Here is a 56,027-nt window from a genome sequence, read left to right on the forward strand (position 1 = left end):
GCTGGTGCGCGCACCAGTCCATCTGCCCGGCGTTCGGCGGAACGCCCCCGCCCGTGCCGGAAGGGGCTGTCGAGCTGAGCCTCGGCGTCAGGCCCCTGACCGCACGAGCAGGTCGATGACCTCACCGGAGGCGATGCGCGCGAGGTCGCCGAGGTCGATCTCGGCGAGGGAGCCGACCCGGCTCAGGCCCGGCGCGGCGACCACCGGTGCGATGTGCTCGACACCCAGGGTCGACGCCCCGGCGGCCAGGGCCGACCCGATGCCCGGCGGGGAGTCCTCGATCGCCACGCACTCCCGGACGTCGACCCCGAGCATCTGCGCGGCCCGCAGGTACGGCTCGGGGTGGGGCTTGCCGAAGGTGACCTCGTCCCCTGTGACGACCGCCGCGAACGATCCCTGCGGTGCCGCGGCGACGACGGTGGCGGCCAGGCGCCGGTAGGACATCGTCACCAGGGCGCACGGGACCCCCGCGTGGCGCAGGGCCACCAACAGCTCGAGGGCACCAGGTTGCCACTCGACGTGCCGGGAGATCGCCTCGGAGACACCGTCGACCAGACGCTCGGTGATCACCTCGACCGGCAGGTCGACCCCGTGCCCCTGCAAGATCTTCGCGGCAGCAGGCAGCGGCAGCCCGATCATCTGCAAGGCGTCGTGCTCGGTCCACTCCCCACCGTGCTCACCGACCAGTGCGGCCTCGGCGGCCATCCACGACGGCTCGGTGTCCACCAGGGTCCCGTCCATGTCCCACAGGACCGCCGCGGGCAGGGTGCCGGTCGGGTCGTGGGAACGGCCTGCTGTGCCGCCGTCGGGTCGGGGGGTCACGATGGGCTCCCGTCGTGACCGTGCCTCATCTCATGCATCACGCGAGGCTACCTGCCCAGCGGCTGGACGCCGGCGCCCGTGCGCGAGATCACCCCCGGTCGCACCTCGGCAGGCGATGAGCGACGGCCTCGCGCCCACCTCGACCCGTCTACCCGCCGATCCCTGCCGCGATGATGCTGGTGACCACGACCGACGTGATCGTGACGGTGGAGAACCCCGCGACGATCATCTTGGGGAGGATGGCGGCCTCGATCGCAGCAGCCTCATCCGCAGTCTCACCGGCGCCCCGCGCGGCCTCCTGGCTGAGGATCAGCGTCCCGGGGAAGCCGTACAAGGACGTGAGGCCGATCGCGACGGACATCGGGACGCTGTAGCCGAGGAGCTTGCCGACGGCAGCGGCGAACAGGGTGATGCCCACGAGCCCGAAGACGAACGCCAGCGCGAGCGGGAGTGCCAGGGCCGCCACGTCGGACGGCGAGACACCGGCGAGCGGCGCGAACACGAGGATGAGGATCGAGATCATCATCAGCCCCAGGGCGTCGATCCCGGCCAGGGCGGACGGCTTGAGCACGCCCGCGGCCCGGAGCGTGATGCCGAGGAGCAGTGCGACCACGAAGGTGTTGAGCACGCCGTCCGTCAGGCCGTCGACGCCGATGGAGACCAGGACGACGACGCCGATCACGAAGAGCGTCCCGGCCGTCGTCCGCAGCGCAGCGGGAAGCCTCGTGCCCGCGGCGGTCCCCTCCTCCGCTGCGGGCGCCGGCGGAAGGTCCCCGGCGCGGTACGCGACCTTGAGCCGCTGCGCCTCACGTCGGAGGATGAGGGAGGTCAACGGGAAGCCGACAAGGCCCTGCAGAGCTGCGATGAGGACCGGGAAGATCGCGACCGACGTGAGTCCGAACCCCAGCGCGGCCTCCTGGACGATCAGGACCGAGATGGTCCCCCCGCTGAGGGCACCCGTCCCGGCCACCACGAAGTCCAGGGCGCTCGCGACGCCCTCGTAGCCACCGGGGGCACGACCCCCGAAGATCAGCGCGGCCACGAGCAGCGCGATGCCGATGCCGACCACCGTGGCGATGCCGACCAGGAGCGTCCTCCACTGCTTGCGGAAGTCGTCGAGGCCGATGAGCGTCCCCAGGTGGACGATGATGAAGCCCACCACCACCCCGCCCAGGCCCAGGAGCGCCGAGCTCGAGAGCAGGTCGTCGGGGAAGACGTCGGTGAGGAACCCGACGAGGAAGATCAGCGACGCGACGAACAGCGACGAGAGCAGCGATCGCGTCTTCTTGGCGACGAGGTCGCTGACGGTCCAGACCGCCATGACGACGACGAACGCGAGCACCGGGTTCATGCCGGCAGGTCTCCCCCGTCGGTGGATCCGCCGGGTGCAGCAGACTCGAACCCCCGCGCGAGCTCCAGGAGCAGTCGCGCACCGAAGCCGGTGGCCCCCTTCGAGCGCCACGCCTCGTCCGACTCGGCCTGCATGGGACCGCAGATGTCGAGGTGCGCCCATGGCACGTCGTCCACGAAGTCCTCGAGGAACAGGGCCGCGGTGATCGCCCCGGCGTACGGACCGCCGAGGTTGGAGATGTCGGCGACGTCGGAGTCGAGCTGCTTGCGGTACCGCCGCTCGAGCGGCAGCTGCCAGACACGCTCGTCCGTGGCGTCGGCCGCTGCACGCACACGGTCGACGAGGGCCTGGTCGTTGCCCAGCGTGACGGCCATGGCCGGCCCGAGCGCGGCGAGCGCGGCGCCGGTCAGCGTCGCCACCGTCACCACGGCCGACGGCGCCTCCTCCGTGGCCAGGACGAGGGCGTCGCTCATGACCAGCCGGCCCTCGGCGTCGGTGTTCTTCACCTCGATGGTGGTGCCGCCACGGGTGTGCAGGACATCCCCGAGCACGTACGCGCCGCCCGAGGGCACGTTGTCGGTGCACGCCAGGAAGCCGGTGACTCGGCACGCCACCCCGCTCTCGCGCAGCGCGGTGAAGGCGCCGAGGATCGCGGCCGCACCCCCCATGTCCATCTTCATCAGCAGGTGCATGGGATCGGACGGCTTGAGGCTGATGCCGCCGGAGTCGTACATGATCCCCTTGCCGACCAGCGTCAGGTGCTGCCGGCCGCCCTCCGGTGCGTGGACCAGCTTGATCAGCCGCGCCTCCTCCACGCTCCCCCGGTTGACCCCCAGGAGTCCCCCGCAGCCCATCGCGATGAGCTGCGCCTCGTCGAACACCTCGACGTCGAAACCATACGTGCGCCCGAGCTCCACCGCGACGTCCGCAAGGTCAGGGGCGGTGAGGTGAGCGGCGGGGGTGTTGGTGAGGTCGCGTGCGACCGAGGTCGCCCGCGCGGTGACCGAACCGGTCGCCGCTCCCGCCCCGGCCTCGGCGAGCTCCGCACCGTCGAGCCGAAGCCGGAGCACTGCCAGGGGTGGGTCCGTGGGGCTGCTCTTCAGCCCTGCGTAGCGGTAGCGGGAGAGGACGACACCCTCGGTCAGCGCCTGTGCCGCGGCCTGCGGGTCGACGCCTCCGAGCGCGGGGAGCCGCAGCCCGACGTGCTCGGCCCGGGGGGCGGCGCGGCCGAGCGCCGCGGCGGCGTCGCGCAGGGTCTCCTCGCCCTGATCCGCGAGGGGGCCTCCCCCCACGGCGACCCGGAACGGGGACTCCTCGGTGGGCAGCACGAGGGCACTGCCGACCTTCGCGTCGAACCCGGTGCGGGTGAGGGCCTCGCGCGACAGACCGAGTTCGTCGGGCACCGCTCCGTCGGTGTGCACCACCACACCCACCACGTCGACGTCCGAGAGGTCGTCGACCACGGTCACGGCCGGTCGAGCCCGCTCGGACGGCACCGGGGTGAAGGACTCGGGGATGAGCTTGTTCGGCCGGCGTGCCATGGCGAGCCTCCTTCGTGTGCGAGCACCGCGGCTCGCGCTCGTGACCAGCCTCGTGCGCGGTCCGCCCGAGAGGATCACCCGTTTCGGGTCACGCCGTCACCGGAACGGCCACACCACGGGGATGACGACGAGCGCGATCACGAGCCACGTCACGAGGAGCACCGCACCCAGTCGCCAGTAGTCGCCGAAGCGGTAGCCGCCGGGGCCCATGATCATCATGTTCGCGGGGGTCGCGATCGGGGTGAGGAAGGAGGCAGCGCCGGCCACGGCCACCGTCATGAGGACCGGCTCGACGGCCACACCGCCGTCGCTCGCCGCGGCCAGCGCGATCGGGACGACGATCAGCACCGTGGCGGTGTTGCTCACCACCTGGCCCAGCGCGGCCGTGACGAGGAAGAGCGCCAGGAGCAGCAGGTACGGGGACGCGTCCGTCAGGGAGCCCAGCAGCGCACCCGCGAGCAGGTCCGCGGCACCCGAGTCGGAGATCGCCGTGGAGAGCGGGATGAGTCCGCCGAGGAGCACCACCGTCTGCCAGGACACGGCCCGGTACGCCTGCGGAGGGGAGACGACGCGCAGCAGCACCATCGCCGCAGCTGCGCCGAGGCCCGCGACCGCGGGTGGCACCACGCCGGTCGCGAGCAGGACGACCATGACCACCAGGACGCCGAGCGCCTCGGCCGACCTGAGCCCCAGGGGTACGGTCTGGCGGCGCAAGGTCTCCGGGGAGTCGACGATCAGCACGTCACGGTCGTCGAGCAGGCTGTCGATGACGGCCCACGGGCCGTGCAGCACCAGACTGTCGCCTTCGGTGACCACCACGCCGCTCGTCCCGGTCTCGCGTCCACGGTGACGCACCGCGAGAACCACCAGCTCTCCCATGCGGACCATCCCGGGGAACACCCGCTCACCGACGAGGGGCGACCGGGGTGCGACGACGACCTCGACCACCCCCGCCTCCCGGGTCACCAGCGCGTCGTCGCTGACCGGCCGGAGACCCACATCCAGCTGCCTGACCTCGGCGAAGGTGAGGACGTCGGTGGCGGGCCCGCTCACCACGATCACGTCCCCGGGAACGATCATGTGGTTCGGCGGGGCCGCTGCCCCGTCGGGTCTCTGCACCCCGAGGACTGCCATTCCCGGCGGGTGGTCGGCGGGCACGGAGGAACCGATCAGGGGCGACCCGGGCCTGACGCCCAGCCGGTAGAAGCCGTCCTGCAGGGCGTAGTGCCCTGACAGGACGCGGGCCTGCCGACTCAGGTCGCCGACCGGTGACGCACTCGCCGAGCTCGGCAGCAGGCGCTCCCCGAGGAGGGTGCAGAGCACCACGGTGGCCGCGACGAGCGGCAGACCGACGAGGGCGTACTCGAAGAAGCCGAACCGCCCGGCGCCCGACTCGACCGCAGCGTCGCTGACGATGACGTTGACAGGGCTACCGGTCAGGGCGAGCAACGATCCCGCGTGGGCCGCGAACGCGAGCGGGATGAGCATCTTCGACGGGGGGTGGTCGTTGCGTACCGCGATCACGACGACCATCGGCAGCAGGGCGGCGACGGCACCGTTGGGGCTCACCAACGCGGTGAGCACGGCAGCGAGCAGCATGACCGCGATGAGCAGTGCGCGCCGTCCGGTCCCGGCACGCTCCGTGATGACCTGTCCCGCCCACGTGGTCACGCCGGTGGCGTCGAGCGCCTCGCTCACCACGAAGAGCGAGGCGACGAACACCACCACCGGGTCACCGAACCCGCCGAGCGCCGTGCCGACGTCGAGCACCCCGGTGGCGTACAGCGCGAGGGCCGTGAAGATGGCGACCACGCCGACCGGCAGCCGGTTCCACAGGAAGAGCGCCACCGTGCAACCGAGCACCACGAGGCTGACGACAGCAGGGTCCATGTCTCCCGGCCGCTCTCTGCCGGCCCGCGCTACTGCTCTTCGAGGGTCAGGCCTTCAGTGCTGTCACCGAGCACCAGGGTGCTCCCGTCCAGGCGCAGCGCCGGCTCGGACATGAGGAATGCCTCGAGCCAGTCGTCCTGCCGCGAGAGGTCGTCGCCGCAGGCCATCATCGTCTGCGCCATCGGTTCGGCGACCCTCAGGACGTCCCCCTCCCAGGTCGCCCCGCCGTTGAGCGTGTTGCACCCGGCGTGCACCGAGATGCGGTCCGACTGGAAGATGACCTGCACCGCAGTTCCCTCGACGAGCTCGTACCCCGCGACGTCCGTCGAGACGAACGTCCTGCCCTCCAGGTCGGCCCCGCCGACGGCTGACCCGCCACCGCACGCCGACAGGCCCATCGCGAGCCCCATCAGCATCACCGGCACCGCCCGGAGGCTGCGGTCCCTCACACGCACCTCGTCCATGGCACCTTCCTCCGTCCGGTCACCTGGTCCTCAGGACTGCGGTGCCACGAGGTCGTCGGCGAGGTCCTTCTCGTCCTGCGCGGACAACGAGGTCTGGAGCACGGTCCCGCCGAACTCGCTCATCGCGCTGCCGAACCTGTCCTCCGTGATCTTCTTCGCCATGAGGACGACAGCCGCCCTGCCAGGAGAGAGCATCGCCTGGACCCGGTCCTGGAACGCACGGTCGATGCCGGCCTTCCCGAGCCGGCCGCTGAGCGCCCCGATCGCCCCGCCGACGAGGAGCCCGAGCCCCGGCGCGAGGAAGAGGAGACCGAAGAGCCACCCCCACAGGGCGCCCGACGCGGCCGAGGTGCCGACGATCCGGGCGGGGGTGTCGACGTGCTGCTTGCCGTCTGCGTCCACGCGGACGACCGCGAGGCCGCTGAGGTCGACCACGTAGTCCCGCTGGAGTTCCAGGACCTTCTCGTACGCCTTCTGCGCGGTGGCGTGGTCGTCGTATCCCAGGATGATCAGCTCGGACATGGGTGCTCCTTGGTCAGAGGTCACGTGAGGGACCTGTTCGTTCACCGTGGCCGATCGCCGCGGGGCCGTGACCACCCGGAACGGGTGGTCTGGCTGCTCTGCACCCGGAACGGGTGATCTGCCGGCTCACACGAGGTGCAGCGTGCGGGCTGTGGCGAGCGCCTGGCTGCGCCGTGCCGCGCCGAGCTTGCCGTACAGGCTCGTGACGTGCGTCTTCACGGTGTTGGAGCTGACGAACAGGGTGGCGGCGATGTCCGCGTAGGTCGCACCCCGCGCGAGCTGCGTCAGGACCTCGTGCTCGCGTGCGGTCAGCGCCGGGCACGCCGGGGTGTGTGCGGGCACCCGTTCGCGCCGGGTAGCGGTGCGGTGGGCGACGAGCGCCGAGACGGACCCGTGGGCGCGCGACTCCCGCACCAGGACCCTTGACCACGGCGACGAGGTCCGGTCCGCGGGGACGTCGGCAAGCAGGACATGGAGTGGCACGAGGTGCCCGACCCACCCGACGAACGGCACGGCGTCCCGCCGGTGCTGCCCACGGTCGACCGCCTCGGCGACGAGCATGCGTGCGGTTCGCCGGTCGCCCCGGGTCGCGGCCAGCTGGGCAGAGGTCACCGTCGCCGTGACCGCCACGAAGGGCTTCTCCTCGTCTGCCGCGGCGGACCGCAGGCAGGCCTCGGCCCGGGTGAGGTCGGACCGGCAGACCGCGTGGAACGCCTCCACCAGGTAGCGCTCCGGCTCAGCGTCCCGGTCATCGAGCTCTGCCGCCACCTCGGCGAGCACGTCCGTGTCGTCGCAGCTGGCGGCCACCAGCGCGCGCCGGAGCCGCAGGTCGACGGCGAGGTGTCGTGGGAGCGCCGGGAGGGCAGGCGGTATGCAGAGCGCCAGCTCTGCCTCTGCGGCGCGACCCCGCATCACGAGGCGCTGCGCCGCCGTCACGTGCGCGACGAAGGTCGCCACCAGGTCGCGTCCTGCAGCAGGGGGTGGGGGCAGCGATCCCGCCGCGTGGCGCCACGGCTCGAGGCGGGCCGACGCCGCGTCGGCCACCGCCTGGGCCGACGCGCCCACCGTCGTGGTGCAGCGGAGCGCATCGGCGGCGAGGTCAGCCGCAGCCGCGGGTCGGCCTCGCAGCAGCTCGGTGAGGGCCATCCTGCTCAGCGCGTCCGGGGTCAGCGCGTCGAACCGCTGGGTACGTGCCGACATCACCGCCACGGCCAGCTCGCGTTCGGCCGTGTCGAGGTCCCCCGTCCAGGTGCTCGCCGCGCCGCGCAGGTCGGCCAGGAGCGCATCGCGCGGCGGGTCCAGCGGCGCAGTCCGGGCCAGGACCGCGATCGCCGCCTGCGAGGCTGCTCCGGCGTCCTCGGTGCCGAGCTGCGCACGAAGCAGGTGGGCGATCGCGATGTCGGCGTCCGCAGCGTCGCGTGCGGAGCCCTCCACGGGGGCCGCGCCGACCGCGTCGTCGGCCGACAGGATCCGGGCGCTCCACCGAGCGGCCGCCTCCACGTCGCCGGCCAGCCACCGCTCGGCGGCGGCTGCGACCCAGACCCGTGGCTCCGACTCGACGGCACGCTCGCAGCGGCGCACGAGCACCGCGACGGACTCCCCGTCGCCCCGCACCACTGCGGCGAGACCGTGACGGGCGAGCGCAGCGACGGCGTCCGCACCCCCGGCACCGCCGTACGTCCGCCGCAGCCCTGCTCCCACGTCACCGCGCGCGATGTCGGTCCGCGCCGCCCGGACCACGGAGCGCCGTGCCCGGTCCACGTCGGCACCTCCCGCCGCGAGACGGCTGCGCACCACCTCCAGGAGGATCGGGTGGACCCGGAACACGTCCTCTCCTGGACCAGCCTGCAGGCTCACCGGCTCACGCTGGACGAGCAGCCCGGTCTCCTCGAGGCCCATCAAGACCTCGAGGGCACCTTCGTCCTGGCTGAGGTGGACGGCCGTCGATCCCGTGACGAGCTCCTCGTGGCAGACCGTGAGCAGCACGTGCCGCTCACGCGGCCCGAGACTCGCGAACGCCTCCTGGCCGACGAGGCGCGACGCGGACGTGCCGACCAGCCTCATGGTCGACAGGGCGCGGTCGGCAGCCGCGTGATGGCGCAGCCCCTGGGCCGCACGGGCGGCCAGGACGACAGCCGCGCACCACCCGCGCATCTGGTCGACGACGCTCTCGACAAGCTCCCGGGGGCACTCTCCGGCGTGAAGGGCGACCAGGTGCCGCACCTCGTCGTCGGTCAGCCGCATCACGTCACCACGGATCACGCTCATGGTGCCGAGCAGCATCGGGCCCAGCCGCTGGAGCGGCAGGTCCCAACGGGTCAGGAGAACCAGGCGGACGCGGTCCGGCCCCCTGTCGAGGTGTGCCTGCAGCTCCGTGACGCATGGAGGGCTCAGGCGCTCGGCGTTGTCGAGCACCAGCCGCTGGGGCGGTCCGCCCGAGCCGGGGGCAGCAAGGGCCGCACGGTCCAGCAGGTCACGCAGCCCGTCCGCGGTGAGCTCAGGGGTGACGGTCCACCATGACGTACCTGCCTCCGGCCGGCCCTGCGGCCCCTGGTCAGCCGTGCTCCGGTGTTCGATCCAACCGGCGACGCCGAGGCTCTTGCCACTGCCGGCCGGACCCACCACCTCGGTGACCACGCACCCCGCTGCATCATCGAGGGCGCTCCACAGGCGGGCCGGCCGGACGTAGGTGCGCGGCAGGATCGGCGGGTCGGGCCGTACCGCACCGTCGACCCGGCTCACGGTCCTGGACGGACGGGGAGGTGCCCGGCACCGGTCTCGACCGGCCTGCGGTCTGCGCGGCGTCGTCCTCGGACGTCCACACCGCCTCCCGCACGGCCACACGTGCCCAGCGGCACATGCTTGTGCCGCTCCTGATGTTAAGGAGACGATGCCCGCGGTAGTCCCACCCGTTCGGGTGACCGTCGGGTGAGATCCAGGCTGGACGGGTCGCGTGGGGAACGGGCCGGTTCATCCTCTGACACGGCTGGAGCGGACGTGCTGAGACCCGAGGGGGTGGGAGGGCGAGCCAGGGCGAGCACGCCGGCCGTACCTCCCGTCGGGGCGTGGGCGGTCCGCCGTCCGCGCCTCGAGGCCGCTCTCGACGCCGGCGACGAAGCGCGGGTCACCGTGGTCTGCGGGCCACGTGGTACCGGGAAGACGTCACTCCTGGCCGGATGGGCGCACCGGCTGGTCCTGGTCCGTGGCCCGGACGCCGTGCGCTGGCTGGCACCCGACCCGCGAGCCCGGCCGGACGAGGTGGTCGAGCGGCTCGCAGCCCGTCCCCACGGGTCCTGGCCGTTGACGGTCGTCGTGGACGACGTCACCGACGAGCGCCTGGTCGCTGGGCTCGCGGAGGCCACCGCGCGGCGTCGTGACCAGATCCACCTCGTCGTCGGGGTCGAGCAGCACCGCCTGTCACCCCTGCCCGGGACCGACGAGCGCGCCACGCTCATCGGGCCGGACGCCCTGTGGCTCGACCCCGACGAGGCGGAGGAGATCGTCCGCTCCCGGTTCCCCGCGTTGACCGACCTCGACGTCACCGAGGCCCGGCGGATCGGAGCGGGATGGGCGTCGGCCGTGGTGTCGGCCGCGCAGGCGATCACCCACGCCCGACCCCAGCACGGAGAAGGCTCCGGGGCGCACGAGCCATGGCTCGACCTGCGCGCACTGGACGAGCTGGCCGCTCCTCTCGTCGATCGTCTCCCCGCCGACGAGAGGGCGACGCTCCTGGCGGTCGCGCGCCACGACCTGCTCGAGCGGGACGACGTCCTGGGCCTGACAGGCACTCCCACTGCCCTCGACCACCTCGCGAGAGCGGCCGAGTCCGGTGGCCTGGTGACGGGAGCCCGGGGGACGTCGGGCGCACCCTGGGTCCTGCACCCCGTGCTCCGCCGGTACCTGAGGTACCGGACGTCCGCGGACGGACCCGAGCGGGTGGTCGCGGTCCTGGCGCACCGCCGCGCGCTCCAGTACTTCGGTGCCCGAGGCGAACGCGCACGCGCCGTGCAGCACGCCACGGCAGGGCAGGACCCGGACACCATCGTCGACGCCCTCATGGAGCACGGGCCGTCGCTGCTGGCCGAGCTCCGCGAGGACGTCTTCGACGCCGCACTCACCGCCCTGCCCGACGACGTCGCCGAGAACGAGCCATCCCTCGTCGCCGTCCGTGCCCTACGGCACCGGGTGTCGGGGAATGTCATCGCGGGCCTGCGCGACGCGGCTCGGCTCCGCGAGCTCGACAAGGCAGCGGCGGCGACCCGATCACCGCTACCACGCTCCGCGCGCCACGTGGTCGACAGGGTCCTTCTCGCACTGTGGGAAGCCCGCTACGGCCTCGTGGCGGCGCATGAGGCGGTGGCCTCGGCCAGCACGATGCTGATCGCGATCGATGCCGGCGACCAGGCCGAGCTGTGCACCGCTCGACGGAGCTGGCTGTCGTTCGAGCTCGGGGCCGTCAACCTCTGGCTCGGTGACGTCTCGCAGGCGGCGCTCTGGACCGAACGCGGCACGACCGTCGCCGAGCTCGACGGGTCACCCCGGCTGCTCGCCGCAGCACTGGCGCACCGGTCGGTGATCGAGGTGGTGGACGGGGCCTATGCCGCGGCCGCTGAGAGCGCTCGCACGAGCCTCGGCGTGGCGGCGTCGTCGCACCTTCTCACCGACCCCTACACGGCGCGCGCGCACGTGGCGGCGGCCTGCACCTCGTTCGCACACCTGGACCCCGAGTCCGCCTGGGACCACCTCGCGTCTCTCGAGCAGATGCCGCCCGACGAGCTCGACCCCACGGTCCTCACCCTCGCCCGCGTCACACGAGGGCGTCTGCTGACGCTCGAGGGCGACCACGAGCCCGCATGGGAGGTCCTCTCCGGGAGGTCGCTGCGACGGGCAGACCTCCCGCCACAGCTCGGACGTCTCGTGGCGGTCGCCCGCGCGGAGCTCGCCGCGGCGCGCTGGGACGTCAGCGCCCTCCAGCGCGAGGCGCAGGAGCTCGACGACCTCGGCCACCCGCAGGACGGCGCGCTCTTCCGGGGTGTCGCCGCGATGCTCGCCGGGGACGTGCCGCGCGCGAGAGCACTCCTGGGCGAGCTGCTCCAGGGCCCCATGGTGCTGCCCGCCACCGGTGCGGCTGCTGCGGCGTGCCTGGTGCGCCTGACCCTGGCTGTCGACGGCGGTGAGGCGGCCCGCCCTCTGCTGCCCGACCTGCTGAGCCGCGTGGCGACCGGCGCGGTCGACATGCTCCTCGTCATCGCGGCGGGCGGCGACGGTCTCCTGGCCGACCTGCTCACCGACGAGGCCCGCCTGCCCGGAGGGCACCCGTACGCCGCCACCGCGCTCGAGCGACTGGGGCGGTTCCGTCACCGACAGGCCCCGGTTGCCTCAGGTCGGGACGGGAGCCCGGGCCATCGTCCGCGCGAGGTCGTGAGCAGATCGCTGCTCACCGACCGTGAAGCCGCCGTGCTGGGCCACCTGCGCGACGGCATGTCCTACGAAGGCATCGGGCACGCGCTCTTCATCACGCCCAACACCGTGAAGACGCACGTGCGCTCTCTGTACCGCAAGCTCGGCGTCGAGCGCGCCGGCCAGGCCGTCCGGCGTGGCCGCGAGCTGGGGCTCCTGCCGCCGTCCTGAGCGGCGCTGCACCGTCCGTCCGGGTCGCCCGGTTCGGGCGAGGCGTGGACCCGACGGTGCGCAGAGACTTGGGGGATGGCCACGTCTGCTCAGGGTGCGGGGCATCGGTGATGCCCCAGATGCTCATCCGCCTGTCGGCGGACCTGCCCGCGGACGCGCTGGCGGCGTTCCCCGCCCTGACCTGCGTCGCCCAGCCCGCCCACACGGCCCTGGTCGGCCCGGTCGCCGATCAGGAGGAGCTCCAAGGCGTCCTCCACCACCTCAACGATCTCGGCATCGCGATCGTCGAGGTCGTCACCATCCCCGCCGAGACCGAGAGTGAGAGATGAGTTCCCATGGTCCGTGTCGTGATCCGCGCCGCCGTCTTCCTCGGCTCGGCCGCCGTCGGCCTCTACGTCGCGACGCTGATGGTGCCCGAGATGTCGATCGGCTGGCGGTCGTTCCTGGTCGTCGTCGTGGTCTTCGCGGTGCTGCAGTCGCTGCTCACGCCGTTCATCACCAAGACGGCGGTCAAGAACGCGTCGGCGCTCGTCGGGGCGGCCGGCCTTCTCAGCACGGTCGCGGCCCTGCTGATCACGTCGGTGCTGATCGAGGGGTTGAGCATCCGCGGCGGCGTGGGCCCATGGATCTACGCGTCGGTGGTGGTGTGGATCGTCACCATGGTCGCCGCGCTGCTCCTCCCGCTCGTCGCGGTCAAGCGGGGAGCCGCCGCCGCCGCGGAACGCCGCCGCGCCGCCCCCTGACGGTCGAGGCGAGGCGTCCCGAGGCCCACGCCCCATCGCCCAGCGGTCACGTCCAGGTCTCCTCGCGACAGCCGTCGACTCACTAGGCTTCGAGACATGGGCAGCCCGCCGGTCGAGCCTGGCAACGATGGCGGAGCGGACGCGCCTCCCCTCGCCGGTCGAACCTTCGCCTCGGTCGAGACGCACGGACGGTCTCTGGTCGCAGGCAGTGCCGTGCGGCTCACCTTCGGGGTGGACGGCCTCGCCGCACAGGCCGGCTGCAACACGCTGTTCGGATCCGCCACCTGGACGAACGGCACCCTCGTCGCCCCCGTGCTCGCCAGCACGATGATGGCCTGCTCCCCCGAGCTGATGACCCAGGACACCTGGCTCGCGGAACTGCTGCGGAGCAGCCCTGCCCTGGCCCTCGAGGGGCGCAGGCTGACCATCGGTGACAGCACGTCCGGTCTGGTGCTCGTCGAGACCGAGGCCTGACACGCCCGAGCGGGTGACCACCCGAAGCGGGGGAAGCCCCAGGGGTGCCCGCAACAGGAGACTGGCCGTGACCTCGCAGGAGCGCGCCCGGCACGAGGAGGAAGCTGGTGGCCGGTTCAGGACCCGTCCGCCTGCGGCCGGTGCACGTCGTCGACGTCTTCGTGTACGTCACGGTCCTGAATCTCGCCATCGAGTACGTGCCGAGCGTGATCAGCGAGACGTTCACCCTCTCGCTCCTCACTGCCGTGCTGCTCAAGCTGGCGCTGGAGGTGATCGTCTCCGTCAAGAAGCGAGTGGTGGGGCGGCTCCGCGCGGGCGGGACGGTCGCCCAGCGCCTCGTCGCGGTGGTCATGCTGGCCCTCGTCCTGCCCGGCTCGAAGCTGCTCGTGCTCTGGCTGGTCGACCTCGCGTTCGGGGATGACGTCCGTCTCGGCGGGTTCGTCCCGGTGACGTTGCTGATCGCCGTGCTGCTGCTCTCCCGACTGGGGGTCCGTCGGATGCTCGGTTGACCTGAGCCGCCTCACCCTTGCCGGGTGAGGTGTCCCGCCACCATCGTGCGCCACAGTTCGTGTGGAGCCCCTCGGAGGAAGCCATGACGAACGCACCCGCTGCCGGCCCGGTCGAATGGGTGGCCCTCACCTTCCCCGGGCCGGCGCTGGACCCGAGGGTGGTGCCACCCCTCAGGCAGATCGTGGAACCGGGCACCGTGCGGCTCCTTGACGCGGTGGTCCTGCACAACGACCAGGCGGGAGGAGTGACGGCGGGAGAGCTCCAGGACGAGCATGTCGAGGCCTTCGACTCCGTCGACGGCGAGGTCCTCGAGCTGCTCAGCGAGGACGACCTCGCCGCCGTCGCCGCTGCGCTGCGGCCGGACAGCACGACTCTCGTCCTGGTCTGGGAGAACCTCTGGGCGGCCACGTTCGGTGAGGCGATCCGACAGGCCGGAGGAGAGCTCGCGGCGTACGACCGGATCTCCCGTGACCGACTGGAGGCCGCGTTCGGACGACCGGGCATGGACGGCGACCCGGACACGCCCCCCGGCACGGGGCAACCGAGCAGCCAAGGAGGGGCGCCATGAGACGGGCAACGGGGCGTGGGCGGCGGGGTCCGAGCCTGTTGGGCACCGCCGCGCGGACCGCTGTCGTGGCGGGTACCGCGACGGCGGTGTCCGGCCGGGTCGCGGCGGCCCGGAGCCCACAACCGCCGACGGGGCCACCTCCTGGGCCGCCTCCCGCGATGGTGGCCGACGGCCCGATCGGCATCGACGAGCTGCACGCCCAGCTGACCAAGCTCGGCGAGCTGCGTTCGGCCGGCCTGCTCACCGACGCGGAGTTCGAAGCCCAGAAGGTCCGGCTGCTCACCTCATGAGTCGCCGCGGTCGGCTGCCTGTGCACCAGCGGCTGATCGGTCGGTCACTTGAGGGCCAGCTTGATCGTGGCGAGGATCATCGCCACCCCCAGCGCGGCCACCCCCACCGCGAGGGCGCGCGGCAGTGCGCTGCCGTTCGAACGCGCCTCCATCGTCACCAGGACCCCGATGAACAGAGCGACGGCGACCCGGGCGGTCAGCACCTCCATGTGGACGGGGACGAGCACCACGGCCACCGACGCCACGATCGCCAGCACCCCGGCCATCACGACCTGGCTCATGAGCATCTCTCCCGGCGTGTGGTGCATGTTCGGGTCCCGGACGAGGAAGGCTGCCAGGGTGAGGGCGAACCAGTGCGCCACCGCGAGCCCGACCGTGGTCCCCCAGATGACCAGCAGCAGCTCCGGCAGAGGTGGAGGGGCCTCGTCACGAGTGACGTTGAGCGCCACGAGCAACGTGAGCCCGAGGTAGAAGGCCATCATGTCGGCCTCCCGCCGCAGCGACAGGTCGCTGCGGGTGGCCCGCACATGAGTCCGCAGGCGCGCCCGCCGCTGCTGACCGGGTCGCGGCCCCCGGGTCACCGCAGACGTCCCTGCACGACACCGGCTCCTTCCTGCCCTGCGGCCCCAGCCTGGGGCCTGGTTCCCGCCGGCACCTCGCCCGATCCGGATGACCTGAGACCAGCTGGGCAACCCTCGACGTCGGCGCCGTCCGGGACGTCGGCACCGTCCAGGACGTCGGCACCGCCCAGGTCGGGCGGTACGTGGCCTCCGCAGGCCAGGACCTAGGCTGGGGTGATGAGCGACGCCCTCTCCGCCGCGGCTCCGCTGCACGGTCCTGTCCCGCTGCACGGTCCGGTGATGCTTGCCGCCTTCGAGGGCTGGAACGATGCCGGGAGTGCCGCGACCCAGGCCTTGGCTCACCTGCACCTGATGTGGGGGGCCGAGCAGGTCGACGAGCTCGACCCCGAGGACTACCACGACTTCCAGGTCAACCGCCCGATGGTCGGCACCGACGAGAGCGGGAACCGGTCGATCACCTGGCCGACCACCACGGTGGCTGTGGCCAGCGTGCCGGGAAACCCGGTCGTGCTCGTGCACGGGATCGAGCCGTCGATGCGGTGGCGCCGCTACTGCGCCGAGATCCTCGACATCGCCGAGCGGCTCGGCGTGCGGACCCTGATCACGCTCGGAGCCCTGCTGGCCGACGTGCCGCACACCCGTCCGATCCCGGTCACCACGACGGCTGAGGACCCCGGGCTCCGGACGGCGCTGGGACTCGAGCCGAGCACCTACGAGGGGCCGACGGGGATCGTCGGGGTGCTCCAGCACGAGGCCTCGTTGCGCGGTATCGACGCGCTGTCGGTGTGGAGCGCCGTGCCGCACTACGTGGCGCACCCACCCTCACCCAAGGCGACCCTCGCGATGCTCGTGCGGATCGAGGAGCTGGTCGGTTCACCGATCCCGGTCGGGGAGCTCCCCGAGGACGCCGAGGCGTGGCAGCACGGTGTCGACGAGCTGGCCTCGGAGGACGGCGAGATCGCCGAGTACGTCCAGCAGCTCGAGGAGGCCAAGGACACGGCCGAGCTCCCCGAGGCCACCGGCGAGGCGATCGCCCGAGAGTTCGAGCGCTACCTGCGGCGGCGCGACGGTGGGCCCGGACCGACCCCCTGAGGAAGCACGGAGCTGGCGCGGGACCGCGGATCACAGGACGGCGGGGCCAGGGGGGTCAGTGCCTGATGCCGCGGGTCAGAGCCTGATGCCGAGCAAGGCGTCGATCGCCCGCGACACCACGCCGGGGGCTCCTACGACGTCGCCCCCGAGACTGAGCGAGTCGTCGGCCCAGGTGTCCACCGCGCGCACGGCCGCCGGTGCGTCGAGATCGTTCGCCAGCGCCCGGCGGATCGCCACGACCGTGCTCTCCGGGTCCGGTCCCCCGTTGCCCGAGACCGCGGCGCGCCAGCGCCCGAGCCGGGTCTGGGCCTCGGTCAGGACGGTGTCGTCCCAGTCCCAGTCCTCGCGGTAGTGGTGGGCGAGCACCGCCAGCCGGATCGCCATCGGGTCGACGCCCTGCTCGCGCAGGGTCGAGACGATGACGAGGTTGCCCACGGACTTGCTCATCTTGGCCCCGTCGAGGCCGACCATCCCGGTGTGCATGTGGGCGCGGGCCCCGGAGCCACCCAGGGCCCGAGCGTGGGCGGTGCTCATCTCGTGGTGCGGGAAGCACAGGTCTCGGCCACCGCCCTGCACGTCGAAGTCGCCCCCGAGGGCCCCCTCGGCGATGATCGTGCACTCGATGTGCCAGCCCGGGCGTCCGGTCCCGAGCGGGCCGCCGTCCCAGGCCGGGTCACCGGGGCGTTCTCTGCGCCAGAGCGCCGGGTCGAGGGGGTCGCGCTTGCCAGGGCGCTCGGGGTCTCCCCCGCGCTCGGCGAAGAGCGCGACGGTCTGGTCGTGGTCGAGGCCCGCGACCGAGCCGAAGTGCGGGTCGACCGACACGTCCGCGTACACGTCACCCAGGTCGGGGCGGTCACCACCCGCACCCTCCTCGAGCTCGACCCGGTATGCGAGACCTCGGTCGAGCAGCCGGGCGACCGCCTCGGCCACCCGCGGGATCGTCTCGACCGCCCCGAGGTACACGTGAGGTGGCAGCACCCCCAGTGCGGTCATGTCCTCGGCGAAGAGGGCGGTCTGGTCGGTCGCGAGACGCTCCCAGCTCACGCCCGTCGCCGTGGCCCGCTCCAGGAGCGGGTCGTCCACATCGGTGACGTTCGAGACGAACGTCACGTCCTGGCCGGCATCCAGCCAGGCACGGTGCAGCAGGTCGAAGGCGATGTACGTCGCCGCGTGACCCAGGTGCGTCGCGTCGTAGGGGGTGATCCCGCACACGTAGAGGGAGGAATGGGGTCCCCTCGAGGCGTCGACCAGCTCGCCGGTCGTGCTGTCGAGCACCCGCACCTGACCACCACGGCCGGGGATCGACGGGATCTGAGGGGCGGGCCAGGTCTGCACGAGCGCAGCCTAACCGGACTCGGGCGACAGGCAGGTCGGCCGCCCGCGCCACGGGTCAGCCGACGGTCCCGCCCAACGGCTCGAGCACGCCGACGCCCAGCAGCACCACGATCACCCCCGCGAGGACGATCCGGTAGACCACGAACGGCAGGTAGCTGCGCGTGGTGACGATCCGTAGGAACCCGATGATGACGACGTACCCCATCGCGAACGCCACCACGGTCGCCACGAAGGTCGCCAGCACGGTCGGGGTGCCCGCGACCCCGAACCCGCCCAGGTTCTTGGCCAGCTGGTAGAACCCCGACCCGTAGACCGCGGGCAGGGCCAGCAGGAACGAGTACCGCGCCGCGGCCTCCCGCGTGTAGCCCATGAGCAGCCCGATGGTGATCGTCCCACCCGACCGCGAGACACCGGGGACCAGGGCCATGGCCTGGCCCAGTCCGAACAGCACCGCGTGCCGGGCGGTGATCTGGTCCAGGGTGCGCTGCTTGGCCCCACGGCGGTCGGCGAAGCCCAGCAGCAGGCCGAACAGCGCCAGGGTCAGGGCGATCAGGTAGAGGTTGCGGAACCGGCCCTCGATCGACTCCTGGAAGAGCAGGCCCAGGACGACGATCGGCACCGAGCCCAGGGCGATCCACCACGCCATCCGGGCATCGGGGTCCCCGACACCCATACGGTCACGCAACGCCGGGCCGGCGTCACCGCGCAGCGCCCGCCACCAGGCCACGCAGATCCGCACGATGTCGCGCCGGAAGTAGATCAGGACGGCGGTCTCGGTCCCGATCTGCGTGATCGCGGTGAAGGCCGCCCCCGGATCGGCACGGGACGGCAGGAGCTCGCCGACGATCCGTAGGTGAGCGCTCGAGGAGATCGGCAGGAACTCGGTGAAACCCTGGACCAGACCGAGCACGACTGCTTCCCACCACGTCATGGCGAGCAAGGCTAGCCGCCCGCGACCGGTAGCCTGCACAGCCATGGAGGAGCGACTGCTCGGCAGGACGGGCCTACGGGTCTCAGCCCTGGCACTGGGCACGATGACCTGGAGCCGGGACACCGACGAGCACGAGGCCGCCGAGCAGCTGCGGGACTTCGTCGACGCCGGCGGCACCCTGCTGGACACCGCGGCCTCCTACGCCGACGGCGAGGCCGAGGTGCTGATCGGCGGGCTGCTCCGCTCGACCGTGCACCGCGACGACGTGCTGCTGTGCACCAAGGCGGGGGTGCGGCAGACCGCCAGCGGTGGCGTCGTGGACGCCTCGCGAGGGGCTCTGCTGAACTCGCTGGACGCCTCGCTGCGCCGCCTGGGCACCGACCACGTGGACCTCTGGCTGGTCCAGGCCCCCGACCAGCGCACCCCGCTCGAGGAGACCGTCGGGGCGATGCGGCACGCGCTGGACAGCGGCCGGGCACGGTACGTCGGGCTCTCCAACCACCCCGGCTGGCAGACCGCCCGCGCGGCGGGCCTCCTGGAGCCCGCGAACCGTCTCGCAGCGGTCGAGGTCGAGTACTCGCTGCTGCAACGCGGTGTCGAGCGTGAGGTCGTGCCGGCCTGCGCCGATCTCGGCACAGGGCTGCTCGCGTGGTCGCCGCTGGGGCGCGGCGTGCTGACCGGCAAGTACCGCCGCTCGGTCCCGGCCGACTCGCGTGCTGCGTCGGCCCACCTGGCGGGGTTCGTCGAGCCGTACCTGGGCCCCGACGCCGCTCCGGTGGTCGAGGCCCTTGCGACCGCCGCCGAGGGCCTGGGACGTGCGCCGCTCGAGGTGGCCCTGGCATGGGTGCTCGGCCGTCCGCAGGTCAGCGCGGCCGTGGTCGGTGCACGCACCGCGGTCCAGCTGCGCGGCGCCCTGGGGGCACTGGACCTGAGGATCCCGCCGACCCTGGGTGCGGCCCTGGACGAGGTGAGCGCCCCGGCGACGGGGTACCCCGAGCGACGCTGAGCCCCTCGGCCGCGAGGGTACCGGTGTGACTGGCTGCCCGGTCGTCCCGGCCGCCGGGGACGTCCCTCGGGGCCGCGCTCAGTCGTCCGCGTCGAGCTCCGCGCCGTCGAGCAGGTCGTCCTCCATGTCCTCGAGGTCGTCCTCGTCGACGTCATCGTCCTCGTCGTCGTCGGTGTCGTCGTCGGCGAGGTAGAACGGGAGCGTCTCGCCGTGCACACGCACCAGCGCGTCGTCGTACACCTCGAAGGCGTCGGCCAGGACGTCGTACGCGTCGTCCACCGCCGGGTCGTCGTCATCCCGCCGTGTCGCGACAGCGTGGAAGTGGGCCTCGAGAGAGGCGACGAGACGGTCCAACGCGGCACGCGGATCAACGGTCATGCGATGACCGTAGCGCCGCACCGTGCACAATGGCACACGAATCCAGACCACCCGAGCGACCACCGAGGAGCCGGATGCCCAGTTCACCCGCCCGACGGACCGACCTGGACGGCTGGCGGTCGCAGGGCGCGGCCTACGAGTACCGGGTACTGACCATCGACAGGTCCACCAGCCGCAACGACGCCCGCCGGCTGCTCACCGACGAGGCCGAGTACGGCCGGTGGGAGCTCGCTCGTACGCGTCTCTACGCGGGCGGCGAGCGCAAGGTCTGGCTGCGACGCAAGATCATCCGGGTGCGCAGCACCCTCTGAGCGCCTCCGCCCAGCGGCTCCTGAGCCGTCAGCAGGTGGCGAGCAACCGGTCCAGCACCCGCACGCCGAAGCGCAGCGACTCGACCGGTACACGCTCGTCCACACCGTGGAACATCGCCGAGAAGTCCAGCGTCGGCGGCAGCTTCAAGGGTGCGAAGCCGTATCCGACGATGCCCAGTCGAGAGAGCGACTTGTTGTCCGTCCCCCCTGAGAGGGTGTACGGCAGCACGCTCGCCCCGGGGTCCTCACGGTGCAGGGCGGCCACCATCGCGTCGACCAGGTCCCCGCTGAAGGGCACCTCCAGGGCGACGTCGCGGTGGATGTCCTCGATCCTGACGTGCTCTCCCGCGAGCGACTCCAGGGTGGCGCGGGCGCTCTCCTCGTGGCCGGGCAGGAAGCGCGTGTCGATGACGGCCTCGGCCGAGCCCGGGATGACGTTGGCCTTGTAGCCCGCGCTCAGCTGCGTCGGGTTGGCCGTGTTGCGCACGGTGGCACCCACGAAGCGCGCGGCCGGCCCCAGGGCGTCCACGAGCCGTGCGACGGCGTCCTCGTCCTCGGGGTCGAAGGGCAGGCCGGTGAGGTCCGCGACGCCCGAGAGCAGGGCGTGCACGGTCGGGGTGAGCTGGAGCGGCCACGGGTGCGCACCGATCCGGGCGACCGCTGCGGCCAGGTGGGTCACGGCGTTCTCGGTGTTGACCTGCGACCCGTGGCCGGCACGACCCCCTGCCACGAGCCGGAGCCAGCCGATGCCCTTCTCGGCGGTCTGCAGCAGGTAGGCACGGTGCCCGCCCACGTCGACCGAGAACCCTCCCACCTCGCTGATCGCCTCGGTCGCCCCCTCGAAGAGCTCCGGCCGGTGGTCGACGGCGTAGCGTGCGCCGAACCGACCGCCAGCCTCCTCGTCGGCGAAGAACGCCACGACCAGGTCACGGGAGGGTGAGCGACCCTCGCGGACCATCTGCCGCACGACGGCCAGGATCATCGCGTCCATGTCTTTCATGTCCACCGCGCCGCGGCCCCACAGCAGGCCGTCGATCTCCTCGCCACCGAAGGGGTCCACCGACCAGTCGTCGGCCGCAGCCGGCACCACGTCGGTGTGCCCGTGCAGCACCAGGGCCGGGCGCGTGGGGTCGGAGCCCGGCAGCCGCACCACGACGTTGGCCCGCCCCGGCGCCGACTCGAAGAGCTCGGGGTCCAGCCCGACCTCGGTCAGCGAGGTCATCACGTACTCGGCGGCGGCGCGTTCACCCGGGCCGCTGCCGTCGCCGTAGTTCGACGTGTCGATGCGCAGCAGGTCCTGGCAGATCGAGGCCACCTCGTCCTGCGCCGTGGCGTGGTCGGCGGCGGACGGACGAGAGGCTCCTGAGGTGAAGGACATGTCGGCCACGGTACCTGCCGACTCCGGCGGTCCCGGCACCGCGGTCCCGGCGCCCTCGGCTCAGCCCGCCAGACCCCGCCGGGCCAGCAGCGGCGCGATGACGGGGTCCCTGCCGCGCAGGTCGCGGAACGCCTCCATCACGTCGACCGAACCACCACGGGCCAGCAGCCTCTCGCGGAAGGCGGCACCGTTCTCGCCGCGGAGCCCGCCGTTCTCGGCGAACCACTCCACCGTGTCCGCGTCGAGCACCTCGGACCAGATGTAGGAGTAGTACGCCGCCGAGTAGCCACCCCCGAAGGCGTGGTTGAAGTACGTCGTGCGGTACCGCGGCAGGACCGCAGGGACGTCGACCCCGGCAGCGGCCAGGGCACGACGCTCGAAAGCCTCGACCTCGCTGACGTCGGTCGGGACCTGGTCGGGGTCGAGCTGGTGCCAGGCCTGGTCGAGCAGCGCTGCGGCGAGGTACTCGGTGGTCGAGAAGCCCTCGTTGTACTGGCGAGAGGCGATCATGGTGCGCACCCACTCCACGGGCATCGGCTCACCGGTGACGTGGTGCACCGCGAACCGCGCGAGGACGCCCGGGTCCCAGGCCCACATCTCGTTCACCTGGGACGGGTACTCCACGAAGTCGCGCGGCACCTCGGTCCCCGACTGCGAGGCCAGCCGGACGTCGGAGAACAAGCCGTGCAGGGCATGGCCGAACTCGTGGAACAGCGTGATGACCTCGTCCCAGCTCAGCAGGGCGGGCTCGCCGGCCGGTGGCTTGGGGATGTTCAGGTTGTTGACGACCACCGGCCGCTCGGCCAGCAGGTGGTTCTGGTCGACCAGGTTGTTCATCCAGGCCCCACCGCGCTTGGACTCGCGCGTGAACCAGTCGGCCAGGAACAGCCCGACCTCACCACCGTCGGCGTCGTGCACCTCGTAGACGCGGACGTCAGGGTGGTAACCCACCAGGTCGGGTCGGTGGGTGAACCTCACGCCGTACAGACGGGTCGCGGCGTCGAAGACCCCGTCCTGCACCACCCGCTCGAGCTCGAGGTAGGGGCGCAGCAGGGTGTCGTCGAGCGCGTAGCGCTCCTGGCGCACCCGCTCGGCGTAGAAGGACCAGTCCCAGGGCTCGAGCGTCGCGCCCGGCAGGTCGGCCTGCAGCGCCTGCTCGAGGTCGGCCGCCTCGCGGCGCGCGTTCGCCGCGGCGGCCGGTGCCAGGCGTCCCAGCATCTCGTCGACGGCTGCCGTGGTCTTGGCCGTCGAGTCGGCTGCCACGAAGGCCGCATGGTGATCGAACCCGAGCAGCCGAGCGCGGCGTGCCCGCAGACGCGCGAGCTCCAGGAGGGTCGCACGGGTGTCGTGCTCACCGCCGTGCCCGCCGCGGGTGACCGACGCCTCGTGCACCCGGCGGCGCAGGTCCCGGTCGCGCAACGACGCCAGCACAGGCTGCTGGCTGAACAGCATCAGCTCGATCAGGTACCCCGCCGCGTGGCCACGGTCGGCAGCAGCCTGGCGGGCAGCGGCGATCGCGTCCGCCGGGAGCCCGTCGAGCTCGGCCACGTCCTGGACCAGGACCGCTGCGGCGTTCGTGTCGGCCAGCAGGAGCCGGCCGAAGGTGGACTCGAGCGTCGTGATCCGGGCGTTGATCTCGCGCAGCTCGGCCTGCACCTCCTCGCCGGTCGCGACACCTGCGCGGACGAAGTCCTGGCGCAGGGTGTGCAGCAACCAGGCGGTGTCACCCGCGAGCTCGACCAGGCCGCTCGACACCGCGGCGTGGAGCGCCTCGAGCCGGTCGTAGAGGCGACGGTCGAGGTAGATCGCGTCGTGGTGCGCCGAGAGGAGCGGGGCGACCTTCTCCTCGAGCTCGTCGAGGAAGGCCGTGCTGTCCGAGCTGGTGCGGTTGTAGAACACCATCGACACCCGGTGCAGCAGCCGTCCGGAACGTTCCAGGGCGAGCAGTGTGTTGTCCTCGCCGGGCGGGTTCGGGTCGGTCGCGATCGCCTCGACCTCGGCCCGTTCCTGAGCCATGCCCACCTCGAAGGCCGGCAGGTAGTGCTCGTCGCGGATCGCAGCGAAGTCCGGCAGCCCGTAGGGCAGTGCCGAGGGAGCGGCGAACGGGTTGTCGCGGTCCAGTGCGGGCATGTCGAGGGAGCGGGTCGTCATGTCGCCATCCTCTCAGCCGTGGGCGCAGGCCACGGCTCGGCCGGCTCGCGCGGGTCGTCCCGGAGCAGGGTCGCCAGCCACGAGTCCCGACGGACCCCACGCTGCACCCCGTGGAGCCGGACCGTGCCCTCGACCCGGAAGCCGGCGCTCCAGGCGACTCGGCGCGAGGGCCAGTTGCCCACGAAGGCCGACCACGTGACACGGACGAGGTCCAGGCCGTGCGGGTCGAAGGCGTGGTCCAGGACCAGGTCCTGAGCCCGCCTCACCACTCCCCTGCCGCGCGCCCACGGGGCGGTCCAGAAGCCGATCTCCGCCGACCCGTCGGCCACCCCGTGCAGCCCGACCATGCCCAGCAACCGGGACGCGCGTCCCGTGGTGGGCGCCAACCGGACCACCCACGTCAGGTCGGTGCCCTGCTCCCAGCCGGGCCGGACCACATGCTGCAGGAAGTCCTCGGCATCGGCACGGGTGTAGGGGCTCGGCACCGTGACCCAGGCGGCGATCTGCGGGTCCTGGCAGGCGAGGGTGATGTCGTCCAGGTCCGGTGCGGTCGGGGCGGAGAGCAGCACGGTCTCGTCGGTCAGCACCACGGGGTCCATCGCGACACCGTAGGTCCCCCGTCCGCCGAGGTGCAGCCGATTTCCGACCTCGGGCCGCGATCTCAGGCGACGCCCACCGAGGCGAGGTCGGCGATCGGGAGCCCGTGGGCCTCGGCGACGCCCAGGTGCAGCAGGGCCCCGTCGTGCGTCGTGAGGCCGTGGGCCAGGGCAGGGTCCTGCACGACGGCCTGACGCCACCCGTGCTCGACCAGGGCCAGCAGGTAGGGCAGGGTCACGGCCGTCAGCGCGTGCGTCGCAGTCACCGGGACGGCGCCGGGCATGTTGGCCACGCAGTACATCACCGCGTCGTGCACCGGGAAGGTCGGTTCGTCGTGCGTGGTCGGCCGGGTGTCCTCGAAGCACCCGCCCTGGTCCACGGCGATGTCGACCAGCACCGAGCCGGGACGCATCCGGCGGACCAGGTCGTTGGACACCAGGCACGGTGCCCTCTTCCCCGGCACGAGCACGGCACCGATGACGAGGTCTGCCGTCAGGACCGCTCGCTCGATCGCGTAGGCGCTCGAGGCGATGGTCCGCACCCGCCCTCCGTAGGCGGCGTCCAGCTCACGCAGCCGGGGCAGGCTGACGTCGAGCACCGTCACGTCCGCACGCATCCCGACCGCGATGTCCGCGGCGTGACGACCGGCCACCCCACCCCCGATGACCACCACGGAGGCGGGCTCGACGCCGGGAACACCACCGGGCAGGAGGCCTCGACCACCCTGGCTCCTCATCAGGTGGTAGGCGCCGACCTGGGTGGAGAGCCTGCCCGCGACCTCGCTCATCGGAGCGAGCAGCGGTAGTGACCCGTCGGTGGCCTGCACGGTCTCGTACGCGATCGCCGTCGTCCCCGCCCGCAGCAACGCCTCGGTGCACGGACGGCTCGCTGCGAGATGGAGGTAGGTGAACAGCACCTGGTCGGACCGCAGGTACCCGTACTCCTGGGCGATCGGCTCCTTGACCTTGCACACCAGCTCGGCCGACCACGCCTCGGCAGCCCCCGGGACGAGCGTGGCACCCGCTGCCGTGTAGACCTCGTCGTCGAGCCCCGAACCGAGCCCGGCCCCGGCCTGGACCCAGACCTCGTGCCCTGCCGCGACCAGCGCGTGGACCCCGGCCGGAGTCAGCGCGACCCGGTACTCGTGGTTCTTCACCTCTGTGGGCACACCGATCCTCATGCGATCCTCCGCTTCGTGGTCATGGTGCGAGAATCCCACGTCACCCCCGTTTGGGACAGACCCTTTCCGTGTCGTAACAGCATGGAAACAACGGAATCCTTGGCCAGCCCCCTCTGCTACGACGATCTCCGTCGTCTACCGTCCACCGCTGAGCACGCTGGGCGTGATGAACTGCCCCGATGACGACGCCCGTGTACCGCAAGGGTCGCGCCGACGCGCCCCCCGGATACTTCGACTGGGAGGCTGCGGGGCTGGCGTGGTTGGCCGTGCCGGGCGGACCGCGGGTCGTACGGGTGCTCGCGGTGACCGAGGCGGGTCTGGAGCTCGAGCACGTGAGCACCTCGGCACCGAGCCGTGCCGCCGCGACCGACCTCGGACAGGACCTGGCGCGGATGCACGAGGCGGGAGCCGGCGACTTCGGCTCGCCGCCCGACGGATGGGTCGGCGACGGGTACTTCGGACCGTTGGCCGAGCCGCTCCCGCTGCTGGCCGACGCCGCCGCGACCTGGGGTCCCTTCTACGCCGACAGCAGGCTCGGACCCGTGGGCGAGATGCTCGCCGTCCGGGGGCGGCTCGACCCCGACCTGCGCACGGACCTGACCCGTCTGCGCGACCGGCTGCGCGCCGGCGAGTGGGAGGACGACGAACCACCGGCCCGCGTGCACGGCGACCTGTGGGCGGGCAACCTGCTGTGGACAGACGGGGGCGTCGTCCTCATCGACCCGGCGGCGCATGGCGGTCATCCCCTGACCGACCTGGCGATGCTCGACCTCTTCGGGCTCGCCCACCTGGACGCCGTGCTCGACGCCTACGAGCAGGAGCATCGGCTGGTCGACGGTTGGCGCGACCTCCTCGGTCTGCACCAGGTCTTCCCCCTGGCCGTGCACGCGGTGCTGTTCGGGGGGTCGTACGTGCACCGGACGGCCGCGCTCGTGCACCGGTGGGCCCACGGCAGGTGAGGGGCACCCCCGGACCGTCGAGACGGACCGGGGGTGCGGCCTGGTCAGCGCGCGGCGACCGTCAGGGTCACCAGGGTCCCGCGTTCGACCGTTCCGTCGGCCGGGTCCTGATCCGTCACGACCCATGCGGTGGCGTCGTCCGTCGCGACGGCGGCACCAGACTCGTCGACGACCTCGACCTCGAGGCCCGCACGCTCGAGGTTGCCCTGCGCGGTCTCCAGGATGAGCACCGTGACGTCGGGGACCGTGACGGTACCCGAGACGCCCTCCTCCTGCCCCTGCTCCTCCTGGGTCTGCGTGGGCGTGGCCGCCGGCTCGGACTCGGGGTCTGACGTGCACGCGGCGGACAGCAGGACGCCGGACACCGCCAGCACGGTGGCTGCAGCTCGCACGACGCGGTTCTTCATCTGGCCCTCCTGGGGCACTCGGGGACGGGCGGTGCGGACCGATCGGGACGCGCACCGTGTGTCGCCGGGCACCCGTCGGGTCACCCGGCACGCCGTCGGACATCCGACGACCTGACCGTTCGACCGTATGCCTCCCCAGGGGGCAGAGCACGCCAATTTCCCCCCGACGAGAGGCACGTCACACCCGCCCGCTGCACGCGCGCGCCGTCTGCGGGCGCCTGCCTCAGGCAGCGTGCGTGAGGCGCGGGACGACGGCCCGGGCCACCGAACCCAGGTCGTGCAGCACACCCAGCAAGATCCGGTTGAAGGTCTCGGGGGCATGGCTGTTGACGTCGTGCCCGGCACCCGGCACCACGGTCAGGCGTGCCAACGGGGAAGCCGCCAGGTAACGGCGCTCGCCGAACCTCAGCACGTCACGTCGACCGTTGACGAGCCACACCGGGACCAGCAGTCGACGAAGGTCGCTCACGGCCGAGTAGCCCTGGAGGGCAGCCAGCATGTCGGCGACCACGTGCCAGGTGCTTCCGGTGGGACGCAGCATCCGCACGATCCGCACCGACAGCGCGCGGTAGGCGCCCAGTGGCATCCCACGGATCTCGGTCGAGCAACCCGACAGCACCACACCGGCCACCTTGTGCCCGTGCTGCGCCGCATAGGCCAGCGTGGTGTACCCACCGAGCGACAGCCCGACCACCACGGGCGGTGACGCGCAGCCGTCCACGGCCCGGTCGATGGTCTCGAGCGCGCCTTGGAGGGTGAAGCGCTCCGAGCTGCGTGAACCGTGGCCAGGGAGGTCCACCGCGACCGACTCGTGCCCCCACCGCTCCATCGCCGCGACCTGGTGGGACCAGATCGCCGAGGAGGTGCGGGTCCCGTGCACGAAGACGAGAGGTGTGATGAGAGAGGGCCCTTCCCGATGGGCGGCGAGGTCGGCCGGACCGGCCAGGTCGTCACGCCGCGTCCGACAGGTGTCTGCATCCCAGGGTAGGCGCAGAACGCCCCTCCAGCCCTCCGAGGATGGAGGGACCGTGTGAAGACCTCGTGGCGACCGGCGCCTACGATCTCCCGGGTGACCCCTGCTGATCCGACCGCCGCCGCACACCACCGCCCCCCCTGGTTGACCCTGGCCCTGATCGGCGTACTGGGCGGGGCCCTCTCCGGTGCCTTCGGTGTCGGGGGCGGGATCCTCATGGTGCCGCTGCTGATCACGCTGGGCGGGATGGACCAGCGGCGGGCCGCGGCCACCTCGCTGGTCGCGATCGTGCCCGCCTCGATCGCGGGCTCCGCGACCTACCTCGCCAACGGCCGGGGTGACCTCCTGGTGGCGCTGGTCGTCGCCGTCGGGGGCGTCACGGGCTCCTACCTGGGCGCCCGGTTGCTGCGTCGCATCCCGCTCACCTGGCTGCGCTGGATGTTCGTGACCCTCCTGGTCGTCGTCGCCGCCCGCATGCTCCTCGTCGCCCCGGCCCGCGGGGACGAGGTCGAGCTCGGCTGGCTCGTCGGCGTGGGTCTGGTCGCCGCCGGGCTCTTCATGGGGGTGGCGTCAGGGCTCTTCGGCATCGGTGGCGGCGTCGTCCTCGTACCGATCCTCATCGCGGTCTTCGGCGCGGGCGACCTGGTGGCCAAGGGGACCTCCCTGCTGGTGATGGTGCCCACAGCGATGATGGGGACCGTCACCAACGTGCGTGGCCGCCTCGTCGACCTGCGGGTCGGCGCGACCGTCGGTCTCGCCGCGACCGTCGCGTCGTTCGGCGGGGTCGCCCTGGCCTTCGTGATCCCGACCAGGATCTCCGGGGTGCTCTTCGCGCTCCTGCTGATCTTCTCGGCGGTCCAGCTCTCGATCCGGGCGCTGCGCTCGAACCGGTGAACGGTCGTCAGTCGGAGGGGTGCTCGACCGTCCGCGCCGGGGCGGGACGCTCGGCGGCCGTGCCCGGGACCCGGCCGCCACGCAGACGCTCCCATCCCCCGCGCAGGTCCTCGAGCGAGGGCAGCCACGGCACCGCAGCCGCGGTCTCCCGGTGCGAGCCGTACACCAGCAGGGCGAGGAAGACCCCGTAGACCGGCAGGTGCCCGATGACCTCGGTGGTGCCGAAGATGAACAGCGTGAGGTTGAACGGCACCATCGCCACGAGCACCGCGACCTGCGGCAGCGCGCCCGAGAGCACCAGCAGTCCGAAGAGCAGCTCGATCCCCCCGGCGATCACGATGAACGTCTCGACCCCCACCGGGATGCCGACCAGCTCGAAGACGTTGAGCTCGGGGTAGGCCTCGAGCAGGTTCCGGGCCAGCTCGGGGTTGGTGAACTTCTCGCTGAAGGCCAGGGTGATCAGCGCCACACCGACGAAGACACGAAGGAAGAACAGGGCCCAGCGCAGCCGCTCAGGGCTCGGCCGCACCCTGCCGAAGGTCGCGTCGGAAGGGGCAAGGATCACCAGGAAGAGCGCCACGGCGAGGGTGTCGGCCGTCTCGAGCAGTGCCACCGGCCCGGCCGCGAGCAGGGCAGGCGGACCCAGCAGCACCACGCCCAGCGCCGGGATGCGCAGCCGGATCCCGGTGATCAGCCAGATGCCGACAGCCCCCTGCACCAGCCCCGCGAAGTCCCCTCCGGGCACCTCGTCGAGCGGCAGGGACGGCGTGAGGAACCCTCCGGTGACCGAGTACGCCAGGAGCGAGACCCCCAGGTGGATCCCGAGCAGTCGGGGGATGTACGGGGCGAGCCGGCCGAGGGGGGCAAGCACCGCGAGCTCGGGTCGGGGCAGCCGGCGCGCGACCAGGCGCCACAGGACGGTCACCACGACCACCGCGACGGTCACCGCGAGCGGTAACGGCGAGAAGAAGAAGCCCCAGTCACCACCGTCGGCGTGGTCGGCGAACCACTTGCCGTGCGCGGAGGCGGGGCCAGCCGTCAGCACGACCGCGGAGAGGCCGACGGCGGCAACGGTCGCTGCTCGACGCAGAGGTGCTCCACGTGGGCGCACAGAGGTGTTCGTCATCAGGAGTCCCAGGGTGTCGCGTGAGTGCCGGGTCGCGATCGGCGCACACCAGCCTACGGTGCCTCGGCGGCGCGGGTCGCGCGCTCCCGCGGGACGAGAAAGACCCCCGACCTCGCGGTCAGGGGTCTTCGTCGTCGCTGTCTCAACGAGTGTCCGGAGGGGGACTTGAACCCCCACGCCCGTTAGGGCACTAGCACCTCAAGCTAGCGCGTCTGCCATTCCGCCACCCGGACGAGGTGGTGCTGGACGGCCTTCCGGCCCTCCAAGCGCGCGGCCAAAGATAGCACGGTGAGGCAGGCGGCACAGACGCGGTCCCTGCGGCACACTTGGCTCGACCGTGCAGCCGAGCACCCCGCCCCAGGAGGGTCAATGTCGGATCGCGACGACATCCCGAGCCCCGACGCAGAGCCCTCCCGGAAGCCGGTCCGTGACCTCTCGGGTCCCGGCCGGACGGCTCGCAAGGTCGCGGGTGCGCGTCGCAACCCCGCCGCACTGGGCTACGAGGAGACCGCGCCGCACTGGCTCCGGGTCGTGGCCGGGTGGTCGTGGCGCATCCTGGTGGTCGTCGCCGCGGTGTCACTGGTGTTCTGGGCGACATCCAGGGTGCTGCTGCTCTTCATCGCCGTGTTCCTGGCCCTGGTCTTCACCGCGGTGCTGCGGCCCGTGGTCAACGTGATGTCCCGGATCATGCCGCGTGGGCTCGCCACGGCGCTGTCCCTGGTGCTGTCGATCACCGTGATCGCCGGGCTCTTCACCTACATCGGCCTGTCCGTCGCCGGGCAGTGGGAGAACCTCGGTGAGCAGTTCAACGACGGCATCGCCACGATCTTCGACTTCCTCGCCGACAGCCCGCTGAACCTGACGATCACCAACGAGGACGTCGAGGGATGGCTCACCTCGGGCCAGGAGTGGATCTCCGAGAACAGCGGGGCGATCGCGAGCCAGGCCCTGACCGGTGCGGGCTCGGTGGCACTGGTCTTCACCGCCATCGCGCTGGCGGTGTTCTGCACGGTCTTCTTCCTCATCCGTGGCACCGAGATGTGGCTCTGGTTCCTCAACCAGCTGCCGATGCGCATGCGCGCGAGCTGGCACGCGGGAGGGGGCGTGGCCTGGTACACGTTCTCGGGCTACACCCGCGGCACCTTCATCATCGCTGCCGCGGACGGCGTGCTGGCCGCGATCGCCCTGATCATCCTGGGGGTCCCGCTCGCCGCACCTCTCGCGGTGCTGGTGTTCATCGGGGCGTTCATCCCGCTGATCGGCGCTCCGCTGGCCATGGTGATCGCGATGATCGTGGCCCTCGCGGCGAACGGTGTGATCAACGCCGTCCTCGTCGGGGTCGTCATCGCCCTCATCGGTCAGTTCGAGGGACACGTCCTGCAGCCCCTGGTGATGGGCAAGCAGGTGTCCCTCCACCCGGTGGCAGTCGCCCTCGCGGTCACCGGGGGGACCTTGGTCGCCGGGATCCTCGGTGCGGTCATCTCGGTGCCGCTGGTCGCCGTCGCGTGGGCGGTGTTCTCCCGACTACGACGGACCGACCCGCCGACCGAGCTCGAGGACCTGGAGGACGAGACCGTCGAGGACGACGAGGTCGCCACGAGCTCCTGACGACCCCGCCGGGGCTCAGCCGCCCAGCACCCCGAGCAGTCGCTCGAGCTCGGCGCGCACCGGCGCCGACGGCGGCAGGAGAGGTGGGGGCAGGGCCCCGAGCCGCAGCCCGAGGATCTCTCCGACCAGGTGGACGACCCGTGGTCCGCCGGACGCGAGAGCCAGGCCGACCACAGGCTCGAGCGGTGCCATGGCGGCCTGCGCGGCAGCAGGGTCCTGTGAGGCCGCGGCCCGTGCGACCGCGGTGTACGGGCCTGGCAGGACGCCGGCGAGCCCCGAGTGCCAGGTGCTGGCCCCCTCGAGCAGCCCCGCGTAGCCGTGGCCGTCCCCGCTGAACCCGATCTCGATGCCGGCCGGCACTCGGTCACCCAGGTACCGGGCCCGCCGTCGTACCTCGTCGGCGTCCACGCCACGGTCCTTGATCCCCCCGATCCCGGGCGTGCGAGCAAGGGTGCACAGCATCTCGAGGGACAGGGCGACCCTGGTCGTGACCGGGTTGTGGTAAGCCCACACGGGCACCTCGGCGTGCTCCCCGACCGTCCGGTAGAGCTCGAGGACCTCGTCGTCGAGCAACGGCAGGTAGGAGGTGGTCGGTAGCAGCAGCGCGCTCACCCCGGCCTCCTGGGCGTCCTGCGCCAGCACCAGGACCTCGCGGGTGGTCAGCGCACCGACACCGACCACGACAGGGACCCGGGCGCACACGGCCTCGACGCCGACCTGCACGACCCGACGACGTGCGGCCCGGTCGAGGTACGCGAACCCTCCGGTGCTGCCGAGCAGGGCGATCCCGTCGACCCCGGCCAGCACGGCCCGGTCGGCCAGGTCCGCCAGTGCGGTCAGCGAGGCGTCGTCGACCTCGCCGTCGCGCGAGCGCGGGGTGGGCAGGTAGGCCACGAGAGGTCCGAGGAGCGGCACGCTCTCACGGTAGCGACCGGTCGAACGGGCCGGCCCCCTGGCTCACCGGAAGTCGCGCGAGGAGGTGCGCACCCGCAGCGACAGCGGTGCCAGGTGCTCGGCCAGCAGGTTGGTCGCGCCGTCGGCCCGTTCCAACCGGCCCCGGACCACCAGCGCGGCCGAGGTCCGCGCCACCGTGCGGAACCGCTGCCACAGCCCGGGGGTGCAGATGACGTTGAGCAGACCGGTCTCGTCCTCGATGGACAGGAAGGTCACCCCCCGGGCGGTCCCCGGCCGCTGCCGGTGGGTCACCACACCGGCGACCGCGACCCGTCGACCTGCCTCGTGCTCCAAGGATCGGGCGACGGTCAGCACCCCGGCCAGGTCCAGACGGTCCCGGACGTACTGGGTGGGGAAGGAGTCGACGGAGACCCCGGTGGCCCAGACGTCCGCGACGGCGAGCTCGACCTCGCTCATGCCCGGCAGCGTGGGTGCACTCACCCCCACCGAGACCCCGGGCAGGGTGTCAGGGCCCTCCTGCGCGAGCGCTCCTGCAGCCCACAGGCCCTCCCGACGGTCGATCCCGAGCCCACCCAGCGCCCCCCCGGTGGCCAGGGCCTCGAGCTGTGCGGTCCGCAGGTCCACCCGTCGCACCAGGTCCCGCAGGCCGAGGAAGGGACCACCCTGTGCGCGTGCGTCCACGATCCGTCCGGCCGCCGGCTCCCCCAGCCCGCGGACGGCGGCCAGCCCCAGACGCACGGCGAGGGGACCTGCGGGGCGGGGGCGCTCGAGCCCCGCCTGCACCCCGGAGAGCTGGAGGTCGGGGCGCAGCACCTCGACGTCGTGCCGCCGGGCGTCGGCCACCAGGGACTGCGGGGAGTAGAACCCCATCGGCTGAGCCGCCAGCAGGCCGGCGTAGAAGGCGGCCGGGTGGTGGACCTTGAGCCAGGAGCTCGCGTAGACCAGGTAGGCGAAGGAGAAGGCATGGGACTCGGGAAAGCCGAAGTCCGCGAACGCCTTGAGCTTGTCGTAGATCTGTTCCCCGACCTCGGGGGTCACGCCCCGTTCGGCCATCCCGGACATCAGCCGCGCCCGCAGCGCCTCCATCCGCTCGGTCGAGCGCTTGGAACCCATCGCCCGGCGCAGCTGGTCGGCCTCGACCCCGGTGAACCCGGCGACGTCGATGGCCATCTGCATGAGCTGCTCCTGGAAGAGGGGCACCCCCTTGGTCTTGGCCAGCGAGCTCTCGAGCAACGGGTGCAGGTAGGTGACCTTCTCCCGACCACGGACCCGGTTGATGTAGGGATGTACCGACCCCCCCTGGATCGGCCCGGGTCGGATGAGCGCGACCTCGATGACGATGTCGTAGAAGCAGCGGGGCTGGAGCCGGGGCAGGGTCGCCATCTGGGCGCGGGACTCGACCTGGAACACCCCGACGGTGTCCGCCGCGCACAGCAGGTCGTAGACCGCGGGGTCGTCCTGGGGCAGCGAGTGCAGACCCAGCGCGGTCCCCTCGTGCTCGGCGACGAGCTCGAAGGCGATCCGCAGTGCCGAGAGCATGCCCAGTCCCAGCAGGTCGAACTTGACCAGCCCGGCGTCGGCGCAGTCGTCCTTGTCCCACTGGAGAACGGTGCGCCCGGGCATGCGGGCCCACTCGACCGGGCACACCTCGATCACGGGACGGTCGCACATGACCATGCCCCCCGAGTGGATGCCGAGGTGGCGCGGCAGACGCAGCAGGCGTTCGGCGAGGTCGATCACCGGCCCGGGGATCTCGGCCACGTCCGTGGCGGAGGGGGGCCGGTGGCTGACCGGCGGCGGGGGGTCCCGCGGGTCCTGGCCGCCCTCCGTCCCGATGCCGTCGTCGACCTCGGCGCCGGTCGTGGCGAGGTCACCCGCCCGGCGCGCGACGGCGTCCCCGGCGGCCCGTGCCGCCGGGGAGGCGTCGCGACCGTCCGCGGTGACGGGGTCGTGCCCACGCAGCGACCCCCACCTCTCGATGCTCTTGCTCCACGCGTCCTGCTGCCCGACGTCGTACCCCAGCGCCCGGGCCGCGTCGCGCACCGCCGAGCGGGGCCGGTAGGAGATGACGTTGGCGACCTGCGCCGCATGGGTGCGCCCGAAGCGTTCGTAGACGTGCTGGATGACCTCCTCGCGTCGCATCGACTCGATGTCCACGTCGATGTCGGGCGGCCCGTCCCGCTCGGGGGCCAGGAAGCGCTCGAAGAGCAGCCCGTGACGTACCGCGTCCACCGCGGTGATGCCCAGGGCGTAGCAGACCGCCGAGTTGGCGGCAGAGCCCCGGCCCTGGCACAGGATCCCCCGGTCGTGGCAGAAGGTGACCAGGTCATGGACGATCAGGAAGTAGCCCGGGAACCCGAGCCCCTCGATGACGTCGAGCTCGCGGGCGAGCTGGGCATGAGCCCCCGGGACCCGTTCGGCCTCGGGGGGCCCGTACCGGTCCAGGGCTCCACGTCGCACGAGCTCGCGCAGCCAGCTGGCCTCGTCGTGCCCGGAGGGCACCGGGTAGGGCGGCAGCTGGGGCGCGACGAGACTCAGGTCGAAGGCGCACTCGGCGGCGAGCTCGGCGGCGGTACGGACAGCCTGGGGGTGCCGTCGGTGCCGACCGGCCATCTCGACGGCCGAGCGCAGGTGCGCTCCCCCGCCCCCCGCGAGCCAGCCGTCCATGTCGTCCAGGCTCGACCGGGCCCGGACCGCCGCGAGCGCGCCGGCGAGGTCGGCGTCGGCCGGGCGGGCGTAGTGCACGTTCCCGGTCGCGACGAGGGGCAGCCGGGCCGTCCGGGCGAGCTCGGCGAGGGCATCGCACCGCTCGGAGTCCCAGGGGTCGCCCGAGTCGGTGATCTCGACCGCCACGTTCTGCGGGCCGAAGAGGTCAGTCAGCCGGTCGAGCTCGACGCGCGCCGCCTCGAGGTCGAAGCCCTGCTGGGCGCGACCCCGCATCAGGTCGGTCCGGCTGGTGGGCTCGAGCGCCTGGCGCACGGCTCCCTTGCGGCAGCCGGTGAGCACGAGCCACTGGCCGTCGGCCCGGGCCGCCAGATCGGCCAGCCGGTAGTCGGCCGCCCCCTTGGCCCCGGTGGCCAGGTGCGCCTCCGCGATCGCCCGGGACAGCGAGCGGTACCCCGCATCGCCTCGGGCCAGCACCACGAGATGGGTCGCGCGGGGGTCGGGAGAGCCGGTCGGTGGGTCGAGCGCGCCGTCCGGACCGGCCAGGTGCAGCTCGGCGCCGAAGATCGTGGGCATCCCGACGGCGCGGGCCGCCTGGGCGAAGCGCACGACACCGTAGAGACCGTCGTGGTCGGTCAGAGCCAGACCGCTCAGCCCTAGCCGGGCCGCCTCGAGGACCAGCTCCTCGGGCTGGCTGGCCCCGTCCAGGAAGCTGAAGGCCGAGTGCGCGTGGAGCTCGGCGTAGCGCAGCGCACCTCCCGGCCCACCGGTCCGGTCAGTCATAGCGGGCCTCCACGGTCCACACACCCTCGCTCAGCGCGAGCAGCACCGCGCTGCCGTCGGCCGTCACCACCTGGAGGTAGACCTGACGCCGTGGGGTCCGGCTCCACCACCGCTGCACCATCGGCCAGGGGCCGGCCCAGCCCTGGACGGCTGCCTCGTGCGTGGCGGACCACCGCAGGAGCGAGGGCTCGGTGCTGAGCTCGAGCCGCGCGCTGACCTGGACCACATCACCCTCGGGGCCGTGCAGCCCCACCACCGCGGGAGGGGTCAGGACGGTGGCGGGGGCCGGGGCGGGGAGCCGTCCGGGCCACGGCCGGGCCACGGGCCGGGGCGCGGGGAGCTCCTCCCCCCAGGGCACCAGGTGCACCTGGTCACGCGCGTCACGTCCCCCCTGGACGGCCGGGCTGAGGACGGCCTCGGCACCGATCAGGCCCTGCACCCGGTGCAGGGCGCGGTGCGCGCGCAGGTCCGCACCGCTGGCCATCCCCCAGAGCCTGCCCTGCTCGGCGCCCGCCTGGACGACCTCCTCGGCGCGCAGCCCCAGCCGGACCAGCGGGGCGGGCCTCGGGGTACCGACCCCGCCACCGCCACCGGAGCCCCCGGTGCCGCTGCCGGTCAGCCAGCCCTCGAGCTGCCAGCGCACCCGGTCGGTCATCCTGGACACGGACAGTCCCCCGAGCACGGCGTCGGTGCGCCAGGTCCGGACCAGCTCCTGGCCGTCCTGCGTGCGGGCGCTGATCTCGAGCCGGCCGCAGCCTGCACCACGGTCCACCAGCTGGGCGTGGAGCTGCTCGGCCAGACGTCGGGCCGCGAAGGCGGTCGCCTCGATCCGCTCGACCGGTGGGTCGAGGTCCTGCTGGACCGCGACGTCGGGCTGGAGGCGTCGCACGGCGGTGGGTCGCTCGTCCTGCCCCGAGGCCACCCGGTGCGCCCAGGCCCCGAGCTCACCGAACCGCGCACGGACGTCCGCCCCGGGCAGCCGGGCCAGGTCACCCAGGGTGTGCAGCCCGAGCCGGACCAGCAGGTCCACCAGCTCGGGGACCTGACCGGCCAGGAGGTCGTGGGTCGGCACGTGGACGAGCTCGGTGACCGCCATCGGCGCGAGGAAGGCCGCGGCCGCTCCCTGCGGGACCAGGCGTGAGGTGCGAGCGGCCAGCACCGCGGCCCCGGCGCCGTCGGACACCCCCACCGCCGACTCGTAGCCGGTCTGCTCGGCCACGCCGGTCACCAGGAGCTCGGCGAGGGTCGCCTCGGAGCCGTGGAACCGGCTCGCCCCCTGGGCGGGCAGCAGGAGCAGGCCGGGGCGAGCCACCTCGATCCCGGCGACCACGCTCTCTGCGGCCACGGCCACCGGCTCGAAGAGACGCACGTCGCGGCCGGCGTCGGCGTCCAGGAGGACGAGGTCGGGGCTGCACTCCTGCGCCTGGCGGCGACGCATGCCGCGCCGCACGCCGTGCGCACGTGCCGGGGCCGAGACGGCGGTGACCCGCCGGCCGTCGTGCACGGCGGCCGGCCGGTGCGCGGGGACCTCCTCGGCGGTCATCGCCGCGAGCACCGGCCAGTCCGGGACCCACAGGGCGGCGATCCGGGACGGGGTGCTCATCCTGCTCGTCTCCTCTCGCCCTGGGGCGCCGTCGGCCCCACCGGTTCCTGGACCGGCACCTGCCGTCCGGGGGCCACAGGGGCCACCGCTCCACCCCAGGGCGCAGGTGCCTCGGGAAGCACCACCTCGGTACGCATCGGCCGGGTGGCGCTCCCCCGCCCAGCCCGGTGCACCGTGAGCCGCCGGCTACGCAGCCGACCGTGCCCGCGCCCCAGCCCTTCCCACCGTGACGCCTCCGCCGTGAGCACGACGTGCGCCCCGGGCCAGGGGGCGGTGGGGATCAGCACCGCGGAGCGCTCGCGTGCACGGGCTGCCAGACGGCGCCGGTCGGCGGGACCCAGGGCGACCCCAGGACCGAGCACCACGATGTCGACGCCGTCGATCAGCGCCGCGACCACGGACGGGGCGTCCGGGCCGGGGGACGGCACCAGAGCCACCCGGTCCAGCACCAGACCCAGCTGGTGCGCAGCGAGCACACCGACCTCGGGCAGCCCGACCACCGCGGCCCAGGCCCCGGCCTGCGAGGCCGCGGCGATCAGGGCGAGCACCAGGGAGGTGGACCCGTCCACGACCACCGTGGTGCCGCGGTCCAGCGCGCCCGAGGGCAGCAGCCCGGCCACCCCGCTGTGCACCGGCAGGAACCGGGTCGCCGCCTCGGGGTCGATCTCGGGCGGCGTCCCCTGACCTGCTGTCGGGTTCGGTGGGGAGACAGGCGTCACCGCACCGGTCACCAGGGCGAGATCGACGAGCCGGTCCGATGCAGGAGCCGCGGGACCCGTGGGCTGCTGCTGCCCCGCGAGGACGACCCGACGACCGGCCCCGGTGCGCTCCTCCGCGCGGGCCAGCACGGCCCGGGCGAACGCCGCGCGGTCAGCCCCGACGAGGCCCGCGACGGGCTCGGGGGACCGCACGTCCAGCGCACCCATCAGGATCTCCCGTCGCACACACCAGCAGCTCCACGAGCCGCTGTTCGAACACCTGTTCGAGTATGCCAGTACACGCTGACACGGGGTGCGTGTCAATCCGCCGGGGCCGGCCGAGGCCTTGCGCACAGGGGGTACAGTGATGATGACTTGATGAAAGTATATAATCCCTCACAAGGAGTCCTGTGCCCCTCCGGACCACACCCTCGGACCTGCCGATCCACGAGATCAAGGCCGAGCTCTTCAAGGCCCTGGGCCACCCGCTGCGAGTCCGGGTGCTCGAGCTGCTCATCCCCGGCGAGCGCGCCGTCAGCGACCTCCTGGAGGCCACCGGGCTCGAGGCCTCCCACCTCTCCCAGCACCTGGCCGTGCTGCGTCGGACCGGGCTGGTCGTCGCCCGCCGCGAGGGCAACGCCGTGCACTACCGGCACGCGCACCCCGGGGTGGCTGACCTCCTGACCGCAGCACGCACCGTGCTGCTCAGCACCCTGGCCGGGACCCGTGACGCCCTGGCCGACCTCGAGGAGAACCCTCTGCCCGCCGCGAGCGCGCAGCGGTGACCGCCGGACCTCCTCCCTCCGCAGCGCCCCGCGCACCCCGCGACACCGGGCCCACCGACCCCACGGGCGCCCCTGACCGGACCGACCGCCGCGCCGCCCTGCGCGCCGCCCTGACCACCCTGGGCCGCCGGACGCTGCCCCGCCGCAGCGACTACGCGGGTCTGCGCGGCAGCTGGCGGGCCGACGCCCTGGCCGGGGTCACGGTCGCCGTCGTCGCCCTGCCCCTGGCCCTCGGCTTCGGGGTCACCTCCGGGGTGGGTGCCGCAGCAGGGCTGGTCACCGCGGTCGTCGCCGGCCTGGTCGCCGCCGTGCTGGGTGGGTCCAACCTCCAGGTCTCGGGGCCGACCGGCGCGATGACCGTCGTCCTGGTCCCCGTGGTCGCCCGGTACGGGCCTGAGTCGGTCCCGACGGTCGCGATCATGGCCGGAGGCCTGGTGCTGCTCGGCGGGGTGGTGGGCCTGGGCCGGCTCGTGGCCTACATCCCGTGGCCCGTGGTCGAGGGCTTCACGATGGGCATCGGCGTGGTCATCGCCGCCCAGCAGATCCCGCTGGCGCTGGGAACCGCCCCCGCGCCCGGGGAGAACGCCGGCCTGGTCGCCCTGCGCACCCTGGGCCGGGTCGACTGGTCCACCGCCTGGGTGTCCCTGGCGATCGTCGGCCTGGTCGTGGCCGTCATGCTGCTGCTGCCCCGGGTCAACCGGACCCTGCCCGCCTCCCTGATCGCCGTGGTCGTCGCGACCGTGCTCGCCGCGACCACCCGCCTGGACGTCGCGCGCATCGGCGTCATCCCCGACTCGCTGCCGTTGCCGTCGGTCCCCTCGCTGACCCCCGAGTCGACCAGCGCCCTGTTCTCCGCGGCGCTCGCCATCGCCGCGCTCGCCGCGCTGGAGAGCCTGCTCTCCGCCCGCGTGGCCGACGGGATGGCCGACGACCTGCCCCGCACCGCACCGAACCGTGAGCTCGTCGGTCAGGGTGCCGCCAACATCGCCGCCGGGCTGTTCGGGGGGATCCCCGCCACCGGGGCCATCGCCCGGACGGCCGTCAACGTCCGCGCGGGGGCCCGCACCCGGGTCGCCTCGGCCCTGCACGCCGTGGTGCTCGCCGGGGTGGTCTACGCCGGAGCCCCCCTGGTGGCGCACATCCCGCTGCCCGCCCTGGCGGGCGTGCTGCTGGTCACCGCGGCGCGCATGGTCGACCTGCCGACCGCCCGGTCCATCTGCCTGTCGGGACGGTCCGGCGCCCTGGTCTTCAGCCTGACGCTGGCGACAACGGTCGTCTTCGACCTGGTGGTCGCGGTCGAGGTCGGGGTCGCCGTGGCTGCTCTCCTGGCCCTGCGGGCGATGGCGCAGGCCAGCGGCCTGCACCGCGAGGAGCTCACCCTGCCCGAGGTCGACGGCGAGTCCGAGCGGGCGCTGCTGAACGAGCACATCGCCGTGTTCCGCATCGACGGCGCCCTGTTCTTCGCCGACGTGCGGCGGTTCCTCGACGAGCTCGCCCAGGTCGCCGACGTCCGGGTGGTCGTGCTGCGGCTGTCGGCGATCCGGGTGCTGGACACCAGTGGGGCCAACGCCCTGGCCGAGATCGTCGCCGACCTGCAACGCCGCGGCATCGTCGTGCTGCTCAAGGGGCTTCGTCCCGAGCACCGCAGGGTCGTGGAGGCCGTGGGGGTGCTCAACGAGCTGCAGCACCACAAGCACCTCTTCGACTCCCTCGAGGATGCCGTGGCCCACGCCCGGTCCCACGTGCACCGCCACCCCCACGGCCGTCCGCCCCAGGTGCGCCCCTCGCCCACCCGGGCATGATGGACCGGGCAACGACCCCGACCCCAGGAGCACCCGTGGACCTGACCCGCCCGACCGCCCCGGACCCGTACAGCCTGCTCCCGCAGGTGCACCCCTTCACGCTGCTGAGCGACGACATCGCCGACGACGTCCCGCTGGCTGCCCCGTTCACGGCCGAGGGTGGGAGCACCTCACCGCACCTGCGCTGGGAGGGGTTCCCCGAGGGCACCCGCAGCTTCGTCGTCTCCTGCTTCGACCCCGACGCCCCGACCCCGGCCGGCTTCTGGCACTGGACCGTGGCGAACCTTCCTGCCGCGACCACCTCGCTGCCCACCGGTGCGGGGTCCCCGGACGGCCAGATGCTCCCCCGCTCGGCCTTCCAGACGCGCAACGACGGCGGCGGGGTCGGGTACACCGGTGCGGCACCCCCCGCAGGTGACCGCGTGCACCGCTACGTCTTCGCCGTGCACGCGCTCGACGTGGACCACCTCGACCTGGACGGCGCGGCGACCCCGACCACCGTGGCCTTCACCGCGCTGTTCCACACCGTGGGCCGTGCCGTGCTGACCCCGACCTTCCAGGCCTGAGCCGGTGCCGGGCCTCGGCACGCTGACCTGGGTGGCAGCGCTGGACCACCCTGACCTCCTCGCCCCGGGCACGGCAGCTGCGCTGCGGTCCTGGGCCGACCGAGACGACCGCGTCGCCTCGCGGGTCACCGTGGCCTCGATCGATCCCGACCTGGCCGACACCGTGGCCCTGACCGCCGCCTACGACCTGCCGCTGGACGCCTCGGCGAACTGCGTGGTCGTCGCGGGCCGCCGTGCCGGTGACGAACGGGTCGCGGCGGCGGTCGTCCTGGCCACGACCCGCGCCGACGTGAACTCGGCGATCAAGCGTCTGCTCGACGTCCGCAAGGCCTCGTTCCTGTCCATCGACCGTGCGGTCGCGGAGTCCGCGATGGAGTACGGCGGCATCACCCCCATCGGCCTGCCGGCCGGGTGGCGGGTGCTGGTGGACTCGCGGGTCGCCGAGTCCGGTCCGGTGATCGTGGGCAGCGGGCTGCGTCGGTCGAAGGTCGCCATGCCCGGCGACCTGCTCGCCGCCATGCCCGGCGTCGAGGTCGTCGAGGGTCTGGCCCTGGACTGACCCGGCCCGGTCGTCCTAGACCTCGCGGGTCGCCCAGAACGCGACGGCCGAGGCCGCGGCCACGTTGAGCGAGTCCACCCCTCCCGCCATCGGGATCCGCACCACCCGGTCGGCAGCCTGCACCGCCGCGCGCGAGAGCCCGTCGCCCTCGGTGCCGAGCACCAGCGCCAGTCGGTCCGGGGGCGCGGCGGCGAGCTCGTCGAGGGTCACCGCGTCGTCCGACAGCGCAAGGGCAGCCACGGTGAACCCGTCCTCGCGCAACGCGTCCAGGCCCGCGGGCCAGCTCTCCAGGCGGGTCCACGGCACCTGGAAGACCGTCCCCATGGAGACCCGTACGCTGCGCCGGTACAGCGGGTCGGCGCAGCGTGGCGAGACCAGCACCGCGTCGACCCCGAGCGCGGCGGCGCTGCGGAAGATCGCGCCGACATTGGTGTGGTCGACGATGTCCTCGAGGACCGCGACCCGGCGTGCGCCCGCTCCCCCACGCGCCGCGGCGAGCAGCTCGTGCACCGCGAGCAGCGGAGGGCGGTGCATGGCCGCGAGCGCACCGCGGTGCAGGTGGAAGCCGGTGATCGTCTCGAGCAGCCCGGCGTCGGCGACGAAGACCGGCACGTCGCCCTCGGGCCCGCCGCCGACGGCCTCGATGAGGTCCTCGAGGTCGGGCAGCCAGCGCGGGGCCATGAGCAGGGACCGAGGGCGGTGCCCGGCGGCCACCGCCCGACGGATGACCGTCGAGCTCTCGGCGATGTACAGGCCCTTGGCGGGCTCGTGCTTGGCACGCAGCGCGACGTCGGTCAGCCGCAGGTAGTCGCTCAGGCGCTCGTCGTCGGCCGAGGTCAGGTGATGGAGGGCCACGCGGGACATCCTCTCGCGGTCCGGTGCCCCGACCCGGCCGGGGTCAGTCGACCGACGCCGTCGCGGCGGCGAACTGGCTCGCGTACAGGGCCGCGTAGGCACCGCCCGCCCCGAGCAGCTCCGCGTGCGTGCCCTTCTCGACGATCTGCCCGCGGTCCATCACCAGGATCACGTCGGCGTCGCGGATGGTCGACAGGCGGTGCGCGATGACGAACGAGGTCCGGCCCGAGCGCAGCGTGGCCATCGCCTGCTGCACGTGTACCTCGGTCCGCGTGTCCACCGAGGAGGTCGCCTCGTCCAGGATGAGGATCGTGGGGTCGGCCAGGAACGCGCGCGCGATGGTGATGAGCTGCTTCTCGCCCACGCTGACGTTGTTGCCCTCCTCGTCGATGACCGTCTCGTACCCGTCGGGCAGGCTGCGCACGAAGTGGTCGACCTCGGCGGCCCGGGCCGCCTCGACCACGTCCTGGTGGGTCGCGCCGATCCGGCCGTAGGCGATGTTGTCGGCAATGGTGCCGCCGAAGAGCCAGGTGTCCTGGAGCACCATCCCGATGCGGCGGCGCAGGTCCTCACGGTGCATCGTGGCCACGTCGACGCCGTCCAGCGTGATGCGGCCCGCGTCGACCTCGTAGAACCGCATGATGAGGTTGACCAGGGTGGTCTTCCCGGCCCCTGTGGGACCCACCACGGCCACGGTCTGGCCAGGCTCGGCGACCAGGTCCAGGTCCTCGATCAGCGGGGTCTGCGGCTCGTAGCGGAACGAGACGCCCTCGAAGGCGACCCTGCCCCGCAGCGGCGGCTGGGGCGGGGTCGTGGGCTCCGGGGACTGCTCGGGGGCGTCCAGGAGCTCGAAGACCCGCTCGGCCGAGGCGATGCCCGACTGCAGCAGGTTGATCATCGCCGCGACCTGGGTGATCGGCTGGGTGAACTGCCGGGAGTACTGGATGAAGGCCTGCACCTCGCCCAGGGTCAGCGAGCCCGAGGCCACTCTCAGCCCGCCGACCACAGCGATGGCCACGAAGTTCAGGTTCGCCACGAACATCATCGCGGGCTGGATCACGCCCGAGATGAACTGGGCCTTGAAGCTCGCGTCGTACAGCGCCTCGTTCTCGGTGTGGAAGGTGCGCGAGGCCGCGGCCTGCTGACCGAAGACCTTGACCAGCGCGTGGCCGGTGTACATCTCCTCGACGTGGGCATTGAGGGTCCCGGTGCGCTTCCACTGCTGGACGAACTGCGGCTTGGACCGCTTGGCGATCGCCGCGGTGACCACCCCCGCGACCGGGATGGTGAGCAGGGCGATCAGTGCGAGGAGCGGGGAGATCCAGAACATCATCACCAGCACGCCCAGGATGGTCAGCATCGCGGTGATCAGCTGGCTCAGGGTCTGCTGGAGCGTCTGGGCGAGGTTGTCGATGTCGTTGGTCACCCGGGAGAGCAGCTCACCACGAGGCTGCTTGTCGACGTAGCCCAGGGGCAGCCGGCCGAGCTTGTCCTCGACGTCCTGGCGCAGCCGGTAGACGGTCCGCTGGACGGCGTGGGTGGTCAGCAGGCCCTGCAGCCAGCCGAACAGCCAGGCTCCGACGTACAGCGCGAGCACCCCGAGCAGCACCACCTGCAGGGCCGCGAAGTCCACCCCCTGGCCGGGGACGACGTCCATCGCGGCGAGCATGTCGGCCTGGGTCTGCTGGCCCTGCGCGCGCAGCGCCGCGACCGCCTCGTCCTGGGTGATCTCCCCGCTGAGCCGGCCGCCGATCACCCCGTCGAAGATGATGTTCGTCGCATGGCCCAGGATTCGCGGGCCGAGCACCGAGAGCGCGACGCTCACGACCGTCAGGGCGATGACCGCGAGGAGCACGAGCCGTTCGGGCCGCAGCACGCCCAGCAGCCGACGGGCCGAGCCCCGGAAGTCCGACGCCTTGGCCACGGGCATGCCGGCCACGCCGTGGCCCATCGGGCCCTGGGGGCGCACCGGGGGGCGCGTGACGGCGCTCATGCGGCCTCCTTCTCGCTGACCTGGGAGAGCACGATCTCGCGGTAGGTCTCGTTGTCCGCCATGAGCTCGGCGTGCGTCCCCGCGCCGACCACGGCGCCCTGGTCGAGCACGATGATCCGGTCGGCGGTGCGGATGGTGCTGACCCGCTGCGCGACGATCAGCACGGTGGCCTCCCGGGTCTCAGGGGCCAGCGCCTGGCGCAGAGCCGCGTCGGTCGCGAAGTCCAGGGCCGAGAAGGAGTCGTCGAAGAGGTAGATGCCGGGCTTGCGGACCAGGGCACGGGCGATCGCCAGGCGCTGACGCTGACCGCCCGAGACGTTGGTGCCGCCCTGGCTGATCTCGGCGTCGAGCCCGCCCATCTCCCGGACGAACTCGGCGGCCTGGGCCACCTCGAGCGCGTGCCAGAGCTCGGTCTCGGTCGCCTCGGGCCGGCCGTAGCGCAGGTTGGAGCCGACGCTCCCCGAGAACAGGTAGGGCTTCTGCGGCACCAGGCCGATCTTGCCCCACAGGACGTCCTGCGCGAGGTCGCGCACGTCCACGCCGTCGACCAGGACGGCGCCACCTGTCGCGTCGAACAGCCGCGGCACCAGGCCCAGGAGCGTGGTCTTGCCGGAGCCGGTCGAGCCGATGATCGCGGTGGTACGGCCCGGCACCGCCTCGAGGTCGATGCCGCGCAGCACGGGCTGCTCGGCCCCCGGGTAGCGGAACTCGACGTCGCGCATCTCCAGGTGACCACGCAGCTCGACCGAGGCGATCGGACGGGCGGCGGGCACCACGGTCGAGTCGGTGTCCAGGACCTCGCGGATGCGCTCGGCCGAGACCTCGGCCCGTGGGACGAGCATGAACATCATCACGGCCATCATCACGGCCATGAGGATCTGCATCATGTAGCTGAGGAAGGCGACCAGCGAGCCGACCTGCATCCCGCCGCTGTCGATCCGGCCGGCGCCGAACCACAGGATCGCGACGCTCGACAGGTTCATGATCAGCATGACGGTCGGGAAGGTCAGCGCCATCAGCCGCCCGACCCCCACCGCCACGACCCGCAGGTCGTCGTTGGCCCCCGCGAACCGTTCCCGCTCGTGGGTGTCGCGCACGAACGCACGGATCACCCGGATGCCACCGATCTGCTCGCGCAGGATCCGGTTGATCGCATCGATGCGCACCTGCATGCTGCGGAACAGCGGACGCATCCGCCATACCGCCACGGCCAGCACTGCCACCAGCAGCGGGACGACCACGAGCAGCAGCGCCGAGAGCTGGACGTCCTCGCGCACGGCCATGAACACCCCGCCGACCACCATCACCGGGGCGGCGATCATCAGGGTCAGGCTCAGCAGGACGACCATCTGCACCTGCTGGACGTCGTTGGTGGTGCGGGTGATCAGCGAGGGGGCGCCGAAGTGCCCCATCTCGCGCGCCGAGAAGGTCTGGACGTGGTCGAACACCGATGCCCGCACGTCGCGCCCGAGGGACATCGCGACCCGGGCCCCCACGTAGACCGCGGCGACCGCGCAGAGCACCTGCACGAGGGTGATGGCGAGCATCACCCCACCCGTGCGCAGGATGTAGCTCGTGTCGCCCAGCGCGACCCCCTGGTCGATCAGGTCGGCGTTCAGGCTCGGCAGGTAGAGGTTGGCCATCGCCTGGACGAGCTGGAGCACCACGACCGCCCCGAGCAGGCGTCGGTAGGGACGCAGGTGCACCCGCAGCAGCCCGATCAGCACGAGCCCTCCGGCGTGCGCAGGGCGCCGTCGAGGAAGACGTCGACCAGGTCGTGGGGCCCGAGCGCGGCGAGGGCCTCCTGGGTGAGAGGTCGTGAGGCGGTCAGCACGAGGCCGACGACCAGGTGGGCGCACAGCCCCGGGTCCAGACGCAGCCGCTCCTGGTGGGGGGCGAGCAGCGTCCGGATCGCCTCGGTCACGACCTCGATCTGGTGCATCCCCTGCCGGTGGGCGCCCGGGCCGCGAGGGTGGGTGTGAGGGTCGTCCGTGCTCGGGGAGCCCGCGGCATGCTCCTGCTCGGCCAGCTGGTGCGCCACGGTCAGCACGCGGGCGGCGTCTCGGGAGCGCTCGAGCAGCGAGCCGACCGCGACGTGCAGGGTCGCGCGCAGGTCGGTGCCGGGCTCGATCGCGGCCAGGTCCTCGAGGAAGGGTGTGGGGTCCACGGCCTGGTGCAGGGCGGCGCGTACCAGGGAGTCCTTGTCCGGGAAGACGCGGAACAGGGTGCCCTCGGCGACCTCCGCCGCGGCGGCCAGCTCACGGGTGGTCACGCTGGTCCCCCGCGCGCAGAGCAGGGGGACGACGGCGCGCACGATGGCGGCTCGCCGGTCGTCGGCGGCCATCGGTGCGGCGCGGCCGGTGCGGCACGCGCTGCGGTCGGCGTCCTGGCCGCTCGGTGCGGGAGGCTCGCCCGGATCGGCGCCCGGAGCAGGGGGTGGGGAGCCGTCGGAGGGCGACGTCACGGTGATCACCCGCGCAGCCTACACTGAGTGAGCACTCACTCAGGCGTTGCCCCAGGGCAGCCGCACCCGTCGAGCAGGACGACGGCCCCGGTCCGGACCGTGGAGGTCCTGACCGGGGCCGAGGCCGTGCCGGGTCGCGGCTAAGAGGGCTGCGACTCCCCCGCGCCCGTCGCGGGAGGAGCCTGCGGCGAGCCACCGTCGTCGGACGCCGGGGCGGGCGCCCCCGACCCCTGCGGTGCGCCACCGCCGCTCGGGGTGACGCCCCGCGCGCGGGTGCCCCCGCCCAGCGTGCCGGCACTCGTCGCGTCCTTGGCCGCCGCCTCGGAGTCGCGTCGCGCCTCGGCGAGCGCCTGCGCCGGATCCGTCAGCGCCGCCGGGGGCAGCTCGTCCCCCTTGAGAGGCGACGTGCCCGGCGGGCGTCCGCTGCTGGTGACACCACTCTCACCGTCCCCGCCGCCGGTGAAGCCCTTGGACACGGCGTTGAGAGCAGCGGTGAACTCGGTCGGGATGAACCAGACCTTGTTCGACTCCGTCTGGGCGATCTCGGGCAGCATCTGCAGGTACTGGTAGGCCAGCAGCTTGGGGTCGGCGTCGCCCCGGTGGATGGCGTCGAAGACCTGCAGGATCGCCCGCGCCTCACCCTCGGCGTTGAGGATCGCCGCCTGGGCATTGCCCTCGGCGCGCAGGATCGCCGACTGCTTCTCACCCTCGGCCGTCAGGATCGCCGACTGCTTGACACCTTCGGCGGTCAGGATCGCCGCACGCCGATCACGCTCGGCGCGCATCTGCTGCTCCATCGAACCCTGGATGGACTGCGGCGGGTCGATCGACTTGAGCTCGACGCGGTTGACACGCACCCCCCACCTACCGGTGGCCTCGTCGAGCACACCGCGCAGCTGACCGTTGATCTGGTCACGACTGGTCAGGGTCTGCTCGAGGTCCATCGAGCCGACGACGTTACGCAGCGTGGTGACGGTCAGCTGCTCGATGCCCTGGATGTAGTTCGCGATCTCGTAGACCGCTGAGCGTGGCTCGGTGACCTGGAAGTAGATGACCGTGTCGATGCTCACCACGAGGTTGTCGGAGGTGATCACCGGCTGCGGGGGGAACGACACGACCTGCTCACGCAGGTCGACCGAGGCCCGAACCCGGTCGACGAACGGGATGAGCAGGTGCAGACCGGCGTCCATGGTCCGCGAGTAGCGGCCCAGCCGCTCGACGATGATCGCGACCGCCTGAGGCACGATCCGCACGGCACGGACGAGGGTGACGACGACGAACAGGGCCACCAGGGCCAGCACGAGGTAGAGGATGAACTGGTTGGCGGCGATGGTCGGGCTCTCTATCACGTGCGGTCCTCCTGGATGTCGGTCTGCGGTGAGGTGGCCGGGATGTCGGGCGGGTCCTGAGGTTCGGCGTCGAGCGGTCCGACCACGGCCGTCGCTCCCTCGATGCGCAGCACCCGCACCGAGATGTCGGCCGGGTAGGTGCGTCCGGGGGCCTCCGCCCGGGCCGACCACACCTCGCCGACCAGCTTGATCTGCCCCCCGCGGTCGGTGACCTCGGTCATCGTCACCGCGTGACGCCCGACCTGCGCGGCAGCGTTCGTCTCGACCAGGGGCATGCGCTTGCGCAGGTTGCGCAGCAGGTACGGGCGCAGCACGATCAGGAAGAACAGCGAGGTGAGTGCGAAGGTCAGCACCTGCACCGTGACGTTGGCCCCGAGCTGGCTCGCGACGAGTGCCGCGAGGGCGCCGCCGGCGAACATCAGCAGCACGAGGTCGAGGGTCAGGATCTCGATCACGCCGAGCGCCACAGCGGCCACCAGCCACCAGAGCCAGTGGATCTCGATCTGGTCCATGCGTCCCCTCACCCCGTGGCAGGCGGGTCCGGACGACGCCGTCCTGCCCGTCCGATCCTAGTCAGTGCCGCACCGACCGGGCATGTCGACGGACCACCGGTCTCAGGTGCGCGACCGGGCGGTCCACCGGTGGTCGTGCCGCTCGACCACGAGGTCCACCCCGAAGGTCTGGGACAGGTTCTGCGGCGTCAACGTCTCCTCGAGCGGACCGGCGGCATGGACCGCTCCGTCGCGCAGCAGCAGGGCATGCGTGAAGCCCGCGGGGATCTCCTCGACGTGGTGGGTCACCAGGACCAGCACGGGCGAGCGAGGGTCCGCGGCGATCTCGGAGAGCGCGGCGACGAGCTCCTCGCGGCCGCCGAGGTCAAGACCCGCGGCCGGCTCGTCGAGCAGCAGCAGCTCAGGATCGGTCATCAAGGACCGGGCGATCTGGGTGCGCTTGCGCTCGCCCTCGCTCAAGGTGCCGAACCTGCGCCCGGCCAGGTGCCCGACACCGAAGACGTCCAGCAGCGCCCGGGCTCGCTCGTGGTCCAGGGCCTCGTACTGCTCGCGCCAGCGGCCGGTCATCCCGTAGGCAGCGGTCAGGACCACGTCCACGACCGTCTCGGAGCCGGCGATGCGGTCGGCCAGGGCCGCGGAGGTCACCCCGATCCGCGGCCTCAGCTCGAAGACGTCCACCGCACCGAGCCGGGAGCCGAGGACGTCCGCCGTCCCCGAGCTGGGGTGCATCGCCCCCGAGGCGATCTGCAGCAGCGTCGTCTTCCCGGCTCCGTTGCGGCCCAGGACGACCCAGCGGTCGCCGTCGTCGACCGTCCACGTGACGCGGTCGAGGATCGTCTTGGGTCCCCTGCGCAGGCTCACGTCCTGCAGGTCCAGCACCGTGCTCATGAGGATCGACCCTAACGTGCCTGCCTGCTCGCGCCTCACCGGAGCGCCGGACCGGCACCGCGGCCCGGTCGTCGCGGTGAGCACGTAGGTTGGTCGGATGGATCGCGCCGAGCTGCTGCTGACCCCGGCCCGCTCCGTGCTGCTCGCCCTGTGGGGCCAGCACCTCGGCTCGGGGGCAGTCCCGCTGCGGTCCGCGATCGACGCCGTCGAGGGCGACGACGAGCCGCACGTGGTGGACGCCGCCTCGCTCGGCCCAGACGGGCCGACCACGCTTCCGGACCTGCTCGCCGACTGGGCCGAGGGCAGCCGGACCCTCGCGGCCGCCCTGCCCTCGCCGGGAGACCTCGCGGGTGTCCCTGCGGCGGTGAGCGGAGCCGCGGCCGATGCCGGGGAGTGCGTCCTGGCGCGGACCGCGAACGGGACCTACGCCGCCGTCCCGGTGATCGAGGAGTTCGGCAGCGTCTACGAGACCGGCCACCTCGTCACCTGGACGGTGCACCGCGTCCCGGAGTGGCAGACCGTGCTGATGGGCGCTGTGGGGTCGCTGGCCGAGGCCGAGCGCGACCTGCGGACCGCCCTGCTGGCCTCGACCGACGCGTTGGCCTCGCTCGACGTCGCCCGGTGGCGTCCCGATGCGGCCGAGGCCATCGCGACCCTCCGGTCGCAGGACCCTGCCGCGGGTCTCCTCCCCCCGACCCTGGACCCCCGTCGGGTCAGGGTGCTGACCCTCGCCCTGCGACTGCGTGGGATCGTCGCGCTGGCCACGGCCGACGACGGCGGCGCCGTCAACCTGTGGCAGGCGGACCAGCGGTCCACGGCCCTGCGCGAGATCGACCGGGCGGCCCGCCGCGCGCTCTCCTCGGCGACGCTCGTGACCGACGACCACGCTCGGGGCACCGCGCCGCTGGGCGGATGACCGCGCTCGACGGGTGGCTGCTCAGCCGATGGTGGTCGCTCAGCGGATGACGGAGCGGTAGACCTCGAGCGTCCGCTCGGCGATGGCCGACCAGGCGAAGTGGTCCTCGACCCGACGGCGCGAGGCGCGGCCCATCTCGGCGGCACGGACCGGGTCGCCCGCGAGCTCCCCGAGCGCAGCGGCGAGGTCCGTCACGAACCGTTCCGGGTCCACCGGCGTCCCGGTGCCGTCCTGCACCTGCTCGATCGGGACGAGCGTCCCGGTGACCCCGTCCTGGACCACCTCCGGGATGCCCCCCGTGGCGGTGCCGACGACCGGCAGCCCGCAGGCCATCGCCTCGAGGTTGACGATCCCGAGCGGCTCGTAGACCGACGGGCAGGCGAACACCGTGCACGCCGACAGCACCGCGACGAGCTCGGGGCGCGGCAGCATCTCCTCGATCCACACCACCCCGTCGCGCTGGGCCCGCAGGTCGGCGACCAGCCCGGCCACCTCGGCCGAGATCTCGGGTGTGTCGGGAGCCCCCGCGCACAGCACCAGCTGGACCTCGGCGGGCAGCCGCTCGGCCGCGCGCAGCAGGTACGGCAGACCCTTCTGCCGGGTGATGCGACCCACGAAGACGACCGCCGGGCGGTCCGGGTCGATGCCGACCCGGCGCACGACCTCGGCCGCCGTGGCCTTGGCCTGGTCGCTCTCGGGCCGGCGCCAGCCCTCGAGGTCGATGCCGTTGTGCACCACGTGGACCCGGTCGGGGTCGATGTCCGGGTAGCAGCGCAGGATGTCCGCCCGCATGCCCGCGCTCACCGCGATCACCGCGGCCGCACCGAGGTAGGCCGTCCGCTCGGCCCAGCCGGACAGGGCGTAGCCCCCACCGAGCTGCTCGGCCTTCCAGGGACGCAGCGGCTCGAGGCTGTGGGCGCTCACCACGTGCGGGATCCCGTGCAGCAGGCCGGCCAGGTGCCCGGCCAGGTTGGCGTACCAGGTGTGGGAGTGGACGATGTCGGCGCCCTCGACGTCGGCGGCCATCAGCAGGTCCACGCCGAAGGTCATCAGCGCCGGGTTGCTCCCGGTGAGCCCACCGGGAACGTCGTAGCCGAAGACGCCCTCCTCGGTACGGGCACCGTCGAAGCACCGGACGCGGACGTCGACGGTTCCCCGGAGCACGGCACTCAGCTCCGCCACGTGCACCCCCGCCCCGCCGTAGACGTGGGGCGGGTACTCACGGGTCAGCAGGTCAACGCGCACAGCGACACGCTAGCGCTTTTCCCGGTTCGCGTCTGGCCGAGAGGCGAGCGCGGGCCTAGGGTCGGGGCATGGCAGCCCCGCGCGTTCTGGCAATCGTCCTCGCAGGTGGTGAGGGCAAGCGACTCATGCCCCTGACGGCGGACCGCGCGAAACCTGCGGTGCCCTTCGGCGGGATGTACCGCCTGGTCGACTTCGCGCTGTCGAACCTGGTCAACTCCAAGTACCTGCAGATCGTGGTGCTCACCCAGTACAAGTCCCACAGCCTGGACCGTCACGTGGCCAAGACGTGGCGGATGTCCCCCCTGCTCGGGAACTACGTCGCACCGGTGCCTGCGCAGCAGCGGGTCGGCAAGCACTGGTACCTCGGCAGCGCGGACGCCATCTTCCAGTGCCTGAACATCATCGCCGACGAGCGCCCCGACATCGTCGTGGTCGTGGGGGCGGACCACGTCTACCGCATGGACTTCTCCCAGATGGTCGACGCCCACGTCGCCTCGGGAGCGGAGTTCACGGTGGCGGCGATCCGTCAGCCCATCGCGATGGCCGACCAGTTCGGCGTGATCCAGACCTCGGCCGAGCACCCCGACCGGATCACCGACTTCCTCGAGAAGCCCATCGACCCGGTCGGCCTGCCTGACGCGCCGCACGAGATCCTCGCCTCGATGGGCAACTACGTCGCCAACGCCGACGCGCTGGTCGAGGCGGTGACCCGGGACGCGGAGAACCCGACCTCACGGCACGACATGGGCGGTGACATCGCGCCGTACTTCGCCGAGAAGGGCACCGCCGGGGTCTACGACTTCATCCACAACGATGTCGCCGGCTCGACCGACCGCGACCGCGACTACTGGCGCGACGTCGGGACCCTGGACTCCTACTACGACGCGCACCTCGACCTGATCTCCGTGGTCCCCGTCTTCAACCTGTACAACACCGCCTGGCCGGTGTTCACCGGCTACTCGGGGCTGCCACCGGCCAAGTTCGTCCATGCCGGGCCGGGGCGGCTCGGTCACGCCTCGGACTCGCTGGTCTCCCCCGGTGTCATCGTCTCGGGAGCGACCGTCTCAGGGTCGGTCCTCTCACCCGGGGTGTACCTGCACTCGTGGGCGTCGGTGAGCGACTCGGTCGTGCTCGACGGCGTGCAGGTGGGCCGTCACGCCCAGGTGCACCGGGCGATCCTCGACAAGAACGTCATGGTGCAGGAGCGCGCCAGGGTGGGCATCGACGCCGAGCACGACCGCGCCCGAGGATTCACCGTGACCGACTCGGGGATCACGATCGTGCCCAAGGGCACCGTCGTCGAGGGCTGAGTCGTCGACGGCTGAGCGGGGCCACCTGGGAGGACCGCCCGACGCTACCCTGCACGGGTGAGTCCCCCCACCCCGCCCGCTGACGGCGCGCCATCCCCCGACTCGCGCCGGCTGGTCGTCCTGGACGTCGACTCGACCGTGATCACCGGTGAGGTCATCGAGATGCTCGCGGGGCACGCGGGATCACGCGAGGTCGTCGCCGCGATCACCGAGAGTGCGATGCGCGGCGAGATGGACTTCGCGGCCTCGTTGCACCAGCGCGTCGCGACCCTGGCCGGGCTCCCGGTCTCGGTCTTCGACACCGTCCGCCTCGAGATGCACCTCACCCCGGGCGCGGAACGCCTCGTCGCCGAGCTGCGCCTCCGGGGCTGGCCCGTGGGGCTGGTCTCCGGGGGCTTCGTCGAGCTCGTGGGGCCGCTCGCCCGTGACCTCGGCATCGACTTCGTGCGGGCGAACGCCCTCGAGGTCCAGGACGGGGTGCTCACCGGCCGGGTGAGAGGCCCGGTCGTGGACAGCGCGGCCAAGGCCGCAGCGCTGCGGGAGTTCGCCGCCGCCCAGGGCGTGACGATGGACCGTACGGTCGCCATCGGCGACGGTGCGAACGACCTGGAGATGCTCGCGGCCGCCGGGCTCGGGATCGCCTACAACGCCAAGCCCGTGGTGTGCGCGCAGGCCGACGTCGCCGTTCTCGACTCGCCCCTCGACGCGGTGCTCGGAGTGCTCGGCCTCGAGTGACCCGTTCGGCCGTACCCGGTCAGCCCGGGCGGACGACGTCCAGCAGACGCGCGGCGCGCGGTGCCAGCGCCGACCACGAGGCGACCTCGAGCAGTGCGTAGGAACCCGTGGTCAGGCCCGTGCGGACCTGCGCGAGCGCCGTGTCGTCGCCCGAGCCGGACAGTGCGGCCGCCACGCCCGACATGGTGGGCTCGTGACCCACCACGAGCAGGGTGCGCACCCGGTCGTCGATCTCACGGACCAGGGACACCAGGTCGGCGGTCCGCGCCTCGTAGACCCGGTCGGTGACGTCGACGTCAGGCTCGGGCACCCCTCCCATCGCCGACCGCACGAGCTCCCAGGTCTGGCGGGTCCGGACCGCGGACGAGACGAGCACGTGGTCGGGCAGCAGGTCGGCGGCGACCAGCCCGGCACCGATCGACCCGCACTGCGACCTACCGGCCAGGGCGAGAGGACGCAGCTCGTCCGCCACGCCCCCCGAGGGCTCGGCCTTGGCGTGGCGCAGCAGGATGAGCCGCCGCTCGCCGGCGCCCTCACCCCTGGTCGGCACCACCGCTCAGAAACCCATCGCGTGGAATCCGCCGTCGACGTGGACGATCTCGCCCGTCGTCGCGGGGAACCAGTCGGACAGCAGCGCAGCGACCGCGCGAGCGGTCGGCTCGGCGTCGGAGGCGTCCCATCCCAGGGGGGCACGCTCGGGCCAGCCGTCGTCCATCTTCTCGAAACCCGGGATCGACTTGGCCGCCGTGGTGTGGACAGGTCCGGCCGCGACCAGGTTCACCCGGATGCCCTCGGGACCCAGGTCACGGGCGAGGTAGCGGGCGGTGGACTCGAACGCCGCCTTGGCCACGCCCATCCAGTCGTACACCGGCCAGGCATACCGTGCGTCGAAGGTCAGGCCCACCACGGACGAGCCTCTGCCCATGAGCGGCCTGCTCGCGACCGCCAGGGCCTTGAGCGAGTACGCCGAGATCTGCAGCGCGGTGGCCACGTCCTCCCACTGACCGGACAGGAAGTTGCCACCCAGCACCGACTGCGGTGCGAAGCCGATCGAGTGCACGACTCCGTCGAGATGGTCGGTGTGCTCCCGGACGCGGCCGGCCAGCTGGTCGAGGTCGTCCGAGGAGGTCACGTCGAGCTCGACCACGGGTGGTGTGACCGGCAGCCGCTTGGCGATGGCCTGGGTGAGCCGGAGCTGGCGGCCGAAGGAGGTGAGCACGACCTCGGCACCTTCCTGCTGCGCGAGCCGTGCCACGTGGAAGGCGATCGAGGAGTCCATCAGGACCCCGGTCACCAGGAGCTTCTTGCCGTCCAGCAGACCCATTCGTGTTCCCTTCGGGTGACGTGCGATGAGGTGGCCCGGTCGTGCGATGCGGCACGGGCACCGATGATGAGCAGCGGTGTCAGTGCCCCATGCCGAGTCCACCATCGACCGGGATGACGGCACCGTTGACGTACGCGGCATCGGCCGACGCGAGGAAGTGCACGACACCGGCCACCTCGTCCGGCTGGGCGAACCGCCCGGCAGGGATGGCTGCACGGTAGGCCTGCTGGCGTTCCTCGGGCAACGCGGCGGTCATCGCGGTGTCGATGAACCCCGGGGCCACGACGTTGGCAGTGATGCCGCGTCCGCCGAGCTCACGCGTGATCGACCGCGCCATCCCGACCAGGG

General features: G+C 72.6%; 54 protein-coding genes and 1 tRNA gene (2 of these 55 cut by a window edge). 21 read left to right on the forward strand and 34 right to left on the reverse strand.

All coding sequences use genetic code 11. The features are described 5' to 3' along the window. Positions 1-119 carry the final stretch of a RecB family exonuclease gene (locus M1R94_RS12855; RefSeq protein WP_249382101.1) on the forward strand. Its footprint begins 856 nt before the window's first position, so only the last 119 of its 975 coding nucleotides appear in the window; its start codon lies off the left edge, out of view; its stop codon occupies positions 117-119. Here M1R94_RS12855 and M1R94_RS12860 read toward each other — a convergent pair. From M1R94_RS12860 to M1R94_RS20795, 7 genes are all read right to left on the reverse strand, one after another. Beyond that, positions 88-822 carry an HAD family hydrolase gene (locus M1R94_RS12860; protein ID WP_249382102.1) on the reverse strand — a complete coding sequence of 245 codons (735 nt, stop codon included), beginning with the start codon at positions 820-822 and terminating at the stop codon, positions 88-90. The genes M1R94_RS12855 and M1R94_RS12860 overlap by 32 nt on opposite strands. Before the next feature lie 148 nt (positions 823-970). Beyond that, on the reverse strand, positions 971-2,173 hold the full coding sequence (locus M1R94_RS12865; RefSeq protein ID WP_249382103.1) for a hypothetical protein: 1,203 nt from the start codon (positions 2,171-2,173) through the stop codon (positions 971-973). After that, positions 2,170-3,714, reverse strand: coding sequence for a leucyl aminopeptidase family protein (locus M1R94_RS12870; protein ID WP_249382104.1), 1,545 nt, complete (start codon positions 3,712-3,714; stop codon positions 2,170-2,172). Before M1R94_RS12870 ends, M1R94_RS12865 begins: the two co-directional genes overlap by 4 nt. A 96-nt stretch (positions 3,715-3,810) precedes the next feature. Then, positions 3,811-5,604 carry an SLC13 family permease gene (locus tag M1R94_RS12875; RefSeq protein ID WP_249382105.1) on the reverse strand — a complete coding sequence of 598 codons (1,794 nt, stop codon included), beginning with the start codon at positions 5,602-5,604 and terminating at the stop codon, positions 3,811-3,813. A 29-nt stretch (positions 5,605-5,633) separates the two neighbouring features. Further along, complete coding sequence (locus M1R94_RS12880) at positions 5,634-6,068, reverse strand: META domain-containing protein (protein WP_249382106.1); 435 nt, start codon at positions 6,066-6,068, stop codon at positions 5,634-5,636. A 30-nt stretch (positions 6,069-6,098) separates the two neighbouring features. Beyond that, positions 6,099-6,590: a DUF1269 domain-containing protein gene (locus tag M1R94_RS12885; protein ID WP_249382107.1), complete on the reverse strand. Its 492-nt coding sequence runs from the start codon at positions 6,588-6,590 to the stop codon at positions 6,099-6,101. A 126-nt stretch (positions 6,591-6,716) separates the two neighbouring features. Next, positions 6,717-9,332, reverse strand: coding sequence for a helix-turn-helix transcriptional regulator (locus M1R94_RS20795; protein ID WP_249382108.1), 2,616 nt, complete (start codon positions 9,330-9,332; stop codon positions 6,717-6,719). Positions 9,333-9,587: 255 nt separating this feature from the next. Between M1R94_RS20795 and M1R94_RS12895 the strand changes: the two genes are divergently transcribed. The 7 genes from M1R94_RS12895 (at position 9,588) to M1R94_RS12925 (ending at position 14,806) form a co-directional block, all read left to right on the forward strand. Beyond that, positions 9,588-12,221 carry a helix-turn-helix transcriptional regulator gene (locus M1R94_RS12895; RefSeq protein ID WP_249382109.1) on the forward strand — a complete coding sequence of 878 codons (2,634 nt, stop codon included), beginning with the start codon at positions 9,588-9,590 and terminating at the stop codon, positions 12,219-12,221. Positions 12,222-12,340: 119 nt separating this feature from the next. Next, positions 12,341-12,550, forward strand: a complete 210-nt coding sequence (locus M1R94_RS12900) for a hypothetical protein (RefSeq protein ID WP_249382110.1) — start codon at positions 12,341-12,343, stop codon at positions 12,548-12,550. 6 nt (positions 12,551-12,556) lie between these two features. Continuing rightward, positions 12,557-12,964, forward strand: coding sequence for a phage holin family protein (locus tag M1R94_RS12905; RefSeq protein WP_249382111.1), 408 nt, complete (start codon positions 12,557-12,559; stop codon positions 12,962-12,964). Positions 12,965-13,060: 96 nt separating this feature from the next. Then, positions 13,061-13,438, forward strand: a complete 378-nt coding sequence (locus M1R94_RS12910) for an META domain-containing protein (RefSeq protein ID WP_249382112.1) — start codon at positions 13,061-13,063, stop codon at positions 13,436-13,438. 107 nt (positions 13,439-13,545) lie between these two features. Beyond that, positions 13,546-13,947, forward strand: coding sequence for a hypothetical protein (locus M1R94_RS12915; protein ID WP_249382113.1), 402 nt, complete (start codon positions 13,546-13,548; stop codon positions 13,945-13,947). Between the two features lie 83 nt (positions 13,948-14,030). Then, the gene (locus tag M1R94_RS12920) at positions 14,031-14,516 is read left to right on the forward strand and encodes a DUF6325 family protein (protein WP_249382114.1); all 486 of its coding nucleotides are present in this window, start codon (positions 14,031-14,033) and stop codon (positions 14,514-14,516) included. Continuing rightward, positions 14,513-14,806 carry an SHOCT domain-containing protein gene (locus tag M1R94_RS12925; protein ID WP_249382115.1) on the forward strand — a complete coding sequence of 98 codons (294 nt, stop codon included), beginning with the start codon at positions 14,513-14,515 and terminating at the stop codon, positions 14,804-14,806. Before M1R94_RS12920 ends, M1R94_RS12925 begins: the two co-directional genes overlap by 4 nt. A 44-nt stretch (positions 14,807-14,850) precedes the next feature. On the opposite strand, the gene M1R94_RS12930 is transcribed toward M1R94_RS12925, so the two are convergent. After that, positions 14,851-15,387: a hypothetical protein gene (locus tag M1R94_RS12930; RefSeq protein WP_249382116.1), complete on the reverse strand. Its 537-nt coding sequence runs from the start codon at positions 15,385-15,387 to the stop codon at positions 14,851-14,853. A 216-nt stretch (positions 15,388-15,603) separates the two neighbouring features. Here M1R94_RS12930 and M1R94_RS12935 point away from each other — a divergent pair, with 216 nt between their 5' ends. Beyond that, complete coding sequence (locus M1R94_RS12935) at positions 15,604-16,479, forward strand: PAC2 family protein (protein ID WP_249382117.1); 876 nt, start codon at positions 15,604-15,606, stop codon at positions 16,477-16,479. Positions 16,480-16,554: 75 nt separating this feature from the next. Here M1R94_RS12935 and mshC read toward each other — a convergent pair whose 3' ends face one another. Continuing rightward, on the reverse strand, positions 16,555-17,814 hold the full coding sequence (mshC, locus tag M1R94_RS12940; RefSeq protein ID WP_249382118.1) for a cysteine--1-D-myo-inosityl 2-amino-2-deoxy-alpha-D-glucopyranoside ligase: 1,260 nt from the start codon (positions 17,812-17,814) through the stop codon (positions 16,555-16,557). Positions 17,815-17,869: 55 nt separating this feature from the next. Next, positions 17,870-18,745 (reverse strand): undecaprenyl-diphosphate phosphatase, encoded by an 876-nt coding sequence (locus M1R94_RS12945; protein WP_249382119.1) that lies wholly within the window; start codon positions 18,743-18,745, stop codon positions 17,870-17,872. A 43-nt stretch (positions 18,746-18,788) separates the two neighbouring features. Between M1R94_RS12945 and M1R94_RS12950 the strand changes: the two genes are divergently transcribed. Further along, complete coding sequence (locus tag M1R94_RS12950) at positions 18,789-19,751, forward strand: aldo/keto reductase (protein ID WP_249382120.1); 963 nt, start codon at positions 18,789-18,791, stop codon at positions 19,749-19,751. Between the two features lie 78 nt (positions 19,752-19,829). On the opposite strand, the gene M1R94_RS12955 is transcribed toward M1R94_RS12950, so the two are convergent. After that, on the reverse strand, positions 19,830-20,129 hold the full coding sequence (locus M1R94_RS12955) for a primosomal protein (RefSeq protein WP_249382121.1): 300 nt from the start codon (positions 20,127-20,129) through the stop codon (positions 19,830-19,832). A gap of 74 nt (positions 20,130-20,203) precedes the next feature. On the opposite strand from M1R94_RS12955, the gene M1R94_RS12960 reads away from it, so the two are divergent. Beyond that, the gene (locus M1R94_RS12960; RefSeq protein ID WP_249382122.1) at positions 20,204-20,440 is read left to right on the forward strand and encodes a DUF5703 family protein; all 237 of its coding nucleotides are present in this window, start codon (positions 20,204-20,206) and stop codon (positions 20,438-20,440) included. 28 nt (positions 20,441-20,468) lie between these two features. On the opposite strand, the gene M1R94_RS12965 is transcribed toward M1R94_RS12960, so the two are convergent. From M1R94_RS12965 to ald, 4 genes are all read right to left on the reverse strand, one after another. Further along, positions 20,469-21,818: a M20/M25/M40 family metallo-hydrolase gene (locus M1R94_RS12965; protein ID WP_249382123.1), complete on the reverse strand. Its 1,350-nt coding sequence runs from the start codon at positions 21,816-21,818 to the stop codon at positions 20,469-20,471. 60 nt (positions 21,819-21,878) lie between these two features. Beyond that, positions 21,879-23,969, reverse strand: a complete 2,091-nt coding sequence (locus M1R94_RS12970) for a M3 family metallopeptidase (protein ID WP_249382124.1) — start codon at positions 23,967-23,969, stop codon at positions 21,879-21,881. Then, a complete protein-coding gene (locus M1R94_RS12975; protein WP_249382125.1) occupies positions 23,966-24,568 on the reverse strand; it encodes a GNAT family N-acetyltransferase in 603 nt (200 codons plus the stop codon). The genes M1R94_RS12970 and M1R94_RS12975 overlap by 4 nt, the downstream gene beginning before the upstream one ends. Positions 24,569-24,630: 62 nt before the next feature. After that, entirely contained in the window at positions 24,631-25,746 is a 1,116-nt protein-coding gene (gene ald / locus M1R94_RS12980) for an alanine dehydrogenase (protein WP_249382126.1), read from the reverse strand. Positions 25,747-25,925: 179 nt separating this feature from the next. Here ald and M1R94_RS12985 point away from each other — a divergent pair, with 179 nt between their 5' ends. Then, positions 25,926-26,705 (forward strand): fructosamine kinase family protein, encoded by a 780-nt coding sequence (locus M1R94_RS12985; protein WP_249382127.1) that lies wholly within the window; start codon positions 25,926-25,928, stop codon positions 26,703-26,705. A gap of 44 nt (positions 26,706-26,749) precedes the next feature. Here M1R94_RS12985 and M1R94_RS12990 read toward each other — a convergent pair whose 3' ends face one another. Both M1R94_RS12990 and M1R94_RS12995 read right to left on the reverse strand, forming a co-directional pair. Continuing rightward, positions 26,750-27,112 (reverse strand): PASTA domain-containing protein, encoded by a 363-nt coding sequence (locus tag M1R94_RS12990; RefSeq protein WP_249382128.1) that lies wholly within the window; start codon positions 27,110-27,112, stop codon positions 26,750-26,752. A 223-nt stretch (positions 27,113-27,335) separates the two neighbouring features. Beyond that, entirely contained in the window at positions 27,336-27,992 is a 657-nt protein-coding gene (locus M1R94_RS12995; RefSeq protein WP_249382129.1) for an alpha/beta fold hydrolase, read from the reverse strand. 189 nt (positions 27,993-28,181) lie between these two features. Between M1R94_RS12995 and M1R94_RS20800 the strand changes: the two genes are divergently transcribed. After that, positions 28,182-28,979, forward strand: coding sequence for a sulfite exporter TauE/SafE family protein (locus tag M1R94_RS20800; protein ID WP_249382130.1), 798 nt, complete (start codon positions 28,182-28,184; stop codon positions 28,977-28,979). A gap of 7 nt (positions 28,980-28,986) precedes the next feature. On the opposite strand, the gene M1R94_RS13005 is transcribed toward M1R94_RS20800, so the two are convergent. Beyond that, positions 28,987-30,105: a hypothetical protein gene (locus M1R94_RS13005; RefSeq protein ID WP_249382131.1), complete on the reverse strand. Its 1,119-nt coding sequence runs from the start codon at positions 30,103-30,105 to the stop codon at positions 28,987-28,989. Between the two features lie 150 nt (positions 30,106-30,255). Beyond that, positions 30,256-30,338 (reverse strand) — tRNA-Leu (locus M1R94_RS13010). Positions 30,339-30,474: 136 nt separating this feature from the next. On the opposite strand from M1R94_RS13010, the gene M1R94_RS13015 reads away from it, so the two are divergent. Continuing rightward, a complete protein-coding gene (locus M1R94_RS13015; protein WP_249382132.1) occupies positions 30,475-31,713 on the forward strand; it encodes an AI-2E family transporter in 1,239 nt (412 codons plus the stop codon). A gap of 15 nt (positions 31,714-31,728) precedes the next feature. Here M1R94_RS13015 and M1R94_RS13020 read toward each other — a convergent pair whose 3' ends face one another. From M1R94_RS13020 to M1R94_RS13035, 4 genes are read right to left on the reverse strand one after another with little or no spacing between them, the layout of a single operon-like run. After that, complete coding sequence (locus tag M1R94_RS13020; RefSeq protein WP_249382133.1) at positions 31,729-32,628, reverse strand: dihydrodipicolinate synthase family protein; 900 nt, start codon at positions 32,626-32,628, stop codon at positions 31,729-31,731. Between the two features lie 42 nt (positions 32,629-32,670). Then, the gene (locus M1R94_RS13025; RefSeq protein ID WP_249382134.1) at positions 32,671-36,075 is read right to left on the reverse strand and encodes an error-prone DNA polymerase; all 3,405 of its coding nucleotides are present in this window, start codon (positions 36,073-36,075) and stop codon (positions 32,671-32,673) included. Beyond that, positions 36,068-37,678 carry a DNA polymerase Y family protein gene (locus M1R94_RS20455; RefSeq protein WP_283253349.1) on the reverse strand — a complete coding sequence of 537 codons (1,611 nt, stop codon included), beginning with the start codon at positions 37,676-37,678 and terminating at the stop codon, positions 36,068-36,070. The genes M1R94_RS13025 and M1R94_RS20455 overlap by 8 nt, the downstream gene beginning before the upstream one ends. After that, complete coding sequence (locus M1R94_RS13035) at positions 37,675-38,604, reverse strand: hypothetical protein (protein WP_249382135.1); 930 nt, start codon at positions 38,602-38,604, stop codon at positions 37,675-37,677. Before M1R94_RS13035 ends, M1R94_RS20455 begins: the two co-directional genes overlap by 4 nt. Positions 38,605-38,786: 182 nt before the next feature. Here M1R94_RS13035 and M1R94_RS13040 point away from each other — a divergent pair, with 182 nt between their 5' ends. Genes M1R94_RS13040 through M1R94_RS13055 form a run of 4 tightly spaced genes read left to right on the forward strand, consistent with a single transcriptional unit; the run spans position 38,787 to position 42,088 of the window. Then, complete coding sequence (locus M1R94_RS13040; RefSeq protein WP_249382136.1) at positions 38,787-39,161, forward strand: ArsR/SmtB family transcription factor; 375 nt, start codon at positions 38,787-38,789, stop codon at positions 39,159-39,161. Then, positions 39,158-40,963, forward strand: coding sequence for a SulP family inorganic anion transporter (locus tag M1R94_RS13045; RefSeq protein WP_249382137.1), 1,806 nt, complete (start codon positions 39,158-39,160; stop codon positions 40,961-40,963). The genes M1R94_RS13040 and M1R94_RS13045 overlap by 4 nt, the downstream gene beginning before the upstream one ends. Before the next feature lie 35 nt (positions 40,964-40,998). Beyond that, positions 40,999-41,529: a YbhB/YbcL family Raf kinase inhibitor-like protein gene (locus tag M1R94_RS13050; protein ID WP_249382138.1), complete on the forward strand. Its 531-nt coding sequence runs from the start codon at positions 40,999-41,001 to the stop codon at positions 41,527-41,529. 31 nt (positions 41,530-41,560) lie between these two features. Further along, positions 41,561-42,088, forward strand: a complete 528-nt coding sequence (locus M1R94_RS13055; protein ID WP_249382139.1) for a YbaK/EbsC family protein — start codon at positions 41,561-41,563, stop codon at positions 42,086-42,088. Positions 42,089-42,103: 15 nt separating this feature from the next. On the opposite strand, the gene M1R94_RS13060 is transcribed toward M1R94_RS13055, so the two are convergent. The 7 genes from M1R94_RS13060 to M1R94_RS13090 form a co-directional block, all read right to left on the reverse strand. After that, positions 42,104-42,952 carry a TrmH family RNA methyltransferase gene (locus tag M1R94_RS13060; RefSeq protein WP_374109466.1) on the reverse strand — a complete coding sequence of 283 codons (849 nt, stop codon included), beginning with the start codon at positions 42,950-42,952 and terminating at the stop codon, positions 42,104-42,106. Between the two features lie 34 nt (positions 42,953-42,986). Next, on the reverse strand, positions 42,987-44,936 hold the full coding sequence (locus M1R94_RS13065) for an ABC transporter ATP-binding protein (protein WP_283253350.1): 1,950 nt from the start codon (positions 44,934-44,936) through the stop codon (positions 42,987-42,989). Further along, complete coding sequence (locus M1R94_RS13070; protein WP_249382141.1) at positions 44,933-46,663, reverse strand: ABC transporter ATP-binding protein; 1,731 nt, start codon at positions 46,661-46,663, stop codon at positions 44,933-44,935. Before M1R94_RS13070 ends, M1R94_RS13065 begins: the two co-directional genes overlap by 4 nt. Further along, positions 46,657-47,409 (reverse strand): TetR/AcrR family transcriptional regulator, encoded by a 753-nt coding sequence (locus M1R94_RS13075; protein ID WP_249382142.1) that lies wholly within the window; start codon positions 47,407-47,409, stop codon positions 46,657-46,659. The genes M1R94_RS13070 and M1R94_RS13075 overlap by 7 nt, the downstream gene beginning before the upstream one ends. Before the next feature lie 131 nt (positions 47,410-47,540). Further along, positions 47,541-48,749 (reverse strand): SPFH domain-containing protein, encoded by a 1,209-nt coding sequence (locus M1R94_RS13080; RefSeq protein ID WP_249382143.1) that lies wholly within the window; start codon positions 48,747-48,749, stop codon positions 47,541-47,543. Beyond that, complete coding sequence (locus M1R94_RS13085) at positions 48,746-49,261, reverse strand: NfeD family protein (protein WP_283253351.1); 516 nt, start codon at positions 49,259-49,261, stop codon at positions 48,746-48,748. The genes M1R94_RS13080 and M1R94_RS13085 overlap by 4 nt, the downstream gene beginning before the upstream one ends. A 102-nt stretch (positions 49,262-49,363) precedes the next feature. Then, complete coding sequence (locus M1R94_RS13090) at positions 49,364-50,149, reverse strand: ABC transporter ATP-binding protein (protein WP_249382144.1); 786 nt, start codon at positions 50,147-50,149, stop codon at positions 49,364-49,366. A gap of 97 nt (positions 50,150-50,246) precedes the next feature. On the opposite strand from M1R94_RS13090, the gene M1R94_RS13095 reads away from it, so the two are divergent. Next, on the forward strand, positions 50,247-51,065 hold the full coding sequence (locus M1R94_RS13095) for a hypothetical protein (protein ID WP_249382145.1): 819 nt from the start codon (positions 50,247-50,249) through the stop codon (positions 51,063-51,065). 39 nt (positions 51,066-51,104) lie between these two features. Here M1R94_RS13095 and glgA read toward each other — a convergent pair whose 3' ends face one another. After that, a complete protein-coding gene (gene glgA / locus M1R94_RS13100) occupies positions 51,105-52,310 on the reverse strand; it encodes a glycogen synthase (RefSeq protein WP_249382146.1) in 1,206 nt (401 codons plus the stop codon). Between the two features lie 68 nt (positions 52,311-52,378). Between glgA and M1R94_RS13105 the strand changes: the two genes are divergently transcribed. Both M1R94_RS13105 and serB read left to right on the forward strand, forming a co-directional pair. Next, the gene (locus M1R94_RS13105) at positions 52,379-53,620 is read left to right on the forward strand and encodes a glucose-1-phosphate adenylyltransferase (RefSeq protein WP_249382147.1); all 1,242 of its coding nucleotides are present in this window, start codon (positions 52,379-52,381) and stop codon (positions 53,618-53,620) included. 57 nt (positions 53,621-53,677) lie between these two features. After that, positions 53,678-54,355: a phosphoserine phosphatase SerB gene (serB, locus tag M1R94_RS13110; RefSeq protein WP_249382148.1), complete on the forward strand. Its 678-nt coding sequence runs from the start codon at positions 53,678-53,680 to the stop codon at positions 54,353-54,355. A 19-nt stretch (positions 54,356-54,374) separates the two neighbouring features. On the opposite strand, the gene M1R94_RS13115 is transcribed toward serB, so the two are convergent. The 3 genes from M1R94_RS13115 to fabG all read right to left on the reverse strand — a co-directional run. Further along, complete coding sequence (locus M1R94_RS13115) at positions 54,375-54,908, reverse strand: SixA phosphatase family protein (protein ID WP_249382149.1); 534 nt, start codon at positions 54,906-54,908, stop codon at positions 54,375-54,377. A gap of 3 nt (positions 54,909-54,911) precedes the next feature. Further along, the gene (gene fabI / locus M1R94_RS13120) at positions 54,912-55,679 is read right to left on the reverse strand and encodes an enoyl-ACP reductase FabI (protein WP_249382150.1); all 768 of its coding nucleotides are present in this window, start codon (positions 55,677-55,679) and stop codon (positions 54,912-54,914) included. 79 nt (positions 55,680-55,758) lie between these two features. Continuing rightward, positions 55,759-56,027, reverse strand: the end of a protein-coding gene (gene fabG / locus M1R94_RS13125; RefSeq protein WP_249382151.1) for a 3-oxoacyl-ACP reductase FabG. It continues 478 nt past the right edge of the window; the window shows 269 of its 747 coding nt (coding positions 479-747); its start codon lies beyond the right edge, outside the window; it ends in the stop codon at positions 55,759-55,761.

Source organism: Actinotalea alkalitolerans, assembly GCF_023369855.1.
Lineage (GTDB): Bacteria > Actinomycetota > Actinomycetes > Actinomycetales > Cellulomonadaceae > Actinotalea.

Excerpts from the sequence above, each read along its gene's own strand:
- M1R94_RS13015 (WP_249382132.1), top strand. The coding sequence starts at position 30,475 with ATGTCGGATCGCGACGACATCCCGAGCCCCGACGCAGAGCCCTCCCGG.
- M1R94_RS13065 (WP_283253350.1), bottom strand. The coding sequence starts at position 44,936 with ATGAGCGCCGTCACGCGCCCCCCGGTGCGCCCCCAGGGCCCGATGGGC.
- M1R94_RS13085 (WP_283253351.1), bottom strand. The coding sequence starts at position 49,261 with ATGGACCAGATCGAGATCCACTGGCTCTGGTGGCTGGTGGCCGCTGTG.
- M1R94_RS12965 (WP_249382123.1), bottom strand. The coding sequence starts at position 21,818 with ATGTCCTTCACCTCAGGAGCCTCTCGTCCGTCCGCCGCCGACCACGCC.
- M1R94_RS12905 (WP_249382111.1), top strand. The coding sequence starts at position 12,557 with ATGGTCCGTGTCGTGATCCGCGCCGCCGTCTTCCTCGGCTCGGCCGCC.
- M1R94_RS12985 (WP_249382127.1), top strand. The coding sequence starts at position 25,926 with ATGACGACGCCCGTGTACCGCAAGGGTCGCGCCGACGCGCCCCCCGGA.
- M1R94_RS12950 (WP_249382120.1), top strand. The coding sequence starts at position 18,789 with ATGGAGGAGCGACTGCTCGGCAGGACGGGCCTACGGGTCTCAGCCCTG.
- M1R94_RS12880 (WP_249382106.1), bottom strand. The coding sequence starts at position 6,068 with ATGGACGAGGTGCGTGTGAGGGACCGCAGCCTCCGGGCGGTGCCGGTG.
- M1R94_RS12925 (WP_249382115.1), top strand. The coding sequence starts at position 14,513 with ATGAGACGGGCAACGGGGCGTGGGCGGCGGGGTCCGAGCCTGTTGGGC.
- M1R94_RS12970 (WP_249382124.1), bottom strand. The coding sequence starts at position 23,969 with ATGACGACCCGCTCCCTCGACATGCCCGCACTGGACCGCGACAACCCG.
- M1R94_RS12955 (WP_249382121.1), bottom strand. The coding sequence starts at position 20,129 with ATGACCGTTGATCCGCGTGCCGCGTTGGACCGTCTCGTCGCCTCTCTC.
- M1R94_RS13090 (WP_249382144.1), bottom strand. The coding sequence starts at position 50,149 with ATGAGCACGGTGCTGGACCTGCAGGACGTGAGCCTGCGCAGGGGACCC.
- M1R94_RS12885 (WP_249382107.1), bottom strand. The coding sequence starts at position 6,590 with ATGTCCGAGCTGATCATCCTGGGATACGACGACCACGCCACCGCGCAG.
- M1R94_RS13060 (WP_374109466.1), bottom strand. The coding sequence starts at position 42,952 with ATGTCCCGCGTGGCCCTCCATCACCTGACCTCGGCCGACGACGAGCGC.
- M1R94_RS12960 (WP_249382122.1), top strand. The coding sequence starts at position 20,204 with ATGCCCAGTTCACCCGCCCGACGGACCGACCTGGACGGCTGGCGGTCG.
- M1R94_RS13025 (WP_249382134.1), bottom strand. The coding sequence starts at position 36,075 with ATGACTGACCGGACCGGTGGGCCGGGAGGTGCGCTGCGCTACGCCGAG.
- M1R94_RS13005 (WP_249382131.1), bottom strand. The coding sequence starts at position 30,105 with ATGACGAACACCTCTGTGCGCCCACGTGGAGCACCTCTGCGTCGAGCA.
- M1R94_RS13095 (WP_249382145.1), top strand. The coding sequence starts at position 50,247 with ATGGATCGCGCCGAGCTGCTGCTGACCCCGGCCCGCTCCGTGCTGCTC.
- M1R94_RS12990 (WP_249382128.1), bottom strand. The coding sequence starts at position 27,112 with ATGAAGAACCGCGTCGTGCGAGCTGCAGCCACCGTGCTGGCGGTGTCC.
- M1R94_RS13105 (WP_249382147.1), top strand. The coding sequence starts at position 52,379 with ATGGCAGCCCCGCGCGTTCTGGCAATCGTCCTCGCAGGTGGTGAGGGC.
- M1R94_RS13035 (WP_249382135.1), bottom strand. The coding sequence starts at position 38,604 with ATGGGTGCGCTGGACGTGCGGTCCCCCGAGCCCGTCGCGGGCCTCGTC.
- M1R94_RS12865 (WP_249382103.1), bottom strand. The coding sequence starts at position 2,173 with ATGAACCCGGTGCTCGCGTTCGTCGTCGTCATGGCGGTCTGGACCGTC.
- M1R94_RS12975 (WP_249382125.1), bottom strand. The coding sequence starts at position 24,568 with ATGGACCCCGTGGTGCTGACCGACGAGACCGTGCTGCTCTCCGCCCCG.
- M1R94_RS20455 (WP_283253349.1), bottom strand. The coding sequence starts at position 37,678 with ATGAGCACCCCGTCCCGGATCGCCGCCCTGTGGGTCCCGGACTGGCCG.
- M1R94_RS12945 (WP_249382119.1), bottom strand. The coding sequence starts at position 18,745 with ATGACGTGGTGGGAAGCAGTCGTGCTCGGTCTGGTCCAGGGTTTCACC.
- M1R94_RS12875 (WP_249382105.1), bottom strand. The coding sequence starts at position 5,604 with ATGGACCCTGCTGTCGTCAGCCTCGTGGTGCTCGGTTGCACGGTGGCG.
- M1R94_RS12920 (WP_249382114.1), top strand. The coding sequence starts at position 14,031 with ATGACGAACGCACCCGCTGCCGGCCCGGTCGAATGGGTGGCCCTCACC.
- M1R94_RS12910 (WP_249382112.1), top strand. The coding sequence starts at position 13,061 with ATGGGCAGCCCGCCGGTCGAGCCTGGCAACGATGGCGGAGCGGACGCG.
- M1R94_RS12870 (WP_249382104.1), bottom strand. The coding sequence starts at position 3,714 with ATGGCACGCCGGCCGAACAAGCTCATCCCCGAGTCCTTCACCCCGGTG.
- ald (WP_249382126.1), bottom strand. The coding sequence starts at position 25,746 with ATGAGGATCGGTGTGCCCACAGAGGTGAAGAACCACGAGTACCGGGTC.
- M1R94_RS12935 (WP_249382117.1), top strand. The coding sequence starts at position 15,604 with ATGAGCGACGCCCTCTCCGCCGCGGCTCCGCTGCACGGTCCTGTCCCG.
- fabI (WP_249382150.1), bottom strand. The coding sequence starts at position 55,679 with ATGGGTCTGCTGGACGGCAAGAAGCTCCTGGTGACCGGGGTCCTGATG.
- M1R94_RS12900 (WP_249382110.1), top strand. The coding sequence starts at position 12,341 with ATGCTCATCCGCCTGTCGGCGGACCTGCCCGCGGACGCGCTGGCGGCG.